General features: G+C 68.4%; 57 protein-coding genes and 4 pseudogenes (2 of these 61 only partly in view). 40 read left to right on the forward strand and 21 right to left on the reverse strand.

The features are described from left to right. From OHS59_RS12235 to OHS59_RS12280, 10 genes are all read left to right on the forward strand, one after another. Nucleotides 1-509: the 3' portion of a TauD/TfdA family dioxygenase gene (locus OHS59_RS12235; protein WP_328493438.1), read on the forward strand. Its footprint begins 352 nt before the window's first position; the window shows 509 of its 861 coding nt (coding positions 353-861); the start codon falls outside the window, past its left edge; it ends in the stop codon at nt 507-509. Continuing rightward, on the forward strand, nt 506-925 hold the full coding sequence (locus OHS59_RS12240; protein ID WP_328493439.1) for an ATP-binding protein: 420 nt from the start codon (nt 506-508) through the stop codon (nt 923-925). Before OHS59_RS12235 ends, OHS59_RS12240 begins: the two co-directional genes overlap by 4 nt. 752 nt (nt 926-1677) lie before the next feature. Continuing rightward, nucleotides 1678-2883: a methyltransferase, FxLD system gene (gene fxlM, locus OHS59_RS12245; protein ID WP_328493440.1), complete on the forward strand. Its 1206-nt coding sequence runs from the start codon at nt 1678-1680 to the stop codon at nt 2881-2883. 67 nt (nt 2884-2950) lie between these two features. Then, nucleotides 2951-3136, forward strand: a complete 186-nt coding sequence (locus OHS59_RS12250; protein WP_328493441.1) for an FxLD family lanthipeptide — start codon at nt 2951-2953, stop codon at nt 3134-3136. A gap of 81 nt (nt 3137-3217) precedes the next feature. Next, complete coding sequence (locus OHS59_RS12255) at nt 3218-6121, forward strand: lantibiotic dehydratase (RefSeq protein WP_328493442.1); 2904 nt, start codon at nt 3218-3220, stop codon at nt 6119-6121. Then, entirely contained in the window at nt 6118-7362 is a 1245-nt protein-coding gene (locus OHS59_RS12260) for a lanthionine synthetase C family protein (protein ID WP_328493443.1), read from the forward strand. The genes OHS59_RS12255 and OHS59_RS12260 overlap by 4 nt, the downstream gene beginning before the upstream one ends. A gap of 37 nt (nt 7363-7399) precedes the next feature. After that, nucleotides 7400-8302 (forward strand): endonuclease/exonuclease/phosphatase family protein, encoded by a 903-nt coding sequence (locus OHS59_RS12265; RefSeq protein WP_328493444.1) that lies wholly within the window; start codon nt 7400-7402, stop codon nt 8300-8302. Next, nucleotides 8299-9129: a thiopeptide-type bacteriocin biosynthesis protein gene (locus tag OHS59_RS12270; protein ID WP_328493445.1), complete on the forward strand. Its 831-nt coding sequence runs from the start codon at nt 8299-8301 to the stop codon at nt 9127-9129. Before OHS59_RS12265 ends, OHS59_RS12270 begins: the two co-directional genes overlap by 4 nt. Continuing rightward, nucleotides 9113-10246, forward strand: a complete 1134-nt coding sequence (locus OHS59_RS12275) for a hypothetical protein (protein ID WP_328493446.1) — start codon at nt 9113-9115, stop codon at nt 10244-10246. The genes OHS59_RS12270 and OHS59_RS12275 overlap by 17 nt, the downstream gene beginning before the upstream one ends. A gap of 250 nt (nt 10247-10496) precedes the next feature. Beyond that, on the forward strand, nt 10497-12392 hold the full coding sequence (locus OHS59_RS12280; protein WP_328493447.1) for an ABC transporter ATP-binding protein: 1896 nt from the start codon (nt 10497-10499) through the stop codon (nt 12390-12392). Here OHS59_RS12280 and OHS59_RS44545 read toward each other — a convergent pair. Beyond that, the gene (locus OHS59_RS44545; protein ID WP_443061626.1) at nt 12340-12657 is read right to left on the reverse strand and encodes a transposase family protein; all 318 of its coding nucleotides are present in this window, start codon (nt 12655-12657) and stop codon (nt 12340-12342) included. The genes OHS59_RS12280 and OHS59_RS44545 overlap by 53 nt on opposite strands. Before the next feature lie 421 nt (nt 12658-13078). Here OHS59_RS44545 and OHS59_RS44550 point away from each other — a divergent pair, with 421 nt between their 5' ends. Then, the gene (locus OHS59_RS44550; protein WP_443061427.1) at nt 13079-13363 is read left to right on the forward strand and encodes a DUF6300 family protein; all 285 of its coding nucleotides are present in this window, start codon (nt 13079-13081) and stop codon (nt 13361-13363) included. Nucleotides 13364-14123: 760 nt separating this feature from the next. Here the strand turns inward: OHS59_RS44550 and OHS59_RS12285 are convergent. The 3 genes from OHS59_RS12285 to OHS59_RS12295 all read right to left on the reverse strand — a co-directional run bounded on the left by OHS59_RS12285 (nt 14124) and on the right by OHS59_RS12295 (nt 15662). Next, complete coding sequence (locus OHS59_RS12285; protein WP_328493448.1) at nt 14124-14315, reverse strand: DUF397 domain-containing protein; 192 nt, start codon at nt 14313-14315, stop codon at nt 14124-14126. Further along, complete coding sequence (locus OHS59_RS12290) at nt 14303-14437, reverse strand: hypothetical protein (RefSeq protein WP_328493449.1); 135 nt, start codon at nt 14435-14437, stop codon at nt 14303-14305. Before OHS59_RS12290 ends, OHS59_RS12285 begins: the two co-directional genes overlap by 13 nt. Nucleotides 14438-15173: 736 nt before the next feature. After that, nucleotides 15174-15662 carry an ATP-binding protein gene (locus OHS59_RS12295; protein ID WP_328493450.1) on the reverse strand — a complete coding sequence of 163 codons (489 nt, stop codon included), beginning with the start codon at nt 15660-15662 and terminating at the stop codon, nt 15174-15176. A gap of 176 nt (nt 15663-15838) precedes the next feature. On the opposite strand from OHS59_RS12295, the gene OHS59_RS12300 reads away from it, so the two are divergent. Next, a complete protein-coding gene (locus tag OHS59_RS12300) occupies nt 15839-16204 on the forward strand; it encodes an STAS domain-containing protein (RefSeq protein ID WP_328493451.1) in 366 nt (121 codons plus the stop codon). Between the two features lie 286 nt (nt 16205-16490). Continuing rightward, nucleotides 16491-16928, forward strand: a complete 438-nt coding sequence (locus OHS59_RS12305) for an ATP-binding protein (RefSeq protein WP_328493452.1) — start codon at nt 16491-16493, stop codon at nt 16926-16928. A gap of 137 nt (nt 16929-17065) precedes the next feature. Here the strand turns inward: OHS59_RS12305 and OHS59_RS12310 are convergent, their stop codons facing one another. Continuing rightward, nucleotides 17066-17404 carry a MerR family transcriptional regulator gene (locus OHS59_RS12310; RefSeq protein WP_328493453.1) on the reverse strand — a complete coding sequence of 113 codons (339 nt, stop codon included), beginning with the start codon at nt 17402-17404 and terminating at the stop codon, nt 17066-17068. A 1360-nt stretch (nt 17405-18764) separates the two neighbouring features. Then, a complete protein-coding gene (locus OHS59_RS12315) occupies nt 18765-18911 on the reverse strand; it encodes a hypothetical protein (protein WP_328493454.1) in 147 nt (48 codons plus the stop codon). 157 nt (nt 18912-19068) lie between these two features. Here OHS59_RS12315 and OHS59_RS12320 point away from each other — a divergent pair, with 157 nt between their 5' ends. Beyond that, nucleotides 19069-19512 (forward strand): STAS domain-containing protein, encoded by a 444-nt coding sequence (locus OHS59_RS12320; protein WP_328499175.1) that lies wholly within the window; start codon nt 19069-19071, stop codon nt 19510-19512. 73 nt (nt 19513-19585) lie between these two features. Here OHS59_RS12320 and OHS59_RS12325 read toward each other — a convergent pair whose 3' ends face one another. Next, nucleotides 19586-19762: a hypothetical protein gene (locus tag OHS59_RS12325; protein WP_328493455.1), complete on the reverse strand. Its 177-nt coding sequence runs from the start codon at nt 19760-19762 to the stop codon at nt 19586-19588. 71 nt (nt 19763-19833) lie between these two features. Between OHS59_RS12325 and OHS59_RS12330 the strand changes: the two genes are divergently transcribed. Together OHS59_RS12330 and OHS59_RS12335 are read left to right on the forward strand one after the other, a co-directional pair. Then, nucleotides 19834-20085 carry an ANTAR domain-containing protein gene (locus OHS59_RS12330; RefSeq protein WP_328499176.1) on the forward strand — a complete coding sequence of 84 codons (252 nt, stop codon included), beginning with the start codon at nt 19834-19836 and terminating at the stop codon, nt 20083-20085. A gap of 162 nt (nt 20086-20247) precedes the next feature. After that, a pseudogene (locus OHS59_RS12335) lies at nt 20248-20570 on the forward strand (Tn3 family transposase); the annotation flags it as partial. Here the strand turns inward: OHS59_RS12335 and OHS59_RS12340 are convergent. The 3 genes and pseudogenes from OHS59_RS12340 to OHS59_RS12350 form a co-directional block, all read right to left on the reverse strand. Beyond that, nucleotides 20529-20873: pseudogene (locus tag OHS59_RS12340) on the reverse strand (STAS domain-containing protein); the annotation flags it as partial. The pseudogenes OHS59_RS12335 and OHS59_RS12340 sit on opposite strands and share 42 nt — an antisense overlap. 503 nt (nt 20874-21376) lie before the next feature. After that, complete coding sequence (locus OHS59_RS12345; RefSeq protein WP_328493456.1) at nt 21377-22192, reverse strand: hypothetical protein; 816 nt, start codon at nt 22190-22192, stop codon at nt 21377-21379. Between the two features lie 134 nt (nt 22193-22326). Continuing rightward, a complete protein-coding gene (locus OHS59_RS12350) occupies nt 22327-22455 on the reverse strand; it encodes a hypothetical protein (RefSeq protein WP_328493457.1) in 129 nt (42 codons plus the stop codon). Here OHS59_RS12350 and OHS59_RS12355 point away from each other — a divergent pair. After that, the gene (locus OHS59_RS12355) at nt 22454-22648 is read left to right on the forward strand and encodes a hypothetical protein (protein WP_328493458.1); all 195 of its coding nucleotides are present in this window, start codon (nt 22454-22456) and stop codon (nt 22646-22648) included. The genes OHS59_RS12350 and OHS59_RS12355 overlap by 2 nt on opposite strands. Before the next feature lie 382 nt (nt 22649-23030). Here OHS59_RS12355 and OHS59_RS12360 read toward each other — a convergent pair whose 3' ends face one another. The 6 genes from OHS59_RS12360 to OHS59_RS12385 form a co-directional block, all read right to left on the reverse strand. Then, on the reverse strand, nt 23031-23861 hold the full coding sequence (locus OHS59_RS12360; RefSeq protein WP_328499177.1) for a transposase: 831 nt from the start codon (nt 23859-23861) through the stop codon (nt 23031-23033). Further along, entirely contained in the window at nt 23839-24492 is a 654-nt protein-coding gene (locus OHS59_RS12365; RefSeq protein ID WP_328493459.1) for a hypothetical protein, read from the reverse strand. Before OHS59_RS12365 ends, OHS59_RS12360 begins: the two co-directional genes overlap by 23 nt. Before the next feature lie 328 nt (nt 24493-24820). After that, nucleotides 24821-25294 carry a transposase gene (locus tag OHS59_RS44555; protein ID WP_443061428.1) on the reverse strand — a complete coding sequence of 158 codons (474 nt, stop codon included), beginning with the start codon at nt 25292-25294 and terminating at the stop codon, nt 24821-24823. Between the two features lie 112 nt (nt 25295-25406). After that, complete coding sequence (locus tag OHS59_RS12375) at nt 25407-26495, reverse strand: tyrosine-type recombinase/integrase (RefSeq protein WP_328493460.1); 1089 nt, start codon at nt 26493-26495, stop codon at nt 25407-25409. Between the two features lie 66 nt (nt 26496-26561). Then, nucleotides 26562-26768 carry a helix-turn-helix domain-containing protein gene (locus OHS59_RS12380; RefSeq protein WP_328493461.1) on the reverse strand — a complete coding sequence of 69 codons (207 nt, stop codon included), beginning with the start codon at nt 26766-26768 and terminating at the stop codon, nt 26562-26564. A gap of 464 nt (nt 26769-27232) precedes the next feature. Next, nucleotides 27233-27514: a helix-turn-helix domain-containing protein gene (locus tag OHS59_RS12385; RefSeq protein ID WP_328493462.1), complete on the reverse strand. Its 282-nt coding sequence runs from the start codon at nt 27512-27514 to the stop codon at nt 27233-27235. Nucleotides 27515-27772: 258 nt separating this feature from the next. Here OHS59_RS12385 and OHS59_RS12390 point away from each other — a divergent pair, with 258 nt between their 5' ends. The 6 genes from OHS59_RS12390 (at nt 27773) to OHS59_RS12415 (ending at nt 33668) form a co-directional block, all read left to right on the forward strand. Beyond that, the gene (locus OHS59_RS12390) at nt 27773-28672 is read left to right on the forward strand and encodes a hypothetical protein (protein ID WP_328499178.1); all 900 of its coding nucleotides are present in this window, start codon (nt 27773-27775) and stop codon (nt 28670-28672) included. Between the two features lie 47 nt (nt 28673-28719). Continuing rightward, nucleotides 28720-29406, forward strand: coding sequence for an ATP-binding protein (locus OHS59_RS12395; protein WP_328493463.1), 687 nt, complete (start codon nt 28720-28722; stop codon nt 29404-29406). 574 nt (nt 29407-29980) lie between these two features. Then, nucleotides 29981-30610 (forward strand): plasmid mobilization protein, encoded by a 630-nt coding sequence (locus tag OHS59_RS12400; protein WP_328493464.1) that lies wholly within the window; start codon nt 29981-29983, stop codon nt 30608-30610. Then, complete coding sequence (locus OHS59_RS12405) at nt 30607-32325, forward strand: relaxase/mobilization nuclease domain-containing protein (RefSeq protein WP_328493465.1); 1719 nt, start codon at nt 30607-30609, stop codon at nt 32323-32325. The genes OHS59_RS12400 and OHS59_RS12405 overlap by 4 nt, the downstream gene beginning before the upstream one ends. Before the next feature lie 271 nt (nt 32326-32596). After that, nucleotides 32597-32923, forward strand: a complete 327-nt coding sequence (cutA, locus tag OHS59_RS12410; RefSeq protein ID WP_328493466.1) for a divalent-cation tolerance protein CutA — start codon at nt 32597-32599, stop codon at nt 32921-32923. Between the two features lie 211 nt (nt 32924-33134). Next, a complete protein-coding gene (locus OHS59_RS12415) occupies nt 33135-33668 on the forward strand; it encodes an NUDIX domain-containing protein (RefSeq protein ID WP_328493467.1) in 534 nt (177 codons plus the stop codon). 131 nt (nt 33669-33799) lie between these two features. Here the strand turns inward: OHS59_RS12415 and OHS59_RS44560 are convergent. From OHS59_RS44560 to OHS59_RS12425, 3 genes and pseudogenes are all read right to left on the reverse strand, one after another. Further along, nucleotides 33800-33988: pseudogene (locus tag OHS59_RS44560) on the reverse strand (hypothetical protein); the annotation flags it as partial. Nucleotides 33989-34060: 72 nt separating this feature from the next. Beyond that, a complete protein-coding gene (locus OHS59_RS12420; protein WP_328493468.1) occupies nt 34061-34297 on the reverse strand; it encodes a DUF397 domain-containing protein in 237 nt (78 codons plus the stop codon). Next, nucleotides 34294-35175 (reverse strand): Scr1 family TA system antitoxin-like transcriptional regulator, encoded by an 882-nt coding sequence (locus OHS59_RS12425; RefSeq protein ID WP_328493469.1) that lies wholly within the window; start codon nt 35173-35175, stop codon nt 34294-34296. The genes OHS59_RS12420 and OHS59_RS12425 overlap by 4 nt, the downstream gene beginning before the upstream one ends. Nucleotides 35176-35398: 223 nt before the next feature. On the opposite strand from OHS59_RS12425, the gene OHS59_RS12430 reads away from it, so the two are divergent. Together OHS59_RS12430 and OHS59_RS12435 are read left to right on the forward strand one after the other, a co-directional pair. Then, nucleotides 35399-36739 carry a hypothetical protein gene (locus OHS59_RS12430; RefSeq protein ID WP_328493470.1) on the forward strand — a complete coding sequence of 447 codons (1341 nt, stop codon included), beginning with the start codon at nt 35399-35401 and terminating at the stop codon, nt 36737-36739. Nucleotides 36740-36794: 55 nt separating this feature from the next. Then, on the forward strand, nt 36795-37499 hold the full coding sequence (locus tag OHS59_RS12435) for a 2'-5' RNA ligase family protein (RefSeq protein ID WP_328493471.1): 705 nt from the start codon (nt 36795-36797) through the stop codon (nt 37497-37499). On the opposite strand, the gene OHS59_RS12440 is transcribed toward OHS59_RS12435, so the two are convergent. Continuing rightward, complete coding sequence (locus tag OHS59_RS12440) at nt 37413-37883, reverse strand: ATP-binding protein (protein ID WP_328493472.1); 471 nt, start codon at nt 37881-37883, stop codon at nt 37413-37415. The genes OHS59_RS12435 and OHS59_RS12440 overlap by 87 nt on opposite strands. 401 nt (nt 37884-38284) lie before the next feature. On the opposite strand from OHS59_RS12440, the gene fxlA reads away from it, so the two are divergent. From fxlA to OHS59_RS12515, 15 genes and pseudogenes are all read left to right on the forward strand, one after another. Continuing rightward, the gene (gene fxlA / locus OHS59_RS12445; RefSeq protein ID WP_328493473.1) at nt 38285-38491 is read left to right on the forward strand and encodes an FxLD family lanthipeptide; all 207 of its coding nucleotides are present in this window, start codon (nt 38285-38287) and stop codon (nt 38489-38491) included. Nucleotides 38492-38570: 79 nt separating this feature from the next. Next, nucleotides 38571-41621 carry a lantibiotic dehydratase gene (locus tag OHS59_RS12450; RefSeq protein ID WP_328493474.1) on the forward strand — a complete coding sequence of 1017 codons (3051 nt, stop codon included), beginning with the start codon at nt 38571-38573 and terminating at the stop codon, nt 41619-41621. Then, nucleotides 41621-42796, forward strand: a complete 1176-nt coding sequence (locus tag OHS59_RS12455; protein ID WP_328493475.1) for a lanthionine synthetase C family protein — start codon at nt 41621-41623, stop codon at nt 42794-42796. Before OHS59_RS12450 ends, OHS59_RS12455 begins: the two co-directional genes overlap by 1 nt. 87 nt (nt 42797-42883) lie before the next feature. After that, nucleotides 42884-44113, forward strand: coding sequence for a methyltransferase, FxLD system (fxlM, locus tag OHS59_RS12460; RefSeq protein WP_328493476.1), 1230 nt, complete (start codon nt 42884-42886; stop codon nt 44111-44113). Between the two features lie 336 nt (nt 44114-44449). Then, entirely contained in the window at nt 44450-44608 is a 159-nt protein-coding gene (locus tag OHS59_RS12465) for a hypothetical protein (protein ID WP_328493477.1), read from the forward strand. Nucleotides 44609-44808: 200 nt separating this feature from the next. After that, nucleotides 44809-45789 carry a hypothetical protein gene (locus OHS59_RS12470; RefSeq protein WP_328493478.1) on the forward strand — a complete coding sequence of 327 codons (981 nt, stop codon included), beginning with the start codon at nt 44809-44811 and terminating at the stop codon, nt 45787-45789. Nucleotides 45790-45930: 141 nt separating this feature from the next. Further along, complete coding sequence (locus OHS59_RS12475) at nt 45931-47445, forward strand: amino acid permease (protein WP_328493479.1); 1515 nt, start codon at nt 45931-45933, stop codon at nt 47443-47445. Beyond that, nucleotides 47445-48830 (forward strand): glutamine synthetase family protein, encoded by a 1386-nt coding sequence (locus tag OHS59_RS12480; protein WP_328493480.1) that lies wholly within the window; start codon nt 47445-47447, stop codon nt 48828-48830. The genes OHS59_RS12475 and OHS59_RS12480 overlap by 1 nt, the downstream gene beginning before the upstream one ends. Nucleotides 48831-48840: 10 nt before the next feature. After that, nucleotides 48841-49887, forward strand: coding sequence for a hypothetical protein (locus tag OHS59_RS12485; RefSeq protein ID WP_328493481.1), 1047 nt, complete (start codon nt 48841-48843; stop codon nt 49885-49887). A gap of 129 nt (nt 49888-50016) precedes the next feature. Continuing rightward, on the forward strand, nt 50017-50874 hold the full coding sequence (locus tag OHS59_RS12490; protein WP_328493482.1) for a radical SAM protein: 858 nt from the start codon (nt 50017-50019) through the stop codon (nt 50872-50874). A 19-nt stretch (nt 50875-50893) separates the two neighbouring features. After that, the gene (locus OHS59_RS12495) at nt 50894-52024 is read left to right on the forward strand and encodes a protein-L-isoaspartate O-methyltransferase family protein (protein ID WP_328493483.1); all 1131 of its coding nucleotides are present in this window, start codon (nt 50894-50896) and stop codon (nt 52022-52024) included. A 120-nt stretch (nt 52025-52144) separates the two neighbouring features. Then, nucleotides 52145-52759 (forward strand): nuclease-related domain-containing protein, encoded by a 615-nt coding sequence (locus tag OHS59_RS12500; protein WP_328493484.1) that lies wholly within the window; start codon nt 52145-52147, stop codon nt 52757-52759. Nucleotides 52760-53669: 910 nt separating this feature from the next. Next, nucleotides 53670-53819, forward strand: a complete 150-nt coding sequence (locus OHS59_RS12505; protein WP_328493485.1) for a hypothetical protein — start codon at nt 53670-53672, stop codon at nt 53817-53819. Between the two features lie 15 nt (nt 53820-53834). After that, nucleotides 53835-54623, forward strand: a pseudogene (locus OHS59_RS12510) (ISL3 family transposase); the annotation flags it as partial. 127 nt (nt 54624-54750) lie between these two features. Beyond that, nucleotides 54751-55395: a transposase gene (locus OHS59_RS12515; protein ID WP_328493486.1), complete on the forward strand. Its 645-nt coding sequence runs from the start codon at nt 54751-54753 to the stop codon at nt 55393-55395. Between the two features lie 823 nt (nt 55396-56218). Here the strand turns inward: OHS59_RS12515 and OHS59_RS12520 are convergent. After that, nucleotides 56219-57051, reverse strand: the end of a protein-coding gene (locus OHS59_RS12520; RefSeq protein ID WP_328493487.1) for a hypothetical protein. The gene runs 2113 nt beyond the window's last position; 833 of the gene's 2946 nt are visible here — the last part of the coding sequence; the start codon falls outside the window, past its right edge — the gene reads right to left on this strand; it ends in the stop codon at nt 56219-56221.

Consider the following 57051-nt stretch of genomic DNA (forward strand, 5'->3'; position numbering starts at 1 on the left):
AGCGCTCCGGGACACCCAATCCGCCCCGTCTGATGCTCCTTGTGTGCGGGCAAACTGCCGTGGTCGGCGGGGAATGTCTGCTCACCGATGGGCAGGCCGTGCACTCCGGCCTCTTCGCTGATGAACGGCAGGCCGGACTTGCTCTGGCGCAGCCCCGCACCGCCTTCTTCGGCGCCGGTGACGGACACACCACGCAGGTGTTCACCGTCCATGACGATCTGAGGGTGTCCGTTCGTCTCCGGTTCGACGGGCTGGCGCGCTGGAACCCGATAGTGCAGCCCTACCTCCCGCAACTGCGGGCCGCGGCCGTACATCATCAGGTACGTCTTCCCCTGGCTCTCGGCCAGGGCTACCTGCTGGATAACGAACGCTGGCTGCACGCGCGACGTGCCTTCACCGGTGATCGTCTCTTCTGGCGTGCCCTTGGTGAGCCCCTGTTCCCCATGCCGCACGGGTTCTTTCCCGCCCGCGTCTCCGTTCGCACACCCGTGCTCTCGGAGGCAGGATGATCGCGAAACGAGGCACCACGTTCGCGACGGGTGTGACGACGTCCAGCGAGTCCTTCGCCCTCAGTTCCTCACCCGAGGACCAGGCGGTTCTGTGCGGCTTCCAGGTCGACTTCCTCCCGGCTGAGATCCGCACTGCGGAGATGAGACAAGTCGCCAGGGGCCAGCTGAGCCGGTGGAACCTGACGATGCTGACCGACGACGCCACGCTCGTCGTCTCCGAGCTGGTGACCAACGCCATCAAACATGGCAAGGGAAGATCGGTCGGACTCAAGGTGCGACGCTTCACCGATGACCTTCGCATCGAGGTGACCGACGACAGCTCGACTCCAGCACGGCTGCGTTCTGCCGGCCCGGCCGCCACGAGAACGGCCGCGGCCTGTTTCTCGTGGCGGCCGTCGCGAAGGAGTGGGGCGTGAGTCCCGACGGCACGATGACGTGGTGCTCACTGACGATCCCCGATGAGGCATCGTGATGGCCACAGTGACGGCTGATGTCGCCGGGCGGTTGCCGAGTCCGGGAGCCTCCAACGATCGCGAGACGATCGGCGTGGGTCTGTACTGCCTTCGCCTGCTCCTCACGAGCGAGGTGATCGAGCGCGCTCCCATGGCAGACGTCGGGCAGCGTCCCCTGTCTGCCCGAGTCGTCGCCCGGCGCTGGGCCACGGCCCCACGTCCCCCACGGGGAACCTCAGCGCCTCGGCGCTGGGCGGTGGCTACACCCCATCAATCGCCAACTCCCGTGCTCGGCAACCCCGTTTACACCCTATTGCCGTGCGCGGGTCCGGCTGGTCGGCCGCTGGTCCCCCGGATAGTCGGTGATCCGGGAACCAGCGGCCGCCCTCTCCGGACACCCGTCCCTGTTCTCGCCGTTCGTGGGGTTCTACGGCACAGGGGCGGGCCCGTCTCCCGGTGTGGAGAGCCACGCGGCCTCCGGTCACGGACGGCATGGCAACTCTCCACGCCGGGACACCCGAGTCATCAGCAACCAGCCGGCCACAGCGAATGCCGTTCCTGAGGATCCACTTGATGCAGTTGCAGTCGAAGTTGATCAGCTGTCCCGCGCCTCGGCGCGTGGCCGGCACCTAGGGGCGACGCCCTGGCTAGCGTCCCCAGCCCCAGTCCGGCCTCGGTTACAGGCACCCCTCCCAGAGACAGAAGTAGGTAATCGGATGACTGCCGTTGATGACGAGACCGTTCGCGATGCAGACAGGTTGCGTGCAGAGATGGTCCGTGCGTTGCGTGATCAGGATGCGATCACGTCCGAGGCGGTTGCTGCGGCCTTCGCCACGGTGCCCCGGCACCTGTTCGCGCCGGAAGCATCCCTGAAAGTCGTCTACGACCTCCACCGCATCGTGCCGGTCAAGAAGGACGACAACGGCCTGAACGTCAGCGTCATGTCCGCCGCCCACCTTCAGGCCGTGATGCTGGAGCAGGCCGACATCGAGCCCGGGATGAAGGTTCTGGAGATCGGCTCCGGCGGGGTCAACGCCGCGTATCTCCAGGAACTTGTGGGCGGCGACGGTGAAGTCACCACCGTCGACATCGACGGGGACATCGTCGACCGCGCCCGCCTCTGTCTGGACGACGCCGGCTATACCTTGGTGAAGACGATCCTCGCCGATGGCGAGAGGGGCGTCCCTGAGGGGGCACCGTACGACCGGATCATCGTCACCGCCGCTGCGTGGGACATCCCCCGTTCGTGGATCGACGGACTCACGGAGAAGGGCCGGCTCGTCGTTCCGCTGACGGTGTGCGGCACGACCCGCTCGATCGCCTTCGACCGCGACGGCGAGGGCCTGGTCAGCCGCTCCTACCGGTTGGCGCACTTCGTACCCATGCAGGGCGAGGGCGCCGCCGAGGAACGCAAGGCACTGCTGCGAGAGGGCGTCGTCGTGCAGACCGACGACGGGCGGGTGCCCCTCAACCCGCAGGCTCTCAACCATGCCCTGGACGCCCCCAGGCTGGTGCGATGGTCGGGGGCGGCGTGGGACCTGCCCGACGAACTGGAGCTGTACCTCACGCTCAACCTGCCCAGCGTGGTACGGCTGCACGCGGCCAAGGACGTGGTCGACCAGGGGCTGGTGAACCCGTCGGCCCTGGTCGGGGTGTCCGCGCTGGTCAGCGAGGACAGCATCGCCTACCGCACCCGCCGCGACAACGAGGACACCGGCGGCTTCGAGAGCGGCGTCATCGCCCACGGTCCGCAGGCCGAAGCCCTCGCCGACCAGTACTCGGAACTGCTGCGCCGCTGGGCCGAACACCACCGTCGCAGGGGAGCCGTGACGTTCCGGTACCTGCCGGGCCCCGCCCCTACCCCGCTGCCGCAGAACGCCGTGCTGCGGCGGCACGGAATCGTCACCGCGTCCTGGAGCTGAGACTCCGGGGCCCTGCGAGGGCTCCGGGACCCTGCACACCCTCACCCATTACCTCAAGGAGGCAGCCATGACCGTTCAACTGGAACGACCGGCCATAGCCGCGCAACCGGTCGCCGAAGTGCCGGAGTTCGCTGACTTCGACCTGGACATCACCATCGTGGAGGGCGGTCCTTCCTCGGACCAGCTCATTCGGATGACGGACGACGGCTGCAACTCCACGTGCGCGACCGCGTGCACGAGCTGCCCCGCGTAGTACCGACCGTGTCCATCGCGGTGCCCGGTCACGCCCGCGCTACGGGCGCGGCCGGGCACAGCGCAGTCCCAGGAGGGGCGTATGTATCGCCACCTTGATGCGGCCCTGGTCCGGGCGTCTGCATGGCATCCCGAGCGCCAGATCGTCTGGCCTGATCTCACTGGCGCGTGCGCGGGCCCAGCGTCCTGGCGGGCGTGGCTCCAACACGTTTGGCACGACAGCGACTTCGCGGCAGCCGTCAGGGCTGCCAGCCCCGACCTCGCGAGCTGTGTGGATCAGGTCTACGCCGGCCAGCCGGTACCTGCCGCTGCCGTGCGGCGCACGGTGGTCGCGATGATGCGCTACCTGCTGCGTGCTCGCAGCCGGGCGACCCCGTTCGGCCTGTTCGCCGGCGTGGCGGCCGTACGAATAGGCACGGTGCCCGCGCTCCGTGTCGGCACCGGTCACCGCGCCGCCGCCAGAGCAGACGCGGCGCAGAGTACGGCCCTCATCGACCGCTTTGAGCAGCACCCGGCGTTGCGGCCCCACCTGATGCTGCTCGCCTCCAGCCTCCTCGTCGAACGCGACGGGTGCGGGGTGATCGAGCACCGCCCGAGCGGAACCCCCGGTCGACGCCCCGACCACATGCAGATCCGCATGACCGCGCCGGTCCGCGAGGCTCTGGACGGGGCACGGACACCGGTTCTGTGGAGTGACCTCGCCACGAAATTGACCACCAGCTTCCCGAGCGCGCCGCCGTCCGTGATCGACAGCCTCATCGCAGACCTGGTCAGGCAACGCGTCCTGCTCACCAGCCTCCGCCCGGCGATGACCGTCACCGACCCACTCACCGCCCTCCTCGACCACGCACCTCACCTCCCGCCCACTGACGCAGCAGAGATCCAGTCCGTTCCCAGGACCGCGCTCGACCTGCGGGTGGACTGGGACCTGACCGTACCTACGGCCGTCATACAGGAGGCGGCAGCGGCAGCGAAGGCGCTCATCCGCCTCGCGCCACAAGCGTCCCTGACTGGCTGGGCCCAGTGGCATCGCCGCTTTCTGGAGCGGTACGGTCCGCGGGCGGTCGTTCCCGTCCTGGACGCGATCGACTCGCTCGGCTACCCGTCCGGGTTCCTGGGCGCCACCACTACGCCGACGCCTTCCCCACTGCCCGACCGGGTCGGCCGCCTCGTCAAACTCGCGCACACCGCCGGTATGCAGCGCCACCTCGAAATCCAGCTCGACGATGCGGAGATCGAGGATCTGGCCACCGTCGATCCGGTCCATCCCGTCCAGCCGAGCACTGAACTGACCGTTCGCATCGACGCCGAGAGCGTTGCCGCCCTCCAGCAGGGGGATTTCACGCTGCACGTGGTCGGGGTGGCGCGCTCGGCCGGCGCGACCACCGGACGCTTCCTCCACCTGCTCGACGAAGAAGACCGCCGCCGCATGACCGAGGCGTACGGCGCTCTGCCCGCGGTGCACCGAGACGCGCTCCGCGCACAGATCAGCTCAACTCCCTTAACGACGCTCACGGAGAACGTCGCGCGCGCCCCACAGGCGACCGACTTGGTGATATCGCTCGGCGACTACCACGGCTCGGACACCCGTCTTGTCCCCGTCACGGACCTCGCGGTGACCGCAGACGCCGAACGGCTGCACCTCGTCTCGCTGTCCTGTGCCCGCCCGGTCCACACGCTGCTGCTCAACGCTGTGGACCTGGGCCACCACTCGCATCCGCTGTGCCGCTTCCTGACGGAGGCACCCGCCGCGCTGGCCGTCCCCTGCGCCGGGTTCAGGTGGGGGACCGCCGCCTCCCACCTGCCGTTCCTGCCCGCGCTGCGCTACGGCCGGACGATCCTGTCCCCGGCCCGTTGGCTCCTCACGCACGAGGTCCTGCCGCCCACGTCGGCGCCATGGCCGCAGTGGGACGAGGCACTGACGCGATGGCGGCGCGAAGTCCATCTGCCCGAGCGGGTGTACCTGAGCGAGGACGATCAGCACATGGCCCTGGACCTGGCGGAGCCCTCTCACCGGGCCCTGTTGCGCGTCCACCTGGACCGCGACGGCACCGTGACGCTGTGCCCGGCACCGCACCCGAAGGACCTGGGCTGGACCGGCGGCCGTGCCCACGAAGTCGTCATTCCCCTGAGCACCGAGCAGAACATCACCCCCGTCCGGGTGGCAGGCGGCGCCGTCCCCCGGGAGCACAGTCACCTGCCCGGATGCAGAAGCCGCATCTCCCTTCACCTCCACGGTCATCGCGACCGGCAGACCTCCATCCTGACCCGGCACCTCGCCGCCCTGCTGGACGAACTTGGCGCTCCCCAGTGGTGGTTCGTCCGCTACCGGGACCCCGACGACCACCTTCGTGTCCGCTTGACCTGCCAGCCCGGCACCCTTGGCCCTGCCTTCGAAGCGATCGGCCACTGGACCCGCGGCCTGCGGCAACGCGGTCTGATCACTCACGCCAGTGTGGAGACCTACCACCCGGAGACAGCCCGCTTCGGCGGCCCCACCGCAGTCGATGCGGCCGAACGGTACTTCGCCGCCGACTCCGCCGCCGCCATGGCGCAGCTCAACATCGCGGTAGGAACGGAGGTCCCCGACCCTCGTGCGGTGACCGCCGCCAGCATGGTGGACATCGCGGTGGGCGTGCTCGGCGACAGCGCTGCGGCGATGCAGTGGCTGATCAAGCACACCCGCACCGATCCGGCCGCTCCGCCCCGCGCCGTCTACCGCCAAGCCGTCGACCTGGTGAACACGACCACAGGCAGCTTGGGCGAGCACGTCACCGCAGCCTGGTCCGCGCGCCGCGGTGCGCTGGCCGACTACCGCCGCGCGCTCACGGACGCAGCCCTCCAGCCGGACGAACTGCTGCCGGACCTGCTGCACCTTCACCACGTACGGATGCACGGGCCGGGACTGCCCGAGGAACGCACCCACCTTCACCTGGCCAAGGCCGCCGCCCTCAGCTGGACAGCACGCGCAAGGAGTACACCGTGATCACCACCGCTCCCACTCCCACAACGCTGGCGAGCGTCGACTATCTGGCCAACGCACTGGCCGAGCCGGGCACCGCATGGCCCGGCGGACGCCCCGACGGCGGCCGGTCCTGGCCACAGTCGCTCGCGGGAGGAGCCTCAGGCATCGCTCTTCTACACATCGAGCGCGCCCGGACCGGGCACGGTGACTGGGCCACCGCGCACGTCTGGCTGAAGGCGACGGTGCAGGGCGAGGTCAGCGCCGCGGCCAACGCGAACCTGTACTTCGGCGCTCCCACCCTCGCGTACGTGATGCACCGGGCGTCCAGCGCATCGAGCCGCTACCTGCCAGTCCTTGACCGCCTGGACGCCGCCACCCTCGCCCTCACCCGAACCCGGCTGGCCGCCGCCCACCAGCGCATCAGTCGTGCCGAGCACCCCCTCATGGAGGAGTTCGACTTGATCCGCGGTCTGTCCGGCCTGGGCGCCTACCACCTCAGCCGCCACCCGCACCACGAGATCACCGCGGACGTCGTCACCTACCTGGTCCGCCTGACCGAGCCCCTCCCCAGCCCGGCCGGGCTGCCGCCGTGGTGGACGGACGTCGCCCCCAGCGGCGTCCTTCACCCCGACTACCCCGGCGGGCACGGCAACGTCGGGCTCGCCCACGGCATCGGCTCCACCCTCGCCGTCCTGTCGCTTGCCCTGCTCGGCGGGCCGGCCGTGCCCGGCATCGCCGACGCGATCGCGAGGATCTGCACCTGGACGGACCACTGGCGCCAAGGCGACCAGAGGGCGCCCTGGTGGCCGGGGCACCTCTCGGTGCAGCAGGTGACCGCCCACCAGGTTCATTCCGCTCTTCGGCCCCGGCCGTCCTGGTGCTACGGCGTCGGCGGCACCGCCCGTGCCCAGCAGCTGGCCGGACTCGCCCTGGGCGACCCGGCACGCGTCGCGATGGCCGAGACCGCGATCCTCGCCGCCCTACGAGACCCACTCCAGTTGGATGCGCTCCCTGAGACCGGGTTGTGCCACGGCATGGCCGGACTCCTTCACGCGGCGTGGCGGATGGCCACCGAGACGGACAACCCCGAGATCGCCGCGGAGTTGCCGAGCCTTACCGACCGCCTGATCACCGCGCTCGACCAGAGTGACCCCGGCCCGGAACTCCTCGAAGGAACGGCCGGAGCAGCACTCGCCCTGCACACCGTGGGCACGGGCAGGGCGCCCGCGCCGCACTGGGACACCTTCCTCGCTCTGGCGTGATGCCGTGCCCATCCGTACCGACACCGAAGGGTCTGAAGTGACCGACCTCGTGACCGTCGCCGTGTGGAACATCGAGGCCGACGGCGGCCGTAATGGCGAACACCGGGATCTCGCACTCGACGTCCTGACCGAGTTCGAGCCGGACATCTTCCTCCAGCAGGAGGCCAAGTTCAGCCGTGATCGGGGCAGTGAACGCCTGCACGCCGCGGAGAACCGGCTGGGCTTGCGCGGGTTCCTCTCCGCGCCCGATCCGTACGCGGACGCCGACATCGCGACCGCCGTCTACCTGCGGCCCACGATGTTCGACGTCGTGGAGGCACGCCCCCGCGCCAAGCCGTGGTGGCTGCACCCCTGCCACGTGGTCGCGCGGCTGGGCGCCTGTCCGGTTCCTCTCAACCTCCTCTCCCTCCATATGTGCTGCTTCGACGCCAACCAGCGTCTGACGGAAGCATGTTGGACGGCCATGCATGCCGGTGGGGTCACCTTCGCCGCCGGTGACACCAACAGCTACCCGCATAATCCCGAACGCCTCGCCCTGCCCGACTGGGCCGCGGTGACCGACCGTGCGCACATGGTCCACCGGACCTTCCTCGACGCCGACGGGCACCGCCACAGCGACACCCGCCCCGACGCTGCCCTGACCGACGCCGGCTACCTCGACCTCGCCCGGTTCGCAGCCGACCACCTCGGTCAACCTGAGGCACTCAACGCCACCGCCGGACAGCGTAAGTTCGACCAGGGCGGTCCCCAGCGCATCGACCGTGCCTATGGGACAGGCGGCCTCGCCTCCGCGCTGCACAGCGTCGAAGTCGTCGACAACGACGACACCCGGGAAGCCTCCGACCACTCGCTCCTGATCCTGCGCTTCTACCGGGTGCGGCTCGAACGCGTGCTGACACCGCCTCTGGCCGCTGCCCACACCGCGGAGGCACTCCGATGACCTTGTCCTCCTGGTGCCAGGCCAATATCGCGTTCACGGACTGGGACAGCGCCGAGTCCCTCGCGGTGTCCCGACTCGCACCCATTCTGCGGGCCGCCGAGGACGAAGGTGTCCTTGCCCGGTGGTTCATCATCCGCAAGAGGCCCTGCTGGCGTGTGCGCTACCTGCCCGGCGCCGGAGGAGCAGAGCGCATCAGCCAGGGCTTCGACGCGCTGGTGGGCGAGGGGGTCACCACGGCGTGGACAGAGATCGTCTACGAACCCGAGGAGAACGCCTTCGGCGGCGCCAAAGCCATGGCAAGCGCGCACCGTCTCTTCCACCACGACAGCCGTACCCTGCTCGAACACCTCCAGGGGGAGGGCGGCGCGCACCGGCGCGAGACATCCGTGATGCTGTGCAGTCTCCTGATGCGCTCCGCCGGGCTGGACTGGTACGAACAGGGCGACGTATGGGCCCGCGTCGGTGCCCACCGGGGGCTGCCCCCAGATGTCACATCAGAGAGTCGCGAGCGACGACAAGCTGCCGTGCATCGGTTGATCTCCGTGAACGGGGACGAACTGATGCGCGCCGACGGGCCGCTGGCACACCTGATGGACTGGGCCCGCGCCTATGCCGTTGCCGGGCGGGATCTGGCCCACCTCATGGAGTTGGGGCTGCTTCACCGCGGCCTGCGCGACGTCCTCGCGCACCACGTGCTGTTCGCCTGGAACCGCATAGGCCTCCCCTACGCCACTCAGGCCGTTCTCGCCGACGCCGCGAAAACCGTCGTCTTCGGCCCGGATCCCACCACAGAAGGGAGCGCCGCGAACCGTGTGGACAATCCCTGATGTGCTGGCCCGGCGCTTCCCGCTCATCGCCCGCCCCCGCCCGGCCAGTCTCCCCCTGCCCCAGCGTGTTCGTGGGCTCGCCGAACTCGCCGCACGGGTGGCGAAGACGGGCGACGCGAGCATCGCCTCCACGGTCTGCAACCAGGCCGCGCTGATCGCCTCCGACACCGGCATGCCGGACGTCGCCCGCGCGCTGTGCCGTCAGCATGCTGCCGCCTACCTAGACGCCGCCCCCTTGTCCGGCCGGGCCGCGATCCGTGCCCTCGAACCCGTGGTCAACCTTGCCCGTCTCGACATCCGTGCTGGGCATTATGCCGACGGCCGCCACAGGCTCCTCCAGTTGTTCGACGCAGTCAGCACCAGCGTCTCCATCGCCGTGTTCGAGGACATTGTCGTGCCACCCGACCTCACCTCAACAGCGAGCGACCGCCAAGAGGTCCGCGCCTGGCTGTGGCGAGTCCTCCTCGCCGATGGCACCCACGCACTGACCGCCGCCGGCCGCTGGACGGAAGCACTCGCCCACGTCGAGGCACACCACGGCGTCGGGCAGCGCATGCTCGACGGCCGCCAGGTCGCCGTCCTCGCCGCGCTCTCCACCGGAAACACCGGCGACGCCAACAACCTCCTGGACGACACGAAGCCCGGGGAACCTTGGGAGGAAGCGGTCGCCAACTGCCTGACCGCCATGTGCCACCGGGCAGCAGGACTGCCCTGGGAGCGCACGCTGCAGAACCTGGTGGCCACCTACCTCGGACACCAAGAAGGGGAAGCTCTGACCGTGTTCTACACGCGGCTCGGGCTCGCCGTCCTGGACGTGATTGCCTCGCCCGAGAGATCCGAAGCGCGCCTCGTGGTCGAGGAGTTGCACCGCAGAGCGATCAAGGCGTCCGACGGCTATGCCGTCCGAGACATCCTGGCGCACCCCCTGTGTGCCGCCCTCGCTACCGATCGAGAGGCGCAGGACTGCCGGACTCTTCTCACCGCCTGCGCCCTCGGAGCTGGAACGCTCACCGAGGAGCTACGTGGCCAACTGGACCATGCCGTGCGTACGAGCGACCACACGATCCGGGAAAGCCTTGCCCGCCAAGATCATTCTTGCCCAATTGGGCAAGAATGATCTTGATTGGGTCGACGCTCGTCCATCACTGCGAGCCGATCAGCACGTGGAAACCTCATGCGCCACAGGCTTCGGCGATTCGGCCAGATCTGCACCGCTCCGAGCCGTGCCAGCGCGGCGATCCCGCGCGCATCCCCTTGTGATTCAAGGGCTCACGCGCGTCCGAAATCGAGCGCGTTCGAATCCCGTGGCATGTCGTTATGCCGGGCACCGCCGAGCCATTCAGGTGCGGCCACACCCCCAAGGAAGGATGCAGGTGACTGCGACTGACGCCTCGACTTCAAACGAGGAGACGCCACCCCCTCCGCCGCCGGCCACCATCGCCTTCGAAGGCGTGCACGGGAGGAACCCGCTGGCAGACGCCAGTTTCGGAGCCATGTGCCGGCGCCTTCCGTCCGTGCTCGGACGCACGGCACGGATGGCCTGGGCCGTCGACAGGACCGGCGTCGTGCTCCTCCTCGCCTGCCAGTTGCTCACCGGTGCCGCGGCGGCTGTCGTCCTCGCGTTCACCGCTCAGGCGATGACTCATCTCCTCGGCACCGGCGCCGTGTCCGAACGTCTGCACGCCGCCATGCCCGCCCTGGTCGTCGTCGCAACGGCCGCAGGCATCGGCCGCATCAGCAGCGCCGTGTCTTCCTACGCCGACGCCCGGATCACACCTCTGCTGATGACCGAGGCGGACATTACCCTCGTCGCCGCCGTATGCCGCGTGGAGGCATCCGCATACGGCGAGGACGGCTTCGCCGACCAGCAAGAAGCCGCCGAAGTAGGCGTCACCCGCACCCGGACGATGCTGCAAGACGCCCAGCGGTTCATGTCCGCCCTGATCCGTATGGTCGCCGCGAGCGGGGTCATCACCGCCCTGCACCCGCTCATGCTGCCCTTGCTCCTCCTGGCCGTTCTCCCGGCCGGCGTCGGAGCCGTGCTCTCCGCACGCGTCGACTACGAGACCCACTACCTCAACGTCGGCGACCGCAACGTGCGTTCGATGATGCGCTGGTGGGCCACCTACTCCCGCTACGGCGACGAGGTCCGCGCCAACGGCATGACCGGCTACCTCATCTACTGGTACCGCGCCCTGTCCGACCGAGTCGATCAGCGGACCTTGACCGCGGCCCCGCGGATGCTCCGCATCGTCCTGGCCACCAGTGCCCTGGGCGGGCTCTTCCTCGTGGGCACCTGGGCCACCCTCGCCTGGCTGGCCACCACCGGCAGCGTCGCGCTGCCCATCGCGGCCACCGCGGTCGTCGCCGTGCAGACCACACTGGCCGCGCTGTCCCAGTTCGTCATCCACGGCGCCGCGATGTTCCACACCTCGCTGTACCTGGCCGACATGCGGTCCTTCCTCGACATGGCCAGCAAGCGGGCGCCGAAGCGAGGGGACTTGAAGATCCCGCCACGCGTGGAAGAGATCTGCCTCGACGAAGTCGTCTACCGCTACCCCGGCAAGGACGACCCGGCCGTCGCAGGCGTCTCGCTCACGCTCCGCCGCGGTGAGATCCTGGCCATCGTCGGCGAGAACGGCTCCGGCAAGTCCACCCTGGCCAAGCTCATCACCGGCATCCTCCTCTCCGACAAGGGCCGCGTCCTGTGGGACGGGATCAACCTTGCCCATGCCGACCCCGACGCGGTATGGAAACGCACCGCGCTGGTTCCTCAGAACTTCGCCTGCTGGCCCCTGCGCACCCGCGAGAACATCACCCTCGGTCAACCACACACGTACGACGACGGACCGGTGTGGGACGTCGTCGACGCCGTCGGAATGCGAGAGGCGATCGAGAAGCTGCCCCAGCAGCTAGACACCCTTCTCGCCAAGGAACTGTGGGGCGGCGCCGAACTGTCCGGCGGACAGTGGCAGCGACTCGTGTGCGGGCGGGCGTTGTACCGTCAGACGCCACTGTTGATCTTGGATGAACCGACCTCGCAGATGGACGCCCGCGGCGAACACGGCATCTTCCTGGAAATCAGGCGAATCGCCGCCCAGCGTATGACGATTGTCGTCACCCACCAGCTCGAAAACACCAGGCTCGCTGACCGCATTCTTGTCATGGACAAGGGCCGAGTCATCGAACAGGGTACGTACGAAGACCTGGTCAACGGTGGAGGCTTGTTCGCGGAACTCGCCGCTCTGGCCAAGGACCGGTAGGGCCCCTAACGGATATCTGCCCGACAAGACGCACCGTGCGGCACTGATGGCGCTCCAGCACTCCGGGAATCTGCTCGCGGTAGGTCTGACGCCAGCAGCCCAGGGCCGGACAGGCCAGCCGCCGTACGTGCAGCTGGTCGACGACCTGGTGGCCGTCGACCAGCATGTCCCTCACTGTTCGGCGGTGATAACCGTGCACCTTCGCCGTCGGCGTCCCGTACACCGGACACGGCACCGCCACGTCCCGGGTCTGGGCCAAGACCATCACCGCGTCACCGCTGTCCTCGACGACCAGAGGCGAAAGCCCCGAAAACACCCTCCCTATGAGGGAGTTGATATCCACCACAAGATCATGGTCAAGGGCGGCTACTCGGCATCACCACCGACTAGATGCTGTTGGTGATCTTTCGTGAGGTTGGTAAACTTCCAAGTTTTGCGGTGCTGTTCAGGCAGAGCCGCTGAACCGGGGTGAGGGGCCGCGCGGACCTGGGTAGTGCGGTTCCTAGTGGAAAACATCCGCTGAGTCGGACGACGTTGGCTCCGGTGAAATGCGTACGCGAGCCACCGGCGATCAAGCCCCGAGGGCTCGCGGCAGCCACCAGCCCCCCGCACCACAGACCCGACCATGCCGGTCCCAGGGATGCGCAGACCGAGTGCGCAGCCAGGTGTGGTGTCTCAATGGCTGATTGCCTGGCACTCACCGACACCGGAGCGTTGCACCGCCGGGTGACAGCCGGCGCGCCCGTGAACTGTGCAAGGTCTGCGACACGGACAAACCCGCGGCCGCGGCCGTGATCGGCTTCTTCACCTCGGGTGGCGGCCACGACCTCAGCCGGGCCGAAGAAGGCTCCCGCCTGATGATCGAATGGACACGGGAAGGCATGGCCGCCCACGGCTGGCACTGGGAAGAAACCCCCCGCGGCCACCACTGGACCCCTCGGCAGACTGCCGGGCCGGCAGGCCGTGATTAGGGTGCAGGAAGCGTCGTTGAAGTCGGCGAAACGTATTTCCCGTCCCCCGTGGAATGCGTACGCGAACCCCCGGTGCTTGAGTCCCGGGGGTTCGCCGCTGCTGCCGCCAGCCCCCGGACCACAGACCCGACCACGCAGTGCACAGGGATGCGTAGTCTCCGAGGGTCCAACTCCCGTCATGGCGTTGGACCCTCACCCCACCAGGCTTTCCTCATCTGAAGTCTCGGGCCCCAAGGTCGCCTTGGTCGGCTACATGCTGCGGCGCTTCCCTGACAAGGGCTGGCACAGCGTCATGGGGATCATCTGAAGGTTGACATGGCACTGCGGGAAGTGGAGGCCGTCGGAACCGCGGCTCGACTGCCGACGGTGCTGGGAGACCAACGTCGTCCAGGGCCGCCCGAAAGACTTCCGGACCACGACGCGCCACGAGCTGCCCGGCGAGTGGCACTGCTGGTCGTGCGACGCGCTCAACACCACCCCGACGCGGGCCCGCCGGGACGGCCCGGACGCGCCGACCGGTCCTCCGCCCTCCAGACCCCCGGGGCCCCTGAAGGGTCTTCCCGGCGGGCTCGGCTGCCAGTCCACGGTCAGGAAGCCAGGCGGCACCGGGCCAACCCACGTCAGCAACCCTGTCACGGAGGGCGGCGCGAGCCCGGCCACGCTTGAACGACCAGATCAAGGTCGGTAGGGGCTCCAGCGGCCGAAGCGGGCCAGCAGCAAGTTCCGCGTGCCCCTCGATGCGGCTGGGGGCGCGCGGCTCCTACAGGTGCGTCACGCTTTCGCGTGCGAAAGCCACCAGCCACGCGAAGGCCGCCGGCGTCAGGTGGAGCTCGTTTCCGGGCTGGTCGCTGTTCCGCACCCCGATGACGCCGGGGCTGAGCTGCGTCACCTCGACGCAGTTGTTGTTCGAGTGGCTGGACTTGAACCAGCCCTGCTGCTTCAGCTCTTGCACCACATCTCCCTTGCTTGCGCGATGATCCGTGCCACGGACCCGGCCGGGCCGAGTGCCGCCGCCATGAGGCGGTCGTGGGAGTCCAGGCCGTGCGCGATGGACTCCGGGCTGTTGGTGACCAACGTACCGGTCGCCGTTTCGGCGCATGTGATTTTCGGACCGGGCCCCTACTTGGCTGTCTGCCGAGCGTCCCGCCGGACCCGCCGACTGTCATCACCCACACCGGTCAACCCGCGACAGGCCGCCGTGCGTTCGCGGCCACTCGGCAGCGCCTCGCCGTGCCTGGCGAAGGCCGGGCAGCGCGGGTCGCTCGGCTTCCCCTCGGTCGCCGGAAGCCTGCGCGCGCACCTGCTCGTGCGTGAGCAGGATCCGCTTCACCGGGTCTGCCGACCCCCTGATGCCGCGGTGCCCCGTACGCGGCCGGCACACCGCCGAAAGCCTCGACCGCTCCTGCCTGCCCGGTCATCTCCAGCAGCAGGCCACTGGCCGCCCACCGGGGTGTGTCACCGGTAGTACCTTCGTTCGAGGAACGGCGTTGGCGTGGGCCATGTCGTCAACCTCCACTGGTTGAGGGCCATGCCCCCGGCCCGCGTCACCCCCACCCGCATCAACTACGCGCGCCCAACTCGACATCGGCGACCGTGACGGCGCGCTTCAGAACCTGTCGACGGCGTTCAACACGGCGCCGCAGATGGTCCGCATCCATCCCATGGGCCGGGAAGTCTTCCGCGTCCTGGCGTCCCTGAACCGCCGCAGCAACCCTCCGCTCGAACGGCTCTCCCGGCTCTCCGAATCAGTCTCTGAGCATCTCCGGGGCAATACTCTCTGAACCGTCCTCGCGGTCCGCACCACCGGCTGCTATGGGGTGCGGCGTTCGCTGACGTGTCCGCCGGGATCGTCCAGCAGGGCGATCCGGACGGTGATGCGTTTGCCTTCCGGTTCTGGCCGGGCTTCGAAGGCCTGGGCGACCGCCATGACGATCTCCAGGCCATGCAGTCCGATCCGGCCCGCATCGGCGGCGTGGGCGACCGGCAGGACCGGATCGCTGTCCCGCACCGACACCTCCACCACCTGCCCGGTGACGCGCAGATCCAGCGACACCGGGCCGGGCGCGTATTTGTGTGCGTTGGTGACGAGCTCGCTGACCACCAGCTGGGTGAGGTCCATCGCCCGCGCGGACACCGGCAGCCCGTGCTCGTCCCGGGCACGGGTGAGGAAACCGGCTGCGTGGTGACGCGCCGTGGCGATGGCGCTCCCGCCACTGTCCAGTGCGACGGTGTCCTGGACCAGAGGGTTCTGCGGCACCAGCCTGTCCTCACCGCCGAGGGCAGATTGCGCCTCGTCCATCGTCTTGTTTCCCCGCTTGCCTCTTTGCGCGTACCCCGCGCCCTCCCCCGCATGTCCCCCGGGCATCACGGCTAAAGTACCGAACTGCTGTTCGCCGTAACGCCGGGGCAGGCTTTCGGCGCTGATCGAACCAAGCCCCTCTGTATCAGCGAGCGCAGCCGAGGAAACGGAACACGTTGACAGACATCCAGGAACCAGCCCGGCCCGGCCAGTTGTCGGCCGACCACACCACCCTTAACGGCGTCCTGGTGGTCAGGCTGCACGGCGAGATCGATCACACCGTCAAGGACCAGTTCAGTAACGCCCTTCTCCCCCGCGACGGTGCGGCGCCCTTGCGGATCGTGGCCGACCTCAGCGGGGTGACCTTCATGGACTCCAGCGGCATCAACACCCTCATCACCACCCACCAGAAAGCAAGCGCCGCTCAGGGATGGCTGCGCATCGCCGGCGCCCAGGAAGCCGTCCAGCGCGTCCTGCACATCGTCGGCGTGGACCAGTTCATCGACTGCCACCCCAGCCTCGAACAAGCCCTCCGCCAATGACCCCTGCGACGGTCCAGCCCAGCACGGTAACGGGTGTCGCCCGAGAAGCCGCTCACGCAGCCGAGCGCCGGAACACGCCGACCGCGGTACGCAACTCATGCGGGCGCCCTCAGAAGTTCTTTCGGCAGCTTGCTTGACCCGGCATAACGCCCGTTAAGGACACGGGGTTGCACGAGGCGGCGTGGGCGGGCGTTTCGGGGGAACGAGAGGCCGGTAACCATTCGCGCTTCGGAAGTGAGGCCGCCCCATGGAGCCTGCCGCCCGCCATCAGGACTCAGGACCGGTCATGGATGCTCCGGTAGCTGCCTCCGCCGCGTTCGAGGGCAGCGCAGAGATCGGTGAGGCCCGCGACATGGCCCGCGCTTTCCTCACATCCTTGCAATCCGTGCACGGGCTGCCGGTGTCGGCCCGCGCGATGGGCACGGTGCAGCTGGTCGTGAGCGAGCTGGTGACCAACGCCCGCAAATATGCGCCCGGTCCGTGTCTGCTGACACTGGAGGCCAAGGACGGAGCCGTGCAGGTGAGCGTGTGGGACAGCGGCACCACGCTGCCGACGGTGCTGCCCGCGGACCCTCAGCGGATCGGCCAGCACGGCCTGGAGATCGTGATGGCGGTGTGCCAGACCTTCTGTATCCAGCGGGATCCGGTGGGCAAGCGGATCACCGCGGCCATCGTGCTCGCCGACGACCCCGGTGGCGATGCGGCCGGCCGCCAGGCCATGTGACATCAAGCTGCAAGGCCCCGCCACCCTCAAGTGCAGGGTACGGACCAGGGACGTCGCCACGGGGCCGTGACGGCACAGAGCAAACCGCACGCCCGCCCCGGGCACAGGACGCCGATGGCGATGTCGAAGCCAGTGGTTCAGACGGCGGCTGCGGAAGTCATCGCTCCGGCGGTACGGCGGTATGCGGCGTTGATGCGCTGGGCTTCTTCGAGCTGGTCCTCAAGGATGATGATGCGGCAGGCCGCCTCGACCGGGGTGCCGTGATCGACGAGTTCCCGGGCGCGGGCGGCGATGCGCAGCTGGTAGCGGGAGTAGCGGCGGTGACCGCCCTCGGAACGCAGCGGGGTGATCAACCGGGCATCTCCGATGGCGCGCAGGAAGGCGGGGGTGGTGCCGAGCATGTCGGCGGCCCGGCCCATGGTGTAGGCGGGGTAGTCGTCGTCATCGAGACGGCCGAAGGAATCGTCTGCTGTCACGTGCACCTCGTCTGTGGAAGCTGTGGAACGCGTGGAGGGGCCCTGGTGCCGTACGGCACCAGGGCCCCGAAGGAACTGCTACACCATCTGCCGGCCCTGATATCGCACCGGCCTTCTGTGTCCGCAGACCCGACCCGAATGCGGTCGGAACTGCCGGGATCGCGGTTGCTTGACCGGAGACCACCTCACTATCGATGTCCTGCGGTACCCGGGTTCAAGATGTCCGCCCGGGCGATCCTGATGGCGCTTTGGCTCCTCCGTTCATCCCTCTTGATCTGAACTGCACTTTCCAAAGGGGGGACTGCGACCTGCTCTTACCTGCTGATGATGCGAACTGCTTGGCGGCCTTTTGTCAGCACCGCTCTCCGGCAGCCAGCCCCGTCGCCCGCCCTGCGTCTGCTCTGGGCTTAGAACCCCACTGCCGAACCTCCCGGAACGCGCGCCCGCAGCCGGCGCCTTCACCGAGGTACTGCTCTGCTACTTCGCTGCTGGATACCGCGTACTTCACCTGCGGGTACTGCCACCGCATGTCCTGTGCGGCGATCCTGCTAGCGGTGGCCCCTGATCACTGCGGGCCACCCGGTCCGGCCGTCAGCCCTGTCGCCGTCCTGCAACTGCTCTGGCTTCAAAGCTCCACCGCCGCACCGCACTGCACACTGCAACTACATACTTCTTGACCGGCAGTTCGTCTCTGCCAGGCCCTGCTGTCTCTCTGGGCTACGAGAAAAACCATACCCACACCATCAACCAATGTCTACTCTCGCCAGCATAGATTTCCGACTCGTCAGCGATGCATTTATCGCACGTCTCCGCCACCCACGTGGATTGGGGCCGGCCCCGGATCGCGCCGTCCCTCACCGAGTGGCAGTCGGCCCGCGCCCGTAACCCGCTGCCGGGCGCGCGCCATAGCTGCCTCGGGAGGTTGGTGCCGGCTCAGGCTGGCTATTGTCCGCTGAACCAGCGTTCGGCTGCGTCATGATGTCCGTTGTTGAGCAGCCAGGCTTTCGCGGTCGCATCGTCGACGAATCCGTAGGTGTCCGAGTTTTCCTGTTCGGTCCAGGCGTTGAAGAGCCAGCGGCCGTCGCGGGCGCGGCACAGGGCCTGGTGCCCGTACTGGCCGAGCGCGGTGGGGCAGACGTTGGCGGGGTCCTCTCGTATCCGGTGGCGAAGCCGGGGTCGAACCAGTCGGCCAATGAGGGGGCGTCCTCGTACTCGCCAGCGGGATAGGTGACGACGTTGAAGTGCGGCATGCCTCCTCCTCCGGGCTGTGCGCGTGCGGCAATGGTTCCACCCCCGAGTCCCCGACAGCCCCCGACCGGTCACGGTGACCGGTCGGGGGCTGTCGGAAGCCTGGGGGTGGTCAGGACAGTTCGGCGAAACACAGCCAGGCGGGCGGTTGCAGGCTGGCCCGGCCCGTGTAGCCGAGGACTCGGATCGCGTACGCGAGGGCGTTGAGAGCCAGAGGCCCTTTCGCCCGCAGCAGAGCGAGCCTGTGGCGTGCAGACACCGGGCCCCGTATTCCGCCCGCGGATGCGGTGCAGGCCCGGCGCGTCCCTCGGAGCATCGAAGTGCCGGGCCGTCTACGCCACGGCCACTCGGAGGGAGTGCCCACCGGCGCTGCTCGGGGGAACCGGCGCCGGGCCGGGCACGCGGCCGCCGCATCCGTGGCGGCGGCCGCCGCCACGCCACCAGAGCCCATCCAAAAGGCCGGCCGCCACGCCCGTGGCGCACCGCACAAGGAGCTGTCCCCCATCACCGCCCCCTGGCCCATCCGCCGCGAAGAGTGCCGCGTGGTGCGTCCCCGCGGAGAACTCGACCTCGCCAGTCGCGATGCCTTCGCACAGCTCCTGCGGGGAACCTGCCGCACCACCCTGGACGCCTGGCTCATCGTCGACCTCACCGCGGTGACCTTCATGGACTGCACCCCGCTGCACGAACTGTGCACCGCCCAAAAACGCTGCGCGCAGGCCGGCCGCGGCCTGCGCCTGGTCTACGACCAGCCCGCCATCGGCCGCCTCCTCGCCTTCAGCAGCCTGGCCGCCGTCTTCCCCCGCTACGCCAGCCCCGATGACGCCTGGTCAGGACAAGCAACCACCAAGCCCTCCTGATCCGCACGCCCCGCCGGTATACCGGCAACGGGCTCTGCGTTCTGCGCCGACGGAACGCACAGCCCGCTTCCCCCTACGCCACCGGATACGCGACCGCCAGCCCGAGCATCGGCGGAAAGAGCAGCACGTATCCGGTGAACGGCCGGGGACGTTCGATGAATACGCCCCGCTCCACGCCCCGGCCCCCGGCCTGGCCCCACCGCAGAACAGACTCCAGATACCGCGCCACGCACCACAACCCCCAGCTCACGCCAGCCCGATGACACAGGCCAGCCCGGTGCCCGCCCGGCCCGGACACCACCCCATGAGACGCGCACCCAACTGCGGGACGCGCTCGCGAAACGGCCGGTCATCGACAGGGCCCGCGGAGCCCTGACAGACCTCTGCTCCTGCTCCGCGGACGACGCACTGGAAATCTTGATGGACATCTCCCGGCACTCCGCCACCCAGCTGTACGACGTCGCCGAAGCCCTCCTCACCAGCGTCCAGGGCAAGCCGCTGCCGACACCTCTGCAGAGCCACCTCGCCGCCGCGGCCGCCAGAATGCGCACACGCCACCACGGCCACGCATAGAACAAGCCCGGTATGCGTGCCCACAAGGCGCCAACGTCGTTGACAAGGCAGCGCGCACCCGCTTCCTCACCGCGGATGCGTAGTCTCCGAGGGTCCAACACCCGTCATGGCGTTGGACCCTCACTCCATAGGGTGTCTCCCCCGACGTAACGTCGGGCCACCCCGGGGTACCGCCGCCAGATCAAGGTGCAGGCCAACCTCCAGGAGGGCCGCCACGCGCTTGCCCGGAAGATCCTTCCACGGCCGGGCCGGGCAGCTCTACCAGCGCTACCAGGACGGCATGGAGGACCAGATCGGCGCCCTGGGACTCGTCCTCAACGCCCTGGTGCTGTTCAGCACCCGCTACATGGACTCCGCCGTCACGCAGCTGCGCGCCGACGGCTTCGACGTACGAATATGCGGACGTGGCCCGTCTGTCGCCGTTCGTGCGGCACCACATCAACGTGCTGGGCCGTTACTCCTTCTCGCTGCCCAACTTGCGAGGCGTCCCAGATGTGGGCTGCGGACAGGTCGATGACGACCTTGTCGGGGTCGGCGGCGTAGTTGAACTGGCCGACGAGGTCGTTGGAGGAGGCGAAGAACAGTTCGCCGGTCACGGCGTACACCACCGTGCTGCCGTCGGGATCGGTGACCGCGGTGACGTTGGCGAGGTGGGCGACGCGTTTGGCGAAGATGACCATTGCGGTGATGGAGCCGATGGCGAGGTTGTCGGTGGCGACCACGCAGATCACGGTAATGACCATGACGGCGATCTCCCCGGCTGGCATCCGCTTGAGGGTGTGGGTAGCCGCCTCTGCGACAGCCGGCCAACCCGATGACGACCGATCAACAGCAGCCACCTGGTCACTTCCCGACAGCGGACCGCCCCTCACCCACGCCCTGCCATCAGGTAGCCAGCGCTCCACGCTGCTGACCCTCACCCGCTGCTACCGGCACACCCACTCACCCAGGGAACCGGACCCTGTCCACTGGGGAGAAGCTCGGGCTCGCACAGGCAGTCCGTTACGAGAAGGCCAACGGAGCGTCCATACCCAGCTACAGCCACATCGCGGTGGCACTGCGCAGTACCGGACAACAATGATCCTGCTCAGCGTGCTCGATCGGCAGACTTCACAAGATCCTCGCCAGAGCCGAAATACGTGAACATCCACACCACGGCAGGCTTCGGGTCGTCGAGAACTGGAACAGCGCGAACACCGTGCTCCGCTATGGCAAGATCCCAGCACCACACCACACGACAGCAGGATCGGGGAGTTCCGGGGATCCTGCCGCAGGCCGAGGCGACGCCAGGTCAGGAGCGGTTCAACTCATACAACTTCCGTCCGGCCGAGGAATAGACGAGTGCGTGGTCGTCGCCATCGAACCGGACTGTGTACGCGGCCTCGTTGGGACTCTGGACCACCGTGAGTGTGTACTGCCCGGCTTCGTTCGGCCGTGTGGACAGGCTGCATCGCATCGGACCGCCGATGTCGAGTGGCCTTCCGTTGTTGTAGTAGAACCCTGTGCACTGTCCGTCTTCGCCGAACGTCTTGATCCCAGTGTCGTCGCTCGGTGTCCAAGAGCCCGCCAGGGGCGGCGAGTCGGTCGTGTCACCCGAGGAGTCGTCCCCGCCTGCCCAGATGGAAAGGCCGGCGATGAGTCCCAGTACGACGATGCCCCCGATGGTCGTCCGCACCTTGTTGCGTTCGGCCGCGTTGATGACGTTGGTGATGACCTTGGTGATGACCTTGTTGTTGTTCCCCGTCACGATGGATCCGCCGGAGCCCGTTCGGTAGCTCGGCCCCCTCGACCGGTCGTCGTCACCCTCGCCCTCCAGCGCCTCCCGAAGCGCTGCCGCGAGTTGGTGGTCACGGTCGACCGCGGCCTTGACCGCGTTCTCCGCGTCCGCGCGCGCCGAGGGAGACGCTTCTCCCTGCTCCTGGGATTCGGTTAGCAGCCGCCGGATCGCCGGGTCACCGCCCAGCTTGGTCGCGATGAGCCCGCGGACGCGTTCCGCGGCCACATCCAAAGCCTGATCGGCGAGTCCGTTGAACTCCACTCCGACGCGACGGGCCTTTCCTGCCGCCCATACGACCAGCATTCCGACCGTCGCGGAGATCAAGTCCATGGTGCGCTTCCTTCTGCCAGCTGCCGTGAAGCCGATGAGTCCGGTCGTAGGAAGGTGAGATCCCGCCGTGCTGGAACAGCCCGGCCCTTGACGGAGGTCCGGAGAGCGCCGTCCCGACCACGGCGGGGGCGGACCTACCGGCCGCCTTCCCGGTCGCTGATCTTCTTGCCCATGGCGGCGCCCCCTGCGCCCACCATGGCCAGCACCCCGTAGGTGAGGAACAGGGCCGTGCTGGTGGTCCCTTGGCTCAACAGGAAGGCCATGACCACGAACAGAACAATTCCGGCGGCCATTAATGCTTTTCCGTTGCCCATGCCGTACCCCGTTCTTTCGGCACTTCTCGCCCTCGAAGCCGAGGTGCAGGACAAGCTAGCAACAAAGGGCGGCGTGATGAGCTTTTCTCCTCAAATACCCACTGACGGTTTTCAACGGAATGATCTACGTGAAGCGGTATGAACCGCTCCGTGCGTGAGCCACGGCTGGTGCAAAGTGCTGGTGACCACGAGAGTGTGCAGGTCCCAGCGGTGTGACGTTGTGGGTAGCCGCCTCTGCGACAGCCGGCCAACCCGATGACGACCGATCAACAGCAGCCACCTGGTCACTTCCCGACAGCGGACCGCCCCTCACCCACGCCCTGCCATCAGGTAGCCAGCGCTCCACGCTGCTGACCCTCACCCGCTGCTATCAGCACGCCCACTCACACGTGTGGAGCTAGCTGGAACTACGATGCTTGGGCGGCATCCGGCTCAGCACCAAGGCAGGTCAGACGCCTTCGCCAAGACCTCGCTATAGGGCGCCAGGCCAACACCACACGAAGGATGCTGTTGGTGATCTTCAGTTAGTCAGGGTTCGGCAGAGTCGCTTGAATCGGCTGGCGTGGTGGTGAGGTGCCTGGCGGGAAGTGTCCGCTCAGGCGGATGATGTTCGTCCCGGCGGCGGTCAGGACGTGCTGGACGTGCGTCTTGGCCATGCCTCGGTAGCGGCAGTGCCGTAGTCCGTGGGCGTGGATGGTTTCGGAGACGGTGGCTTCGCAGCCGGCCCGGATCGCATAGTGCTGCCGCCACTGGAGGGTGTCCTGTTCGCGTCGGACCCGTGTCTGGATCTCCTGCAGGGGCTGGGGCAGCAAGATGATGTGCCGGGCGCGGTCGTCGGTGGTGCCCGTGCATTCCTGCCGGGCTTCGCAGACCCGGCAGGCTGGCTTGGGGAACAGCACGGACAGCCGTTCATGCCCGTCACCCCGAGTCGCCTTCCAGGGATGGCTGGTCACTCCCCGGGGGCAGGTGAGGGTGCGGGCGTCCCAGTCGGGTGTGAAGTCGGCCTTGGTGAAGCCGGGATGCTCACGAGCCTTGGGGTCGGCCCGAACCGGGCCGGTCAGTACCACCCCGTGGGTGCCGGCGGCCCGGTCGATGGATTCAGGAGTGATGTATCCGGCGTCGACGAAGTGCTCCGGGTCCGTGAATCCCTGCCGGACCAGGTCCCGGTGGATCTGTTCGAGGGCGTCGATGTCCTGCTCGGGCGCCGGCCTGGTGGTGACCTGCACAATCACGTGCGGACCATCACCACAGGTTTCGCTCTGGTGATCGCGATAGCCGATCCACTCCTTCTTTCCCGACGCGGTCAGCTGCTGGCTGTAGTGAGCCTCGCCGTCATAGGGAGAGATGATCTCCATGCTCACCCACGGGACACTGGCCTTCTCCCTCCGGCCTTCCCGCGGCCTCGGGACGCGAAGCGGCTCTGCGCGGCATATCGCGCCTGCTCAACCGGTCCTTGGTGGACTTCGGTCCCCGCCACCGCTGCCGCCCTGCGCTGTCGAACGAGTACTGCTGCACCCACACGCGCCGCAGAATTTCCACCTGCGCCAACGCCCTCAGCCGCGGCGGGACTTCATCGCTGAAAACAGCCGACAGAAGCCGCATTCCGTCCGCGCCGACCTGCAGCACGTACTCCTCCAGCGCCGCCTTGCCCTTGGGCAGCCGATGGTAGATGGCCGGACGTCCGTACCGGTCCGCCCAATCCGCGGTAACCAATGACGCCAGCCAGACCTCATCCGCCAGCGTCAACTGCTCCAGAGCGGCACGCAGAGTCTCGGTGACCAACTCCGCCCGTCTCAGCTTCCGAATGGCAGCGAGTTCTTGAGTGGAGTCCGTACGCACCGCACCACGCCGCTTGACCAGGCCCGCAGCCGCCAGGTGGTCGACCATCACGGCCAGCAGCCGATCCGCCAGGTGGTCGACCATCACGGCCAGCAGCCGATCCGCCCGGTCATCCTGGGCCATACGGTCCCGGAACTCGCTGAGCACGGAATGGTCGAAGCCCGGATCGTCCAGCTCAAGGCCGTGAAGTCGGCCCGGAGCGCGGTCCCGGCCTTTCGGCCGGGCCGTTTCTCCGGACCGCTTCCCGCACCCGCCGTGTGCCTCTCAACGCAACGGGCGCTCCACAAGACCCGGCCCAGATCCGCCAGATTCGAGCCGGTGGAAGTGTTACGAGGCTTCAGACACTGGTTCCTCTCGTACGGCTTCTCAACTCGCTTGCCCGGCCCGTACCGTCTGGCAGTACCAGTACGTCCCGTCGTCGTCAGGGCTGCTTACCGTCCTCCCGCGCGTCTCCGCGATCAGACTGCCCTCAGCTTCACCGGCCTGCTGCGACAGGCCAGCGGCGGGGCCCTTTCGCCCCCGCCCGGAATAGCGGCGCATCGTGGCGCACCAGACAGTACTTCCAGTCCATCCGGCAGCGGACCGCCTCGGCGGCCTGCCGGTCCGTGAGGTTCTCCGCGTACTGCAACACCGACACCATCGCCAGCCGAGCCAGCGACAACCCCCGCCGCCCGTCAACCGGATACCAGTCGGCGAAGTGCTCATCGGCGAACAGCTCGTCCAACCGGTCACGCACCCACATGGCCACTGTGCCCCGTGGATTGCTCGCCCGCGCCATCCGAACCGTCAACGGCGGAATCGTCCGCCCCGAACCTGAACCCATCGACATCGCGGCCACCCCTCCGACCGCTCGAACCACCCCGCCCAGACCAGCGCAGCACACCGCACCGATCCACACGCCAACCAGGTCATGGACTTCACTCCACCGGGTGAAGATCACCAACAGCATCCCGACTACGGGCCAGAGCCGAACGTCTTACAGTCCCACCTCGCCCGTTCAGACGTCACCTGCTGGAAGACGCCTTCGCACCTGTCCGGCGCGGACAGGTGCGAAGGAACGTTCATGTGATGATAGTGAGCGGGTTTTCCATACGTTTCCAGGCTCCGAGGACGGCCTTGTGGGCGTCCGGCTGCAGGTGGGCGTAGCGCTGGGTGGTCTGGAAGCTCTCGTGTCCGAGGAGGTGTTGGACCTCGTAGAGCGAGACTCCCTTCTGGACGAGCCACGAGGCGCAGGTGTGGCGCATGGAGTGCGGTGGGTAGTGCGGGACGAGCTGTAACTCGCCGTCGTCGCCGAAGTAGAAGGCGGCCTCGACGGCGGGCCACCAGGTCTGCCGGCGCCAGTTGCTGTCGGCGAGCAGGCGCCCGGAGCGGCCCTTGGTGATGGTGGTAAACACCACCGCGTCGCGGTCGAGCCGGTGGATGTGGCGTTCGAACACTTCCAGGACATGGGGCGGGAGCGGTACCTCCCGGCGGCTCTTGGAACTTTTGGGGTATTCCTTGATGCCGCTTTTGGTGTTGACCTCCACCACGAACAGGCGCGAGCGGCGCACGTCGATGCGGTGGCGGTGCAGACCGGAGAGTTCTCCCCAGCGCAGTCCGGTGTAGAAGCCGAGCAGGCACATCGTCCGCCAGGCGGGGGTGAGTCCGTCGAGGATGCTCTGCGCCTGGTCGGGCGTGAACCACTGCGGCGGTTTGACCGCGATGGGCGGCAGGTCGATGCTGCGGCACGGGCTCACCGCGATCACATCGTCGTCGACCGCCGCACGCATGATCGACGACGTCAGGTTGTAAGCCCGCTTGATCGCAGCAGGGCCCGCGCCCTTGTTGACCAGGGAGCGGATCCAAGTCTGGACGTCCATGCGGGTGATGGCCCTCATCTCCCAGTCCGCCCAGTGGGGCATGACGTGGTTCTTGATGCTCGATGCGTCGCCGCGCAGGGTGTGTGGTTCGACGATGCGGGCGTTCCACCATCGGTCGTGCCACTCTCGGAACGAGATTTCGCCGGCCCGCGGGTCGCGTATGGCTCCGCGGGCGAACTGGGTCTCCAACTCGATGCCCCAAGCGCGGGCCTGGGCTTTGAGGGGGAAGGACTCGCTGAACCGGTCGCCGGTCCGATTGCGTACGGTCGCCTGCCACCTGCCGGACTTCAATTTACGCAGGTACGTGGTACTGCTCCTTCACGCAGGGACGGTGAGGGCTGGAGCGACGGTGAGAGATCACCGGCGGGCGCGCGGGGAAGCGACCAGCCTGCTGGCGATGAACTCATCCAGCCCTGCGGCGGGGACACGGACGCGGGAGCGTTGCGTCCCGGTGCGCAGGTCGACGACGGGAAGGTCCCCGGCGGCGATGAAGCGGTAGACGGTGCGGCGGTCGACGTCCAGGGCGGCAGCCACGGCAGGGATGGACAGCAAACGGGCAGGCATGGGCGACTCCTTGGAGACATGGAGGGGAGGAAAGAGCCGGCGATTGGATTTCGCCGGGCTGGCGGGCGGTCCAGGACGAAGGTTGACCAGCCCGGTCAGGGCAGTGGGACCACATCGCCCGGGAGATGCGTCACGTGATGGCCGCAGTGAGGTGCGGACCGCCGAAGGTCGGGATGCGTGCGGCGGCGGGCCCGTCTCCGGATCTTGGGCCGGAGTGCGGAGCGGTTATTACTGCTCAGGTGAGTGGGCTGTGCCCGTCATGAAGGCAAAGGCTGACCCCGAAGACTCCTCTTCAATCCGTTCCAGAAGGGCACGAAAGCGCCCTTTGAAAAGCAACAAAGAATCGCCTATCGCGGGCTGCGGCAAACTGCTCGACTCCTCACACACAAGTTAGGGCCGCGTCGGCGCTCTCGGTCGTTCAATGGTCTTGAGAATCGCCGGTTTGGCCAACCGGCGATCGTCGGCTATATTCCCCCGCCGTCCGCCCGGTGACGCGTACCGGCATCGCCGAGGAGTGCCTGGGGAGCCACGCCGAGGGCGGCGGCGATGGCCACGAGGTCGTCGACGTCGCAACGGCGAACTCGTCTTTCCACGCGGGAGAGTTGGGTGAAGGTCAGGGGCCGGCCGAGGGCGGTGACGCGGGCGGCGAGGTAGCGCTGCGAGTAGCCGCGCGTGGTGCGCAGGCGTTCTATGGCGTGTGCGGCGGCTTGTCCGGCGGGGCCGATTTCGAGGGGGCGTGGCGGCATGGGTGTGTTGTAGCTTGCTTTCCCGAGCCGGGGGAAGCGGTGTGGTGTCTGCCGTGAGCGATGCACGCGATGTGCCGGTTTCCGGCACCTTTTTCCTTGACCGGCGTTTCGGGTTTATGGTTCTCCGGCCCCGCACGATTACTGCAGAGTTTGTAGGTCAACTCTGGACTTGTGCACGGTGGGTGTGGCTGTGTTGTCCACGCGCCCCGGCATTTCGCCGGACAACGCCCCGAATCGCGACGAAGGTGGTCGATCGACATCGCCCGTATCCGCACCATCAAGCCCGAAGCGTTCGCCTCCGAGTCGTTGGCGATGGTGTCCCTGTCCGCGGAGCGGACCTTCTTCGGGCTGCTCACGCAGGCCGATGACCGCGGTCGATTCCGCGACCAGGCCGCGGTCATCGCCGGCCTGCTGTGGTCGCTGCGCCCGGACCACGGCCCCGTGGGCGTCGATGACGACCTCAGCCAGCTCCAGGAAGCCGGGCTGATCTGCCGCTACGAGGGCGGCGACGGCAAGCGGTACCTGCACCTCGTCACCTTCGCCCGCCACCAGAAGATCAACCGGCCCAGCGGCGTGCGCCACCCGGACTGCCCGCACCACGATCTGGGCCACCTCGGCCCTGTCCGTGAGCCCGCGCTGAGGACTCACGGAGTCCTCCCGGAGCACTCCGTGACCCCTCACGGAACCAGGGCGATAACCCCGCCTACCGAAGAAGGGGCTGGTCAGCAGGCACTCAGTGAGTCCTCATCGCCAACTCACGGCTGGCTCACGGAGGGCTCCGTGAGCCCTCACGGTCCGGATCTAGGACCTAGGAACTTGGATCTAGGATCTTCCCCTTCGGGGGGCGCGAGCGCCCCCGCGCCTGCGAGCGCCTCGGCGAAGGACCTGATCGGCGAGTACGTCGCCGCGTGTGCCGAACGCCCGCCGGGCAGCTTCCTGGGACACCTGGGACGCGAAGTGCGCAACCTGCTGGCCGAGGGCATCAAGGCCGACCACATCCGCGCCGCACTCATCCAGCAACGGGCCAAGGGAGTGCACCCCAGCGTGCTGCCCAGCCTCGTCAACGACGTGATGAACACACCCACACGCAGCACCGCCCCGAGCCGGGCCTGGACCAACCCGGCCGATACCGCAGCGGCTTACGGAGGCCAGCTCTGAACACCACCACCGGCACCCGCAAGCGCCCACCTCAGCCCGTCGGCACCATGACGGACCGCCTCGAAGCCATCCTCACCGCCCGCGGCCTCGACCCCACAGCCACAGCAGCACCACCGCCGGAGGAACCGGTCAGCGCCCTGGAACTGGCCGACAGACGCATCCCCGCCCGCTACCGCGGCGCCCGCGCCGACCACCCCCAGATCACCGCCTGGGCCACCCAGATCGCCCGAGCAGGACGCCCAGGACCAGCCGGAGCTCCCGGTATATCCGAGGGCGGCTCCCTGCTGATCGTCGGCCCCACCGGCACGGGCAAGACCCACCAGGCATACGGCGCCATCCGCACCCTCCTGCACCGAGGCGTCCGCCTGCGCTGGGAAGCCACCACCAGCGCCGACCTCCACGCCCGCCTGCGCCCCAACTCCCGCACCGGGCACGACAGCGAACGCGAGCTGCAGACCCTGGCCCGCTGCCCGCTGCTGCTCCTGGACGACCTCGGCGCGGCCAAGACCAGCGAGTGGACCGAGGAGCTGACCTACCGGCTCATCAACCACCGCTACGAGCACCTGCTCCCCACCCTCATCACCACCAACCTCCCCACCGCCGAACTCCGCACCACCCTCGGCGACCGCGTCGCCTCCCGCCTCGCCGAAATGACCGAACGCGTCATCCTCACCGGCCCCGACCGCCGCCGCGAGGACCCCGTCTCGACCAACCGATACACGCCATCCCTGTAGCGGGTCGGTCGGCGTCTGCGCACAGGCCATTCCGTCCGGGGACCGTCGCCATACCTCGGGACCGGTCCCCAGCAGAACGGGGACCGACTGCCTCCAGTAGCGGGGACCGACGCCACCTCTCGGGGCACCGTCCCGACGGCGCACTTCGGGGACCGGTCCCCGATCGAAGCGGGGACCGGTCCCGGAGCCGAACACGGCACCGTACGGGGACCGGTCCCCAACGAACTAGTCGGACCCGGGGACCGGGGACCGGGACAACGAACAGGTCAACGCCTTACAAGAGCAGCCTCGGTCCCCGCAGCGCACTCGGGGACCGCCCATGCGGGGTGGCCGGGGACCGACGCCTTCGTCGCCTGCCGGGACCGATACACGCGGGGACCGACTGGTACCACGGTCCCCTCAAACGGGGACCAACCACGGGGACCGTTCCCCTGGACCGGATGAAGAATGCAGGTCTCCGCGGGCCCCGATCCGGTGCATCCCCGCGGGACCGTCCCGGCCCCGGCTGCCCTCTCTCCGGCCCCGACCGCCACAGACCACGCCGCCGCGTCAAATACGCTGCCAAGGAGCTTCCATGCATCAGCGCCATCCTCAGACGTCCACCGAGGCGCACCAGAACGTGACCTCCCCAGCCCCAAACCGCACAGCAAGTTGGGGCGGAAGCGTAGCTTCCGCCGACCCCGCCCCTGGAGGGGCGGAGGGTGACCTGCACCGGGAGGCGCAGGTCTCGGCTTCGACCGAGGGCGGATCGAAGCCGGGGCAGGAGGAGGAGCCGACCGAGCGCCGCAGTCGCCGCGAGCGCGCCGCCCATACCCGTCAGCGTCCACGTCAGCCGCGTGAGAAGAAGCGCTTGCACCAGCCCAATGCGCGCTTCAACGAGGAAGAGTTCGCCGTGATCAGGTCCGCCGCCGCCCGTTGCAACCTGTCCGTCGCCGGCTTCCTTGCTCGCTCCGCCCTCGCCGCTGCCCGTGACCTCGATCGCACCAGCGCGGAGATAGCCGACGAGCGGGAAGTAATCACCGTCCTGCTCGAGAGCCGTCGCAAGCTCGGCTGGGCCGGCAGCAACCTCAACCAGGCGGTCAAAGCCCTCAACTCCGGTGCCGAGGACACCCCACAGCTATGGACAGCCATCACCGCCGTGCGGCGCGCCGCCGACACCGTCCACGAAGCCTGCACCCGACTGATCGAACAGCGCACTTCGTGATTCCCCGTGTTCATGCACCTGGCTCCCGGACGATCGGCCTGCTCACCTATCTCTACGGTCCCGGCAAGCGCGAGGAGCACACCGACCCTCACCTCGTCGCCTCTTTCGACAGCATGTCCCCCGACCCGGGCCGCGACCCCAACGCCACACTCAAAGACCTGCAGACCCTCCTCGACCACCCCGTCCAGGCACTGCCCGGGCACGCCCGCCCCGCCAAGCACGTCTGGCACACCTCCGTGCGCGCGACCGCGGACGATCGGACACTCAGTGACGAGGAATGGGGAGAGATCGCCCGGCGCATCGTGGCCGCCACCGGCATCGACCCCGGCGACGGCCAACCCGGATGCCGCTGGGCCGCCGTGCGCCACGCGGATGACCACATCCACATCATCGCCACCCTGGTCTGCGAGGACGGCAGCCGACCCGACGACTACCGCTCCGGCAAACGCGCCCAGGCCGAATGCCGCCTGATCGAGAAGGAGTACGGCCTGCACCAGGTCACGCCCGGCGACGGTACCGCCTCCCAGCGGCCCACCAGCGCCGAGCGCCACAAGGCCGAACGCCTGGGCCGAGAGCGCACCGCTCGGGAGGAACTGCGCGAGACGGTACGGCGGGCTGTGGCCGGCGCGAAGAGCGAGGAGGAGTTCTTCGACCGGCTGGCCGCCGCCGGCCTGCTCATCCGCAAGCGGGCCGCGCCCTCCGGGGATCTACTCGGCTACAAGGTAGCCCTGCCCGACGACCTCAACAGGGATGGCCATCCTGTCTTCTACCCCGGCGCACGTCTCGCGCCGGACCTGTCCCTCCCCTGCATCCGAAAGCGCTGGTCCGCCGGCGCCGTCGCCCAGGACGCTGCCGACACCGCGACCGACCCGGCCGACCGCGCGAGACCGCTCACCGCGGCTGCCGCCCGCCGACGCACCGCCTCCGCCACCTGGCAGGCGGTACTGGTCGTCGAGTACGGCGAGGACGCGGTGGTCGCCGGACACATCGCCGCAGCCGGTGAGGTCCTCGACGCACTGGCGCAGACATCCGCCGCCCACACCCGCCACGCACTGCGCGACGCGGCTCGCGCGTTCGAGCGGGCCTCGCGTTCCCATGTCCGCGCCGAGCGCGGACACGACCGCGCCCTGCGCCAGGCCGCCCGCGACCTCGTCCACGGCGGCCCCGCCCACGGCCGCGGTGAAGACGGCGCGACGACAGCGATGGCGATCGACATGCTGTTCTTCCTCATCACCGCAGCCGGCCACTGGCACGCCAAGAAGGGCCACAACCAGCAGGCCACCGCAGCACACCGAGCCGCAGAGCACCTGCGCGCCGCCTACCAGAGCGCCGCTGCCCAACCCCTCGGCGCCCTGTACCGACACGGCCGACACCTGGGCCGCGCCCGGCTGCACCAACAGAGCACGGTGGTACACAAGGCCGTACCGGAACTGGCGGAGCGCATCCTCGCAGAGCCAGGCTGGTACGCCCTTGCCGCCACTCTCGCCGACGTCGAAGCCGCCGGCCACAACCCGGCAGCCCTCCTGATCGATGCCACGGCACGACGGGAACTCGGCACGGCGGACTCCATCAGTGACGTACTCGTATGGCGACTGCGCCGGGTCGCAGAGCTGCCCGCCAGCACAAGCGCCGTCGCCCCTGGCGTCTCCATCACACCGGCACCGGCGGCCCGGCCGGACCGACGAACTCCTCGAAGACCGAGACGCCGACCATGACCTACGCTGCCGTCTGACCAAGGCGTGTACGGCACTGCGTTGTTCGGTCTTTAGGTGCGCCCCGACCGGAATGGCTTCTCACTCTGTTACGAAGGTCGCCATCCCTTCTGGACCGAAGCCACGTCACATTGCGGGATTCACCTTCACAGTGGTGACGCGGGCTCACCTTCGGGGTGCCGGAAGTGCACGACATGCACCCCACGACCACCACCGCCAGCCTGCGTCGGACATCTGGATAGGGTCGCGGTACCCCAGCTGGAGAGGTAGCCGCATGGACCACGAGATCGTGATCGCGCAGACGACCAGTGACAGCGAAGATCAGGCGAAAGCTCTCGCCCGAGGCGCGGTTGAGAGCAAGCTGGCAGCTGGCGTTCACATCGATGCACCCATCACCGCCTTTTACTGGTGGAAGGGCAAGGTCGAAGCGGCGCAGGAGTGGCGAATCTCGTACATGACGTCGGCGGACCGCCTCCCAGAGCTGGAGGCGTGGCTGCACGAGAAGCATCCATACGACGTCCCCCAGTGGGTCACGCTGCCCGTGACCGGAGGGTCGGAGGCGTACTTGTCCTGGGTGGTCGACGAGACGCACCCGCAGTAGGGGCGAGCACGCCACCCAGCGCCTCTCTCGGAACTGTTCAGCGGTCGCTTTCAAGCTCTTCAGTGGAATGCGCGCAATGCCCTGGGACTACCAGGCGGTGGCCGTGATCACTCGCCGAGCATCTCGTCAGCGTGACGCGAAAAGAGGAGAACTCACGCCTTCATCCCAACTGGTCTGAGATCCTGGAGTCCGATCGAGAGGGGCCGCGGGCATGGAGTGGAAGACCCACGGTGAGCGTCAGATCTACAACAACCCCTGGGTGAATCTGTGGTTGGTGGATGTCCAGCAGCCGGATGGGCGCCGTTGGGAGTACCACGTCGTTCGTCTGCGGCACCTGGCCGTGGCCGCCGTGGTCAACGATCGCCAGGAGGTCTTGATGATGTGGCGGCACCGCTTCATCACCAACTCGTGGGCCTGGGAGCTCCCCATGGGGCTGGTGGAGGAGGGTGAGGCCCCGGAGGAAGCGGCGGCTCGCGAAGTGCTGGAGGAGACCGGCTGGCGCCCTGGCCCCATCAAGCCCCTGATCTATGCCGAGCCGGCCAACGGGATCACCGACTCGCAGCATCACGTCTTCCGCGTCGACGGTGCGACCTACTCCGGACCGCCCACGGAGAAGAACGAGTCCGACCGCATCGAGTGGATCCCCCTCAGCGAGGTGCGGGGGATGATCGACCGACGCGAGGTCGTGAGCAGCGGATCTCTCGTCGGTCTGCTGTATCTGCTCATGGACGAAACGATCCGCTGACGGGTGGGAGGACTTCCCGTAACCGGGCCTCGAAGGCAAGGGCTACGGGGTCTCGTCCGTAGGGAGCCAACTGGCCGTAGCACTCCCTCAACTGGCCCGTCACCCGCTCGGACACCACGGTCGACGCGGACTCCAGAGCTCACCACCACGACGGACAGCACCCCGTCCCGCTGGGCTATGAGCCCGGAAGTCTCCACGTCGACCAAGGCCCAGTCGCGGGCGTAGTCGCCTGTGACGGGTAGATCGAAGGAGCGACGTGCACCCGGGGATCTCCTCGGCCGCCAGCCGCGCGGAGACCCCGGCTTCCAACAGCGCCACACCGGTCGTAAGCCCCGAGACTCCTGCGCCTACGACGGCAGTCACCACTTTATTCTCACGCACCAGCTCTTTACTCAGTCCCGATGCTCACCGATTGCCCCGCTGGCGATCCCGCTGACCAGCGCATGCATCGCCGACCTCAAGAACAGCAACGGCCCACGGCCGATGTTCTTGGAGTCGCGTACTGCGGCGTGTCCGCCCAGTTCCGCGACTTCCACGCAGTCGTTCGCACCCCCGCTGTACGAGCTTTTCCGCCACTGCGCTTGCGCGAGATCGACGTCGTGTGGGGCAGTCGTGCTGGGCGTGCTCACTCTTCGAGCTCCTTGCTGATGCGTGCGATGCGGGTGCGGGTCTCCGACGGGTCGAGGGCGGTGCTCCTCAGCTGGTCGAAGATGTCCGTGTAGTTCTCCACATCCTCTGAGGACTCGAGATACACGGAGTTCTTGGGATTCTCCAGCCACACCAGGTCCGGCGTGGGGTGCGGAAAGGTCAGGATGACGAACGGGCCGTACAGCCCGGGATGCGCGCCGAGCGAGAACGGCAGGAGCTGCACGGTGACGTTCGGCCGCTCGCTTGTCTCCACCAGCTTCCGCATCTGGTCGCGCATCACGTTAAGGGAGCCGACCGTCCTGCGCAGCACGGCTTCGTCGAGGATCGCCCAGAATCTGGCAGGGGCCTCACCGCCCACGCGGTTTTTCTGCCGCTCCATGCGGACTCTGACCAGGGACTCGACCTGCGGCGGGGACAGGTCCTTCCTCATCTGGGAGATCACCGCACGGGCATAGCCCTCAGTCTGGAGCAGTCCCGGCACGAGCATCGGCTGGTAGCTGGCAAGGTGCGTCGTGCCGGCCTCCAGCGCGAGGTACCCGTCATAGCGGGTTGGCGTGAGTACCGTCGAGTACTTCCGCCACCAGGGCTTCTGCTGCTCCTTGTCCGCCCGTACGAGGTCGAGCACGTCGGCCCGCCGGTGCTCGTCGTCGACGCCGTACAGGTCCAGCAGGGCCCGAACGAGGACCGGCGTCGTACCGCGTTCGCCGTTCTCGATCCGGCTCAGCGACCCCTGGTTGACCTCCAGTCGGCCGGCGACCTCGGTGAGGGTAAGCCCGGTCGCGTCACGTAGTTCCTTCAGCCGTGCCGCGAGCTGTCGCCGATACACCGACTGCGGGACCAGGCTTCTCTTCAGGGCCATGCCGGAAGTTTCTCCGAACCAGCAACTCCTCTACAACCCATAGGGGGCAACTTTGCAAGACATGTTGCCTAGTTGATGGTTGCGTCGGCATGCTGTCAGGAGTCACGGCGCGCGTTTCCTACGGACGTGCGCCGCAGCCGACCGACGGGCGAGCATAGCCACGACCTCGCTACCGGCCCACGCCTCCATGTCGGTCCCGCGAGCCGCACCAGGAGGGTGGGCCATGCCACGGACGACGCTGCTCCGGCAGCTGCTCCAGCAACGGCACCTGACGACGCACGAGGCTTTCGCCGCCCAGTACGAGCGGGCCGCAACACGGCTGGCGGAACTCGACCGCGATCACCGGCTGGCTTCTCTCCAGGTTTCTCCACGCCAGTTCGACCGCTGGTACGGCGGGGAACTGCTGACTCTGCCGCGTCCTGACGCCTGCCGGGTGCTGGAGCACATGCTGGGCAGACCTGTGTCCGAGCTGTTCTCCACGGCGTACGCAGCCGACTCCGGACACGGCCGCGACGAGGAGCCGAGAACGCACCAGCAGGCGACAAGTGCCCCTCCGCGACGTGATGACGACGAGAACCCATTGGACATCGTCGCCCGAGCTCAGCAGCTCACGACCAGCAACACCGACGACGCAACGCTCACGTTCCTCGATTCCTCTCTGGAGGGCATCACCAGCCGGTACGAACAGGACGGGCCCTATGCCCTTCGTCCCCAGACCCGCCAAGTGCGGCAGCTCGCCCACACCCTCCTCGACGGTCGCCAGCCCCCACGCGTGCGTCGGGAGCTCTTCCGCCTCGCCGCCCGCGCCTCCAGCCTGCTCGGCTACATGGCGGTGAACACGGGTGATTTCGCGCTCTCGGAGGCGTACTGCACCGAAGCCCGGGATCTCAGCCGTGAGATCGGCGACCTGGACACCGATCTCTGGGCGTGCGGCACCCTGTCCTTCGGCCTCTACTACGCCGGTCGGTACGACGATGCGGACGCCTGCGCAGCCTCGGCCGTCGAGCGGGCACCGCGGCATGCCCAGTCCATCCGTCTGCTCGCCAACGGTCGGGCCCGGGCCCTCGGCAAGACCGGTGACCGGCGTGCCGTCGAGCAGGCCATCGGACAGGCCCTCCGTCTCTCCGACCTCCACGAAGTACCCGTAGGACTGACCTCCTGCATCTCCTTCGAGCCGTATGGACGGGCCCGGACGCTGGCCAACGCCGTCACGTCACACGTAGCGCTGCGCGACACGGCCCAGGTACTGCGCGACGCCGAGCGCATCGACGATTTGGTGGAGCACTCGGCCTCCTCCTGGAGCCGTTCGCTCGTACGCCTCGACGTCGCCACTGCGCTGCTGCAGCAAAGCAAGCCCGACATCGATCACGCGATGGCGCTCGGCCGTGAAGCCCTGCGGTTATGCGGGGACTCGCCGATCAATTCCGTCTACCAACGCTCCCGTGACCTGCGTGAGCAAGCAGGGCCATGGCGTGATCACCCGGCGGTGCGCGATTATGGCGAGGAGTTCCGAACCTGGAGCTCGCAGCCGGCCGCCCTGGCCATGGCCTCATCCGCGTCGTAGGCGCCGTCGGTGTCGTCGTGCTCCAGGACAGTGTGAAGCCGAAGGAGTCCGACGGGTGCCCCTGCTCAGCGCCGATCCTGCCGCCTTCCCTGCCGAGCCCCCCGCCGATACATACGATCCGGCGGTCATCGCGGCCCACGACTGGGCGGCGTTCAGCGCACTCGACGAGATGACCGACCACTGGGCACGCCCAGGTTGGTCAGACGGCAGCCGTGCGTACTACTGGATGCTGACCTTCCCAGATGCTCGGCGGCTCGCTGCCCTTGCCGGGCGCTGCCAGGAGGAGCTGGCGCCCCTCGGCCTTGACCCGGTGCCGGCGGACGGACTGCACACCACCCTCGCCCGAGTCGGAGCGACGGGCGACGTCACACCCGGCCAGTTGGACAGCTTGGCGAGGGACGTCGAGGCGCTGCTGCCCTCCGCGTTCTCCGTACGCGCCATGCCGCTGGCCGGCTCCCGTGGTGCCGTCCGTCTGTCCCTCGGCCCGTGGGAACCCCTGCTTCTGCTCCACCATGCACTGGCCAAGGCAGGGAGCGACGTCGGCTTGGTCCCGAAGAAGCCGACGTCCGCTTTCCGGCCGCATCTGAGCCTCGCGTACAACAACCGTCGGCGTCCCGCCGCCCCCGTCGTGGAAGCGGTCTCAAGCCTCCGCACCCTCCCGGCTATCGAACTCTCAGTGTCCGTCGTCCAGCTGGTGGAGCTCCGTCGTGAGGGACGGACGTACCACTGGGATGTACGGAAGAGCGTCCCGCTCGGATAGCCCACCGGCGCCCAGGGCGAGCACCACGACCACTTCCTTGCCGATCGCGGTCAGCCGGACCGACCACTCGAAGGCCAACTCCTCGACGAGCAGCAGCCCGAGACCGTTCCCCGTCAGCTCATCCAGCGACTCCCCCGCGGAACGTACCCGGACTCTGGAGACATCCCGTCCCGCGTCATGGACCCGCAACACCGCAGCGTCCTGGTAGATCTCCACGCTCATGCAGTCCGGTCCTCCGGCTGTATGCCTGAGCGCGTTGCCCACGAGCTCAGAGGCGACCAGAACGGCGTCATCGACCCGTTCCGGTGCGGCACGTCCCTTGAGGAATTCCCGTACGTGTCTGCGCGCGAGCTCCGAGGGCTCGGTGCAATCGGACAGCTTCACCCAATGACGCCGTACTGGTGTCCGCCCGCACAGGCGCTCTTCGTCCACCGCGTTCATCGCCGCTTCTCGTCTTCGCTAGGCATTGGACCGACCAGCCTCGCTACGCCTGAGCCGCGGCGGTACGCCGTGCGTCCGCCTCTTTCCTCATCCCCGGACGGCGGGCGAAAGGCGTGCTGACGGCGTACCGCCGCCGACTGCCACCGGCGAGGCTCTTCGGCGAGGCCCATATGTCCTCACCGCTCTCTCCGGAAGCACTGAATCCGGGTTCCCCACGGAATCCAGATAGCCGGCGAGGGGCCGCACCCAAGGTGCGAACGCGGCAACCCGGTCCTGCGGCACTCCGCGCACAGGGCGGGCAGCACGACGAACCGTTCGGATCCTTCCGACAGAGAGGAAATGCGATGAGCAGCGCAGCCATGCTCACCCCGATCACGACGGCCACCACCGAGGCATCTGTCACGACGGCCGTCCCCGGGGTGCCCGCCGACCCGTTCGACGTCGACCTGACGATCGTCACGGAGATCGGCGCCGACCTGCTTCCCAAGGCGTGTGGCACCGGTGACGGGTGCGCGGCGTCCTGTGCCTCGTCCTGCGCCAGCGCCGTCTGACGACGGCGAGTGCACGGGGTCGGGGGCGCTGCCGCTTCCGACCCCGCTCGTTCACAGCACTGATGGCGGAGGTAATGGGATGGGGAGCGACGGAAAGCTCTACCAGCACACGGGCGCGGCGTTGCTCCGGGCCGCCGCGATGCCGCTGACGGATCTGCCTGATTGGTGGCCTGACCTGTCCGACACGGACGCATGCGGCAGGTGGCTGAGGCACGTGTGGGCCGATGCGCGGTTCGCCGATGCCGTCCGGCAGGCGAGCGGTGATCTCGCCACGCGGGTCGACGCGATCTGCGGTGGACAGCCGGCGCGCTCCAAGCAGGTCCGGCGCGCTGCCGTAGCCACCGTCCGCTACTTGTTGCGCGCCACCGGGCGGCCGACCCCGTTCGGCCTCTTCGCGGGAGTCACCGCGGCCGACGTGGGATCGACGCCGCACATGAAGTGGGGGGAGGCTCACCGAGCCGTGGCTCGGGTGGACACCGAGTGGCTGGGCGACGTCCTCGTCCGCCTGGATGCGTGTCCGGCCCTGCTGGAGCGCCTGGATGTCGTCCTGAACAACCTGGCGGTGCGCCGCGGTGGACGCCTGCACGTCCCACACGGGGGACCGATGGGTGCCACCGTTCGGCGCACCAGCGCGGTACGCGTGATCGAGGATCTGGCACGTCGACCGGTCCACTTCACCGCCCTTGCGGAGCAGCTGGCCGCCTCTTTCCCCTCGACCGACCCACAGAAGATCCGCACACTGCTCGGCGCGCTGGTACGTGAGAAGTTCCTGATCACCAGTTTGCGCGCGCCCATGACCGACACCGATCCGCTGTCCTACCTGATCGCTCAGCTGCGCGGCGTGGATGCGGGCACGGTGCCGGAAGTCGCGCAAGTCCTGCATGAGCTTGAGGCAGTGCAACGTGCCGTACACGAGCACAACCGGCTCCCCGCGAGAGCGCAAAGGCCGGCTCGGGAGGAACTCACGGGTCGGCTGCGTCGGCTCTCCGAGGCGGGTCGAAGTCCCTTGGCCGTCGACCTGCGACTGGACGCCGAGGTACGGATCCCCGGGAGCGTCGCGATGGAAATGGAGAGGGCCGCCGGTGCTCTACTGCGGCTCACGCGCCGACCGACGGGCCAAGGTGTGTGGAAGGAGTACCAGGCCACGTTCTGGGAGCGGTACGGCACCGGCACCCTCGTGCCGGTGAAGGAGGTCGTCGACCCAGCGTCAGGACTCGGCTACCCAGCCGAGTACCCCGGCAGCCGTGTGACCGCTCCGCCCCCGACGGTCTCCGAGCGCGACGAGCGGCTACTGTCCCTGGCCTGGCAGGCACTGGCCGACGGCAGCAGGGAGATTGTGCTCACCGACGACCTGATCGACAGCCTGGCCGGCGATACGCCCACCGGGCAGGAGGCACCACCCCACGTGGAGATGTGCGCGCGCCTGCACGCCGACAGCCTGTCCGCCTTGGAGCACGGGGACTTCACGCTCACGGTGACACCGGCCCGCGCCGCTGGAACGCTCACCTCCCGGTTCACTCCGGTCGCCACCGGCACGGGACTGGATGAGATCTACCGTCGCGTTCCCCCAGGCGTCGAGAACGCGCTGACCGCGCAGCTCTCCTTCCCTCCCCTGTACCCACACACGGAGAACGTCGCCCGCATCCCCGCCTATCTCCCACACGTGATCCCCTTGGGCGAACACCGCAGCTCCGACGACACCTCGACGACGCTCATCGACGTGGACGACCTCGCGGTCACGGCCACGCACACCCGCCTGTACTTGGTCAGCATCTCCCGCCGTCGCCTGGTGGATCCGCAGGTCTTCCACGCCATGGCCCTGGACAAGCAGCCCCCGCCCCTGGCGCGGTTCCTGGCGCACCTGACCCGCTCCTTCGGCCCTGCCTGGACCGGCTTCGACTGGGGGCCGCACAGCGGACGGATGCCGTTCCTGCCGCGCGTCCGCTACGGGCGCGTGATCCTCTCTCCCAGCCGCTGGAACCTGACCACCGGCGACCTCCCAAACCGCTGCGCGGACATGCGGGAGTGGACCGACGCCTTCTGCCGGTGGCGGAAGCGGTGGCACTGCCGCGGTGCCGTCGAGCTGCGGGAGGACGACCGGACACAACGGCTCCAACTCGACGTGCTCGCCCACGCCAGCGTCCTGCGTGCCCACTTGGACCGGGAAGGCCACGCCGCGCTCACGGAAGCACCGGCCGAGGAGACCTACGGCTGGATCGCCGGCCACGTCCACGAGATCGCCCTGCCGATGACCAGCACCCGCCCGCCGATGCCCGACCCGCTTTCCGGCCCCCTCCCCCTGCTGACCAACGGCACCCTCGGACCCGTACCAGGGGCGGTGCAGGCACCCTGGCTGAACGCCAAGATCTACAGCCATCCCGAACAGTTCGAGGAGTTGATCGCCACCTACCTCCCGCAGCTCGTGGTCCAACTACCGGAGGCACCCGAGTGGTGGTTCGTCCGCTACCGCGCCCCGCACGATCTCGACCACCTGCGCCTGCGTATCCGCACCCGTAGCCCCGGGCAGTACGCCGTTTGCACAGAGCTCGTCGCCCGATGGGCCGCCGGGCTGCGCCACGAAGGGCTCAGCAGCAGGCTCGTGTTCGACACGTACACCCCGGAGATCGGCCGCTACGGCACCGGAGTCGCCCTGCGCAGTGCCGAGGCAGTGTTCACAGCCGACTCGGCTTACGCTCTCGCCGCCCTGCGGAGCCTGGGAACCGACGGCGTCGACAGACGCGCGCTGGCCGCCGTCGGCATGGTGGACATCGCCTGCGGCCTGCTCGGCCCCGACGGGGGCATGCGGTGGCTGGCCAACCGTCCCGCGCCTCCGGCTCGTGTCGGACGGGGCATCCGCGATCAGGCCATCGAACTCGTTCGCCTGCCCACGCCCCAAGCCCGCGGCTGGGGCGAAGCGCTCGCCCAGGCTTGGTACCGCCGCGCCGTGGCCCTGGCGCTGTATCGCGAAAGCCTCGCCGAAGGCAGGGACCTCGACTCCGTCTTGGAATCCTTGCTGCACATGCATCACAACCGTCTGCGCGGCGTGGACCGGGAGGACGAGGGATTCTGCCGCCGCCTTGCCCGTCAGTCCGCCGTCGCACGGGCCGCCTGGCCAGGGGAGAGCCACTGATGAACCACGACGTGGCGCCCACACCCACCGGGTCCGGCTGGGGCCAGTCACTGTACTCAGGCGCGGCGGGGGTCACCCTGCTGCACGCCGTCAGGGCCCACATCGGCGAAGACCACAGGGACGCGCTCCGGCCTTGGGCCGCCGCCATGGTCAAGGGCCCGATCCAGGCCGCTCCCGCAGCATGCGATCTGTACGAGGGCGCCCCAGCCGTCGCGTACGTGCTCAGCTTCATCCACTCGAACACCGCCACTCGCGCCTTGGCGACCCTGGACACACACATCGCCGACGTCACATGCCACCGCCTCAAGCGGGCACACGCCCGCATCGATCGCGGCACCCTGCCCGCGCTGGGCGAGTACGACCTCATCAGGGGACTGACCGGGCTGGGCGTGTACCACCTGCACCGCGGCCACAAGACGGAGCTGCGGAACGTCCTCGCCTATCTGGTGCGGCTGACCGAACCAATCACTATCGACGCGCGACATCTGCCCGGCTGGTGGACCGGCGACAGCCCCGATCTACGGCCGTCGCCGCGATGGCCCGGCGGACACGGTAACTTCGGCCTCGCCCACGGCGTCGCCGGACCGCTGGCGCTGCTGGCCACGGCACTACGCCACGGCCGCACGGTGCCCGGGCAGACGAAAGCCATCACCCGGATCTGCGACTGGCTCGACCGCTGGCGCACCGGCGCCGGCTTGCGCGACTGGTGGCCGGACCTGATCACACGAACCGAACACCAACGTGGCGAGCTCCAGCGCTCAGGACCCGGGCGCCCGTCATGGTGCTACGGCACCCCCGGCATCGCCCGCGCTCAGCAACTCGCCGGCCTCGCCCTCGGCGACCGTGACCGGCAACATCAGGCCGAGCAGGCCCTGGCCGGATGCCTGGCCGACGACCAGCAGCTCGCCCAGCTCACCGACGCATCCCTCTGCCACGGCTGGGCGGGGCTCGTGCAAACCGTCTCCCGTGCCGCCGCCGACGCCATCGACGACGAACTCACGACGCGTCTACCCGGACTGAACACCCGGTTCAACGAGCACGCGGACCACCGCTGTCCGCCAGACGGCACCGCCCTGATGGACGGCACGGCAGGCATTCACCTGGTCCGTCTCACCAACCTCGTCAACACGGCGGTCACCGCCCCCTGGGACCGCTGCCTGCTCCTGACGGGATGAAGCCACGACTCGCACCCCCGCATTACCACGGATAACTACGATTTGCCCCTGCCGTACTCACGGCCGGGCACCTTCCGGAAGGACGCGATGAACACCACCCCTGACGCCTCCCCCGAGGACCTGCGCAACCACCTGGTCGACACCATCTTGCAGGAGGACGTCTCCGGCCTCCGCGACGCAGACGTCGAAACCGCCATGCGGACCGTACCCCGGCACGCCTTCCTCCCTGACGCGTCCCTTGAGGAGGCGTACGCCAACAAGAGCGTGACGATCAAGGAGAACCCCGACGAGGACGCACTCCCGCTGAGCTGCGCGTCCCAGCCCGACGTCGTGCACTTCATGCTGGTCCAGCTCGCGGTCCGCGAAGGCGACAACGTCTTTGAGATCGGGGCCGGTACCGGCTACAACGCCGCTCTGCTCAAGCACCTCACCGGGAAGGCCGGGCAGGTCACCGCGTGCGACATCGATCCCGATGTCACCGCCTACACTCGCCGGATGCTCGACGCGAACGGATGTGAGGACGTTCGCGTGGTCACGAGGGACGGCGCCCTCGGCGCCTCACGGTTCAGCCCTTACGACCGAATGATCGCCACGGTCGGCATGTGGGACCTCCCCGGTGCCTGGTGGGATCAGCTCGCCGTCGGCGGACGCCTCGTGGTCCCCCTGCGCTGGCGCGGGCTCTCCAGGGCCGTAGCCTTCCAACGCGAGGAGGGGGTGATGTGGTCCGACTCCGTCAAGATGTGCGGCTTCCTCCCGGTGATCGGCCAGGACGGGGAGCGGAACGACTACATCGACGACGACCGGCTCGTCAGGCTCTACTGGGACGAGGACCAGTCCATCGCCCTGGACCTCCTGCGCGACGTCCTTACCCGACCGAAGTCGCTCGCTTGGACCGATGTGACGGTCGGCCCCGTTGAGTCGTTCGACGGCGTCTGGCTACGGCTGAGCGCCACGGAACGGACGACCTGCCGCATCACCGCGAAGCCCGCAGCGATGGAAGCCGGTATTCACCGTCCCGCCTCACCCGCCCTGAGCCCTGCCCTCGTCGAGGCCGACTCCATCGCTTACCTCACTCTGGAGCGGACCACCGAAGACCCGGAAGGAGAACCCCGGTTCCGCCTGGGAGCCGTCGGCTACGGCGAGGCCGGCGCCGATCTCGCCGAGCGGATCTGCGCGCAGATCCGTGCCTGGAGCCCGGCCCGGACCGCCGAACCCGTGGTCACGGCCTACCCCGCGGACACACCGGACAGCGACCTCGCCGACGGAGCCGTGATCGACCGGCCCTCCGTGCGGCTCGTCATCGCCTACGGACCCTGATGACCTGACGCACACGGGCGTGGCCGTCGCCAGGTGCGGCCGCGCCCACCGAAACGAGAACGGCGCTGCGCCGGAGCATGGTGGTCACCCCTCCGCGCGGTTCGCCTCGCAGTTGGTGCACCGCCGCACTGCCCGTCGCCTCGGATTGCCTACTGATCGTAAGTACGTCATGAAGTGGAATCTTTAAGAAAGATCTTTGGTAATGGCCATATAGATTTTTTCATCCTGTAATTCACATTTCTATGTTCGGGATTCTAAAGGGCTTTGCGCCAAGCCCTGCCGGTGGACCGGATTTACTTGAACCGAAGGTAGCCGCAGCATTCCGGCACCCTCTGCATGCCCACTCTCATCGGATCTCTCCGGCTCTATCGCGTCACCGATCCCAAACGGTTCGACAACCGCCGCCACTCCCTGGACCTCGAACCGCACGCCGAGTGGGCGAACCGGCTCCAGGCACAGACCCTGCCGCCCGAGCGCACGGCCGCCTCCGGTTGACCTATGCAAGCCCCGTTGTGCCGCAGTCATCAGTCCCGGCTCTCCCTATAGGCGGCGGATCACGAGGGCTGCGGCCCGACGACCCCACCCCCTGTCCTGAGGACTCACTTCCATGCATTCCTTACGCGCACCAGGCCGGTGCGCCGCCGTCACCCTCCCAGCTTTCTCACACTGGGGGCCCACTGATGCCCTCTGCTGACATGAGCCTGACACTCCCGCATCCCGCCGGCCGGGACGCCGATCTGCGCGTCGCTCTGGAGGATCTGCGGCTGAATCGGTGGCTGTCGACGAAGGAGTTGCTCGCCAGGACGGATTCCTGGTCACTGCGGTGCAGCCGAAGTCAGGTTCTGGGGCGCGCGGCGGTGGGCACCGAGGCGATCGAGATGTGGGCCGCGGAGGAGCCTGAGGACTGGAATGCCTGGATGATGCGGGCCCGTGTGCTGAGCGAACGCGTGGTCCTCGCCCACCGCAACGGCGCCTCCCGACCACAGCTGATGCAGGCCATTCTCAAGGCCCGTTACGCGTGCAGTGCGGCTGCGGAGTGGAAGGCCGATCCGGTGCCGCCGCTGTGCTTCATGACCCTCGCACAGGCCGACGACGACCCCGGGCGGCCGCACAATCCGCTCAACTGGATCGCGCGTGAGGACCTGCTGCCGCCGGGGCCCTGGCTGCTGCTGGACGCGGTGCACCAGCGCGATGCGCACAACCGTGAGGCGTTCCACCGGATGCTCGCCGTCTTCCGCGCCCGCGGCAATGAGCTGATCACCTTCGCGCAGTGGGTGGCCGCCAGAGCCCCCGTCGGGTCGCCGCTGAAGGTTCTTCCGCTGTACGCGTTCGTCGATCAGTACCGCAAGCAGTGGGCGACACGGCAGACCGCCAGTGTGCTCGCGTACTGGGTCACCGAGGACAAAGCCCACTACGCCCGCCAGGCACTGCATGAATGGTTCGAGCCGACGCAGCCCGCGCCGGGGCAGCCCGACACCCGTTCCCTGCTGGATCTCAACCACCTGGCGCACGCCCTGACGGCCACCGGCGTAGGCCATAGCGGCCCGGTGTTCGAGGCGATCGGCCCGCACGTGACCACCGCGCCGTGGGCCCAGGTCGCCCACGAGCCACAGGAATGGCAGGAGGAATTCCTCAAAGCCCGCCGCCCCAGCCTGAGATCCAGGGATCGCCGATGACCATCAGAGGCCCACCTTCCACGGTCGTGGACCCATGTGCTCGCCCACTCCCCCTCCGATTCCTCCAGAGGACCTTTCCCTTGCATTTACCACCCGCACCACGCCGTCTCTCCCCTCCTCCCTTCTCCCCCGAGGTGCCTGATGTCGCACAGACGATCAACTAGCCGCCGTCCGCTGGACGACGACGCGGCGCTGCGCGGGCACGGCTACACGCCCGAGCTCAAGCGCGGCATGGGCGGCTTCGGGAACTTCGCGATCAGCTTCTCGGTGATCTGCATCCTGGCCGGCGGGATGACCCTGTTCGGCTACGGCCTCAACACCGGCGGCCCTGCCGTCATGCTGTGGGGCTGGGTCGGCATCGGCGCCATGACCCTCATCCTCGGCGCGTGCCTGGCCGAGGTCACCTCCGCCTATCCCACCTCGGGCGGCCTGTACTACATGGCCCACCGCCTCGGCGGCCCGCGCTGGGCCTGGGTCACCGGCTGGCTCAACCTGCTCGGTCTGCTTGGCGCGATCGCCGGGATCGACTACGGGTGTGCGCTGTTCGTCGGCGCGTTCGCCAACCTGCAATGGGGACTTGAGCCCACGCCCGAGACGACGATGCTGATATTCGCCGGCATCCTGCTGCTGCACGGCACCCTCAACACGCTCGGGGTGCGCCTGGTCACCGTGCTGAACTCGATCTCGGTGTGGTGGCAGCTCGCCGGCGTCGCTCTGATCGTCGGCGCGCTCACCCTCGCCCCGGGCGAACGACAGAGCGCCGGCTTCGTCTTCACCCATTTCAACAACGGCACCGGCTTCGACAACCCCGTGTACGTGGCCGCACTCGGCTGCCTGCTGGCCGCGTACACGTTCTGCGGCTACGACGCCTCCTCCCACCTGTCGGAGGAGACCAAGGGCGCACAGATCGCAGCGCCCAAGGGCATCGTCCGCGCCATCGCCTGGTCCTGGGCAGCCGGCTTCGTGCTGCTGGCCGGCCTGCTGTTCGCGATCGAGGACTACGCGGGCACCCTGGGCACCAGCACCGGAGTGCCGCCCGCGCAGATCTTCATCGACGTCCTGGGCACCGGCGTGGCCAAGGGGCTGCTCCTCGTCGTGATCGTCGCCCAGTTGTTCTGCGGGAACGCGGAGACGGCCGCCGCCTCCCGCATGGTGTACGCGTTCTCGCGCGACGGAGCCCTCTACGGCTCCGCGACCTGGCGCCGCGTCAGCAGCCGCACCAAGACCCCCGTCCCCGCGGTGTGGCTGTCTGTCGGTGTCGCGCTGCTCCTGGCGCTGCCCAGCCTGTACTCGCCGACCGCCTACGCCGCCGTCACCGCGATCAACGTCATCGGCATCACCCCCGCCTACGTGATCCCGGTCTATCTGCGGCGCCGCCACCCGAAGAAGTTCACGCCGGGCCCCTGGCACCTGGGCGCCTGGAGCAAGCCGCTCGGCTGGATCTCGGTGGGCTACGTGAGCGTGCTGACCGTCGTGTTCTGCCTGCCGCAGGCTTCCCCGATCACCGTGCAGTCCTTCAACTACGCGGGCATCGCCCTCGCGGTGGTCCTGCTCATCGCGTGGCTCACCTGGATCACCAAGGGCCGACGCTCCTACAAGATCCCGCCGCTCGGCACCGAAGCCGAAACCGTGGCCCTGTCCGAAGGCGTACTGTGATGACCCACGAGACCGAACCGAGTGGCCTGCTCGTCCTGGGGCGCGGCGGCCAGCAGCCGCAGGACCTGGGCCGGCTAGTGCGAGACCGCGAGATCACCACGGTGATGCTCGCCGTCCCCGACATGCAGGGCCGCCTCAAGGGCAAGCTCCACGACGCCCGCACGTTCCTGGACCGCTTCGAATCACACATGTGCGCCTACGTCCTGGCCACCGACCTGGACATGCGCGCCCAGCCGGGGTACCGCCTCACCGGCTGGGACGACGGGTTCCAGGACCTGCGTGTCGTCCCCGACCCGAAGTCGATCCGCCGGCTGTCCTACCTGCCCGGTACCGTCCTGGTCCACGGCGACGCCGTCCACCAGGGCTGGCCCATCGACGTCGCCCCGCGGCAGATGCTCCGTCAGCAGATCGCCGAACTCGCCTCCTTGGGGTATCGGGCCAAGGTCGGCATCGAGAGTGAGTTCATGCTCTACAAGGGCACTCCGGCGCAGGCCCGCCGCCGCGGATACCGCAGCCTCGCCCCCGTCTCGCCCTACAACCTCGACTACGCGCTCGACCACCCGCCGACCCTGAGCGCCTTCTTCCACGACCTCCGTGCAGCGCTAGATGGGGCCAGCTGCCCGCCCGAGGCGATCAAGACGGAAGGGGCACCCGGCCAGATCGAGGTGACGTGGCCCTACGAGGACCCGATGACGGCCTGCGACCTCTACACCGTCCACCAGCACGCCGTGCGCCACCTCGCCGCACAGCACAAGATGGCGCCCACGTTCATGGCCGCCCCGCAGACCGGGGTCGGCAGCGGCCTGCACCTGCACGTTTCCCTGTGGCGCGATGAGGAGGACTCGGCGTTCTGGATGCCGCAGGGCAGTGAACTGCCCGAACCGCTGCAGCACTCCGTCGCCGGGCTCCTCGACGCCCTGCCACACCTGGCACCGCTGTACGCGCCCACCCCGAACTCGTACAAGCGCTACCGCCCGCACTCGTTCGCCCCCACCCGCTTCACCTGGGGGCACGGCAACCGCACGTGCACCATCCGTATAACCGGCGAGGAGTCGAACCCGCACCTGGAGAACCGCGCGCCGGGCGCCGACGCGAACCCCTATCTGGCCCTGGCCGCGACGCTCGCCGGGATCAACCACGGCCTCCGCAACCAGCCGAAGCTCCCCGCGCCATGCACGGGCAACAGCTACCAGGACACCGATACGCGCGAGATGCCGTACAGCCTGGATGAGGCAACCACCGACTTCGCCGGCAGCCGTATCGCGTCGCTCGCATTCGGGCCCGACCCTGTGGACCACTACGTCCATGCCTCCGAGCTCGAACACTCCGCCCTCGCGTTCGAGGTGACGGACGTGGAACTGGCGAGGGGGTTCGACCGTGGCTGAGCTTCCCACCGTGACGTTCCCCGTCACCGCTACGCCGGCGCGCCGTGTGCTGTGGCAGCTCGCAGGGCTGCTGTCGCTGGCCACCCTCGCGAGCCTGGCCGGCGGGACGGTGTTCGCTGCGTCCCTGTACGGCGTGCAGTGGGAGATCACCGAACTGATCAAACTTACCCAGCTCGCCTGCAGTTACCTGGTGGGCGGCTGGCTCACCTGGCTGGTGCTTCGCCGACCCGCCCCGAAAACCGCCCCGCGCTGGTGGCGGCCGCTGCGAGGACATGCGGCGGGAACGCTGGGAGTGGCGATCTCCGCATTGGCCATGCCGGCGGCCGGCACGCTGGGCCGCGATCTGGGGCCGGCGCTGTTCGGCTGCGCGGCGGCATGGCTGGCCGTGGAAATCTGCCGTTCTCACGGCGTCTGGCCGGACGACGAAGCTCCCTATACGCCTGGCCAGCAACTGCAGCGCTGGAAAGTCGCACAGTGGGGGTTCATCGTTTGCGGCGTGTCCGGTCTCCTCTTCGGCCTGCTGGGGAAGCTGTTGACCTGGCTCGACCTGGACATCGTGCCGGTCATGCGGGACAGCCAGATGGTCACGCTCGGTATCAGCGGTCCGGTAGAACTCGCCCTGACCATCGGGCGTTCCGTCGCGATCGAGGACGTCGTTATCGTCGCGGCCACGATCACGCTGATGAAGGCCGTACGCAGACCCACATGGGAGATCTACACCCTGGTCTGCCTCATCGAGATAGGACTGCACGCCTACTTCGGGCTTCCCGCCATCGGCGCCGCCGCCATGGCCGCAGGCCGCGTCTGGCTGTACCTGCGCTACCGCAGCCTCCTGCCCCTGATGGCCGCACACACCCTGTGGGACCTCTTCCCCGAACTCGGGCGGCTGTCCTTGCCCTACCGGCTGACGGCGGGCGTCCTGCTCGCCGTCCTATTCACCGAGATCGACCGCCGACTGAAGAAGACCGCCGGCCAGCCACCCCCGGAAGCACCAGCCTCCTCACAGCCCGCCACCCCTACCCATGTCCGCGACCGTATGCAGGAGAAGCGCCCGTGAGCACGACGGACGAACTCGCTGACCCCGACGCGTGAGTCCACCATCTCTGCGACACCCGGGGTGGCGGGGCCACACGGCGCCCGCCACCCCGGCACCGCACCGCACAGCACGACCAAAAGGCAACCGTCCATGACGAACACCTCCGCGCGGCCCCAAGCCCCGCCCGCCATACCGAAGTTCCTGGAATTCGGGATCACTGGCAGGTGCCAGCTCACCTGCCCCACCCTCTGTTACGCGAAATCGGGCGGTACCAACGGGCACGGCGAGATGTCCACCGCCGACTGGAAGCGGCTCATCAGCGACGCCGCCGAGGTCGGCGTGAAGAAGGTCCAGTTCATCGGCGGGGAACCGACTCTTCACCCCGACTTCGAGGCGCTGGTGAACCGCGCTCTGGTGCTCGGCCTCGGCGTGCAGGTCTACAGCAATCTCTACCGCGTCAAGCTTGAGCACTGGGAGCTGTTCATGCGCCCGCGGGTGACTGTGGCGACGTCGTACTACAGCGACGATCCTGCAGAGCATGAGCGCGTCACCAACCGCAGGGGCTCGCACGCCGCGACCCGCGCGAACATCGTCGAGGCACTGCGCCGCAACATCCCGCTGCAGGTCGGCATCGTCGAGGTCTTCGAAGGGCAGCGCACCGCACAAGCCCGCGAGGAGCTGCTCGCTCTTGGCGTCCGCAGGGTGGTCACCGACCGGGTCCGCAGTGTGGGCCGCGGCGAGGTCCACATCCCCAGCCCCAGCGATTTGTGCGGCAGGTGCGCCAGGGGCCGGGCGGCCGTGATGACCGACGGCACCGTCACCCCGTGCGTCCTGGGACGGTTCCTGCCCACGGGGAACGCGAAGAGCGACGGGCTCGCCGCCGTGTTCGGTGGACGGGCCTGGGCGGACACGGCAGCACGCATCCCGGCACGCACGGACGCCTGCCCGCCGGATGATTCCGGGGACTGCGACCCGGCGAACACCGACGCCTGTGACCCGGCGTACTGAAGAAGAGGAGCAACCGCTGATGACATGGGTGGCACACGCCCGGACCCTGGCGCGGGAGATCATTCGCCCGGAATCACGCTGGCACTCGGCCCTGGCCGAGGTGCCGCGGCATCAGTTTGTCGTCAACTGGTGGCAGAAGCAGGGCGAGAGCTGGGCTCTGCGCAGCGGCCCCGACAACGCATCGGCCTGGATGACGGCGGCCTACAGCGACCAGACGCTCGTAACCAGGGTCGGCACCTCCCACGCTGACAACGCCCAGCCCGGCGATGCCCTGGCCGACGGCACGCCGACCTCGTCGTCGACGCTGCCCAGCCTCCTCGTGCGGATGTACCGGCACGCGATGATCGGCGACAATGACCAGATCCTGGTCACGACAGGCAGCGGCTACGGCACCGCCCTGGCATGCGTACGGCTCGGCGACAACTACGTCACTAGCATCGACGTCGACGAACACCTGGTACACGCCGCTCAGGACCGGCTCAGCCTGCTCGGCATGCGCCCGCAACTCGAAGTCTGCGACATCACGGGCCCACTGCCCAGGAAGTACGACCGCATCGTGTCCACGGTGTCCGTACGATCCGTGCCCGCCTCCTGGCTCCAGGCACTACGGCCGCGCGGCCGCCTCGTGACGACGATCGCCGGCACCGGCCTGATCCTCACTGCCGACAAGACACCAGACGGCAGCGCCGCAGGCCGCATCGAGTGGGAGCGGGCCGGCTTCATGCCCGCCCGCCACAGCACCGACTACGAACCGCTTTCCGCCGACGCCTGGAAGCAAGCCACTGAAACAGAAGGAGCACAGTCCTACACCAGCCGGTACCCGCTGCTATACCCCCCGGACGCCTGGGACGTCATGTCGATGCTCGAACTGAAAATCCCTGGCATCCAATACCACCATGACGAGGAGAAGGGCCTTCGAACGGTGCGGCTGCTACACCCCGACGGGTCATGGGCCCGCGCCGATGCAACCGGCTTCCTCGCCTCGCCGATCGTGCACGAGGCCGGCCCTCGACAGCTGTGGACGGAGCTGGAGAAGATCCGCAACCGCCTCAACCGCGAAGGCACACTCCCCCTCTACGGCGCCCAGGTCACGATCACACCAGAGGGTGAAACGACGCTGACCCGCGGAGCCTGGACAGCAACTCTGTAGCTATCCGCTATAGAACGTGTAGCTGGCCATGAACCTGCCCACCGTGGCTGGAGACCCCTCTGTGCGGTGCTACCGCATATCGCTACCGTCCGGATACAGCATGTGACGAGGAGGCGGCGTATGGCAGCAGGCGGGTACCGGAACCGTGCGGGCGCAAGTGCGGGCCGGATGGGAAAGGTCACGCGGATCGCTGAGCGAGCGGTGCAGCATCGGCGGGCCCGGGTCGCGCTGCCGCTCCTCTCGGTGGCCGCCGCGCCGGTCGGCTGGACGGTAGGCACCGTGGGGACCTGGCAGCTGGGTCTGGTGGCCGCGCTCGTCGTCGTCGGGCTGGGCGCGCGGCGATTGTACCGGCGGGCCCACAACAGCTGGGCTGCGGGCGCGGCCGGGGAAGCGCGGACCGCCCGGCTCCTGGCGCCGCTCGTGCGCCGGGGCCATGCCGTGGTGCTCCACGACCGGGCGGTCCCGGGCAGTCGCGCGAACCTCGATCACCTGGTCTTCACGGCCGCTGGCGCGGCGTACGTCGACACGAAGAACTGGACGTCGGGCAAGTCCTGGCTGACCGTGCGGGACGGCGTCCTGGGGTACGGCCGGTACGACCGTCCCGGGCCCTGCGGACCGTGGCGTGGGAGGCCGAACAGGCGGCCCGCGCGCTCGGCGTCCCGGTCCGGCCGGTGGTCGCCGTGCACGGCGCGAAGGTCCCGGCGCCGCGCGGCCAGCTCGAACTGGCGGGCGTGACGGTGGTGGAGGCGAAGCGGCTGCGGAACCTGCTCCGGAGCCTTCCACCCCAGCCCGGGTGGAACTCCGCCCGGATGGGGGCGGCGGGGCAGCTGGCGGACCGGACGCCGCCCCCGGCTTACTGACAATCAACTGACCTACCTGCGAACAGAGTTGGAGCGATACCGACTGTCAGTGCGGTGCCTTATCTTCAGAGATACGCCCGAATTGGTCGTGATCACCCAACTCGCCCCCAAGGACACCACCTGATGACGCATGTCCGTGGCTACCGCCGCGCAGACGGTACCTACGTCCGTCCGCACCACCGCCGTACCCGTCCCAGCGGAGCCCGTCCCGCTCGCCCCGTCCCGGCTCCCCGCCGGGTGAGTCCCACCGTTGCCCGGCCTCAGTCGGCTTCGCCGGGCTCAACGACACGGGTGCGGGGCTACCACCGTGCGGACGGTACCTACGTCCGCACGCACCACCGCCGGATCAGCCGCCCGGCCGCCGTGGCGGCCGGCGGAGGCGGCACCATACTGCTCATCCTCGTACTGCTGGTCTTCAGCGGCGGAGGCACAGGCGAAAGTTCTCCCAGCCAGTCACCCAGCTCGCCGGCCAACATAAGCAACCAGCTACCCGGCCGGTAAGCGGCGCCAGAGGAGGGCCCCGGGCGTGAATCGCCTGGGGGCCTCCTGGCGTCCGGGATCAGACGTGGCCAAGAGGAGCGTAGGTGATGCCGACGTCTCCGGCAGAGGTCGCGGCATGTGATACGACCTTCCAGATCGCGGGGTGGCTATGTAGGTCTGAGCGGGCTCTGGCTTAACTTGTATGACGCCGCCACTCTGAGTGACGATTGCGCCCCTTCGAGCCGTACGTGAAGTCGCCCGAAAATGGTCCGTAGACACGGTAGTTGGGCTGACAGTTCGGGGCCGTGGAAGAGGCCGTGCTCCGGCTGAAGAAGTTGTTGTTCCCGTCGATCGCGGACGTCGCGGTGCTGTCGGTGGATGTGGACATTGAGATAGTGCGCGTTGATGCGCAATGCATCGCGAACGGCGCCGTGTGTCCGATCTGCGGCATCTAGTCGAACCGGGTTCATGGTTCCTACCAGCGGTTTCCCGCTGATGTGCCGAGCGGTGGCCGAAGCGTTGTTCTCCAGTTGAGGGTCCGCCGGTTCAGCTGCGGGAACTCGGATTGTGCACGCCGTACCTTCGTCGAGCAGATACCCAGCCTGACACGTCGGCACGGTCAGCGAACCGAACGGCTACGCTCCACCCTGGCTGCGGTCGGTCTGGCCCTCGCGGGCCGGGCCGGGGCTCGCATGGCGCAGGTTCTCGGGGTGTCCGTCAGCCGTAGCACAGTGCTCCGGCTAGTGAATGCTCTTCCCGAGCCTCAGACGTCCGCTCCGCGTGTGGTCGGCGTCGACGAGTACGCCACTCACAAGGGCCGCTACTACGGCACCGTCCTGGTCGACATCGAAACCTGCCGCCCCATCGGCCTACTGCCGGACCGGAAGGCTTCCAGCCTCGCGGCCTGGCTCATCGAGCGGCCAGGTGTTGAGGTCGTCTGCCGGGACCGCGCACCGTTCTTCGCCGAAGGCGCCGCCTCCGGCGCCCCGCAAGCTGTCCAGGTTGCGGACCAGTGGCACCTCTGGCACAACCTGAGCAAAGCCGCCGAAAGAGCCGTCGCCCAGCACCGCCGCTGTCTCAGCACCCTCGTCCCAGACACCCCCGAACCCGAGCCAGAGTCCGTCCCGGAGGAGCCGCCCGGTTCACCCTGGCCAACCGGGCACCGGTTCGCCGACCGCACCCAAGCCCGGCATGCCGCTGTCCATACACTGAGCTTCTTCAGCAGCCACACCATGGGGCGAATGGCTCTCGCCGGTTGACCCGGCTTCTGGGCTGCGGCAGCAGCTGACCCCGGCAGATACAGCCGTCACCCGATCGTGGCCGTTCTGAAGAAGCTCACTGCTGGAGGCCGGGCACAGCCGCCGCTCGATCCAGCGTCAGCTCGGCATGACCTGGCGGACCGTCAAGCAGCTCGCTGACGCCGCGGCCCCGGAGGCGCTGTTCACCGGCCAGTGGCAGAACCGGCCCTCAATCCTCGATGACTACAAGCGCTACCTGGACGACCGGTGGAGCGAGGGTTTCACGAACGCCTGGAAATTGTGGGAGGAGATCGTGCCGCTTGGCTACAAAGGCAGCCACCAGCGCGTCCGGGTCTACCTGCACAAGAAGCGCACCTCGCCGCGGCCGGTGATCGCCCGGCCACCGTCGCCCCGAACGGTCGCCGGATGGGTGCTCAGGAGACCGGAGACGCTCACCGAGTCCGAACAGCTCCAGCTCAAAACCGTCCGCACCCACTGCCCCGAGCTCGACGCCCTCACCCGACATGTCCGCTCCTTCGCCGTCATGCTCACCGAGCGTCAGGGCGAGCGTCTCCTGGACTGGCTCGACGCCGTCCGGCAGGACGACCTGCCCAGTCTCCACACCCTCGCCGCCGGCATCGATCGCGACCTCGACGCTGTCATTACCGGATTGACCCTGCCTTGGAGCTCGGGCGCAGTCGAAGGTCATGTCAACCGGATCAAGATGCTCAAGCGCCAGATGTTCGGCCGTGCGGGCTTCCAACTTCTATGCGCAGGCGTCCTATTGGCGTGACGGAGGGTGCTGCGTTGGCGGCGTAGGCATGGTCTTCCGCTGATTTCCGAGGTCCGTCATGATGCGGCATGGAGTGGCTCAATTCCTTGATGACGCTCGCCGGTGTGGCAGTGGGCGTGGCTGCAACGCTTGCCACGGAGCGCCTCCGCTGGAAGCGGGAGCTTGCCAGGCAGACACGATTGGACCATCGCCAGCTATATGAGCAGTACCTAACAACCCTGCACGAAGCGGGTGAGGCACTCTGGGCTCTGGCGCACAGTGACATCGAATCCTCGACCACTCCAGATGTCGCTGCCCGTGCGATATTTCGCTCAGCAGGAGTCTACGCGTCACTGGAGCGAGTCTTAATTGGTGGTCCGGTCTCGGTCCATGAAGCAGCCCGGAAGAGCTTCCATGCGATGAGGGACCTTCGGGACTGTATTGCTGCAGGGGGCCTCGTCGGCAGCCCTGATCACCAGGCGGCCGAAAAGAAATGGGAGATTTGCCGAGACCAGCTTCGCTCGGCAATGCGCGCTGACCTCCAGAGTCTGTAGCCCGCGCTCTCACAGAAGTTGAGCCAGAGCCCCAACACACGTCCATAGCCACTCCAGCTGCTCGACGTACTGACCCAGGTCGCCGGTCAGTCTCTGCTCTGCGTGATGACCTCGCCCCGGAGGTCCACGGCGGTGGCGGCCGCTACCGACACGGGGCGGTCCAAGTCGTCCGGCTCGGGACGGCCGGCCTGCTCGTTAGACCGAGACGGAGGGGCCGGGGACGTTCATGCGCCGGGAGTGGTCGCCCGAGGACGTCGTGCCGACTTCGACCAGACGGTTCGCGTCCCGGATCACTCCAAGTCGCCCCATGCCCAAGGGGCAGCGACGCTCCCATCAGGCTCCCGACCGAACCGGAACCGCTCCCGGTGGCCATCGATCCTGATGAACACATTGAAGCGCCCTTCGACAGGAAGCCGTTCGGTCAGGGCGGTGGCCTGCTCATGCGCCCCGACCTCCCGCAGTTCCCCCACCAGCCAGGCCACGGCCTCTGGGTCATCGAGGGGGACGTGGGCAGCGGGGTCACGGGCCAGCAACGCGGTGACCTGCTCCTGCGCCCCGGCCTCCCGCAGTTCCCTCAGCAGCCGGGCCACGGCGTACGGTCTGTCGAGGGGAACGTGGGCGGCGGCCCGTTCGGTCAGGGCGGTGGCCTGCTCCTGCACCCCGGCCGCCCACAGTTCCCCCACCAGCCGGGCCACGGCCTCTGGATCATCGCGAGGAACGTGGGCGGCGGGGTCACGGGCCAGCAACGCGGTGACCTGCTCCTGCGCCCCCGCCTCCCGCAGTTCCCTCAGCAGCCAGGCCACGGCGTACGCGTTGTCGAGGGAGACGTGGGCGGCGGCCCGTTCGGTCAGGGCGGTGGCCTGCTCCTGCACCCCGACCTCCCGTAGTTCCCTTACCAGCCAGAGGACGGCGGACGCGTTGTCGAGAGAGGCGTGGGCGGCAGCCCGTTCGGCCAGGGCGGTGGCCTGCTCCTGCACCCCGACCTCCCGCAGTTCCCCTACCAGCCAGGCCACGGCGGACAGGCTGTCGAGAGAAGCGTGGGCGGCAGCCCGTTCGGCCAGGGCGGTGGCCTGCTCCTGCACCCCGGCCGCCCACAGTTCCCTCAGCAGCAGGGACACAGCGG

This window comes from Streptomyces sp. NBC_00414 (assembly GCF_036038375.1).
Lineage (GTDB): Bacteria > Actinomycetota > Actinomycetes > Streptomycetales > Streptomycetaceae > Streptomyces.

Coding starts and splice junctions, on each gene's coding strand:
- OHS59_RS12255 (WP_328493442.1), top strand. CDS start 3,218: ATGTATCGCCACCTTGATGCGGCCCTGGTCCGGGCGTCTGCATGGCAT.
- OHS59_RS12495 (WP_328493483.1), top strand. CDS start 50,894: ATGACATGGGTGGCACACGCCCGGACCCTGGCGCGGGAGATCATTCGC.
- OHS59_RS12250 (WP_328493441.1), top strand. CDS start 2,951: ATGACCGTTCAACTGGAACGACCGGCCATAGCCGCGCAACCGGTCGCC.
- OHS59_RS12395 (WP_328493463.1), top strand. CDS start 28,720: ATGACGGACCGCCTCGAAGCCATCCTCACCGCCCGCGGCCTCGACCCC.
- OHS59_RS12500 (WP_328493484.1), top strand. CDS start 52,145: ATGGCAGCAGGCGGGTACCGGAACCGTGCGGGCGCAAGTGCGGGCCGG.
- OHS59_RS44555 (WP_443061428.1), bottom strand. CDS start 25,294: ATGCTGTTGGTGATCTTCACCCGGTGGAGTGAAGTCCATGACCTGGTT.
- fxlA (WP_328493473.1), top strand. CDS start 38,285: ATGAGCAGCGCAGCCATGCTCACCCCGATCACGACGGCCACCACCGAG.
- fxlM (WP_328493476.1), top strand. CDS start 42,884: ATGAACACCACCCCTGACGCCTCCCCCGAGGACCTGCGCAACCACCTG.
- OHS59_RS12455 (WP_328493475.1), top strand. CDS start 41,621: ATGAACCACGACGTGGCGCCCACACCCACCGGGTCCGGCTGGGGCCAG.
- OHS59_RS12470 (WP_328493478.1), top strand. CDS start 44,809: ATGAGCCTGACACTCCCGCATCCCGCCGGCCGGGACGCCGATCTGCGC.
- OHS59_RS12490 (WP_328493482.1), top strand. CDS start 50,017: ATGACGAACACCTCCGCGCGGCCCCAAGCCCCGCCCGCCATACCGAAG.
- OHS59_RS12385 (WP_328493462.1), bottom strand. CDS start 27,514: ATGCCGCCACGCCCCCTCGAAATCGGCCCCGCCGGACAAGCCGCCGCA.
- OHS59_RS12280 (WP_328493447.1), top strand. CDS start 10,497: ATGCAGGTGACTGCGACTGACGCCTCGACTTCAAACGAGGAGACGCCA.
- OHS59_RS12345 (WP_328493456.1), bottom strand. CDS start 22,192: ATGGACTTGATCTCCGCGACGGTCGGAATGCTGGTCGTATGGGCGGCA.
- OHS59_RS12240 (WP_328493439.1), top strand. CDS start 506: ATGATCGCGAAACGAGGCACCACGTTCGCGACGGGTGTGACGACGTCC.
- OHS59_RS12475 (WP_328493479.1), top strand. CDS start 45,931: ATGTCGCACAGACGATCAACTAGCCGCCGTCCGCTGGACGACGACGCG.
- OHS59_RS12450 (WP_328493474.1), top strand. CDS start 38,571: ATGGGGAGCGACGGAAAGCTCTACCAGCACACGGGCGCGGCGTTGCTC.
- OHS59_RS12270 (WP_328493445.1), top strand. CDS start 8,299: ATGACCTTGTCCTCCTGGTGCCAGGCCAATATCGCGTTCACGGACTGG.
- OHS59_RS12305 (WP_328493452.1), top strand. CDS start 16,491: ATGGATGCTCCGGTAGCTGCCTCCGCCGCGTTCGAGGGCAGCGCAGAG.
- OHS59_RS12295 (WP_328493450.1), bottom strand. CDS start 15,662: ATGGACGAGGCGCAATCTGCCCTCGGCGGTGAGGACAGGCTGGTGCCG.
- OHS59_RS12360 (WP_328499177.1), bottom strand. CDS start 23,861: ATGGAGATCATCTCTCCCTATGACGGCGAGGCTCACTACAGCCAGCAG.
- OHS59_RS12355 (WP_328493458.1), top strand. CDS start 22,454: ATGACCACGAACAGAACAATTCCGGCGGCCATTAATGCTTTTCCGTTG.
- OHS59_RS12430 (WP_328493470.1), top strand. CDS start 35,399: ATGCCACGGACGACGCTGCTCCGGCAGCTGCTCCAGCAACGGCACCTG.
- fxlM (WP_328493440.1), top strand. CDS start 1,678: ATGACTGCCGTTGATGACGAGACCGTTCGCGATGCAGACAGGTTGCGT.
- OHS59_RS12465 (WP_328493477.1), top strand. CDS start 44,450: ATGCCCACTCTCATCGGATCTCTCCGGCTCTATCGCGTCACCGATCCC.
- OHS59_RS12350 (WP_328493457.1), bottom strand. CDS start 22,455: ATGGCCTTCCTGTTGAGCCAAGGGACCACCAGCACGGCCCTGTTCCTC.
- OHS59_RS12400 (WP_328493464.1), top strand. CDS start 29,981: ATGCATCAGCGCCATCCTCAGACGTCCACCGAGGCGCACCAGAACGTG.
- OHS59_RS44545 (WP_443061626.1), bottom strand. CDS start 12,657: ATGGTCTTGGCCCAGACCCGGGACGTGGCGGTGCCGTGTCCGGTGTAC.
- OHS59_RS12425 (WP_328493469.1), bottom strand. CDS start 35,175: ATGGCCCTGAAGAGAAGCCTGGTCCCGCAGTCGGTGTATCGGCGACAG.
- OHS59_RS12380 (WP_328493461.1), bottom strand. CDS start 26,768: ATGCCTGCCCGTTTGCTGTCCATCCCTGCCGTGGCTGCCGCCCTGGAC.
- OHS59_RS12415 (WP_328493467.1), top strand. CDS start 33,135: ATGGAGTGGAAGACCCACGGTGAGCGTCAGATCTACAACAACCCCTGG.
- OHS59_RS12480 (WP_328493480.1), top strand. CDS start 47,445: ATGACCCACGAGACCGAACCGAGTGGCCTGCTCGTCCTGGGGCGCGGC.
- cutA (WP_328493466.1), top strand. CDS start 32,597: ATGGACCACGAGATCGTGATCGCGCAGACGACCAGTGACAGCGAAGAT.
- OHS59_RS12515 (WP_328493486.1), top strand. CDS start 54,751: ATGACCTGGCGGACCGTCAAGCAGCTCGCTGACGCCGCGGCCCCGGAG.